We start from the raw sequence: 56,352 nt of genomic DNA, 5'->3' as shown, positions 1-56,352 counted from the left end.
GGTCGCAATGACTTCCATCAGCGTTATCTGATCGCCAACTGGGAGTCGGTGCTCTCGTCGAACTCCGCCAATGCGGTTCACTTCCAGTGGTCGCGTGACCTTGAGGTAACTGGTACGAACGCGCCTGGACCTTCGGTCTCGATCTCCAACATCCTGACCTACGGCGAAACCCTGGCTCTGCCTCGCGGCGCCTTCCCGGATGAGAAGCGCCTGCAGTTCGCGGATACTTACTCGACCACCCATGGCAAGCACTCCATCAAGGCCGGCGTGGATCTGAACTTCATCCACGAGAAGCTCTCCAACCTCTTCCAGGGCAACGGTAACTACACCTACAGCCAGTTCACCGGCCAGGTGCAGCCCTCTGCGGTCGCCGGCTTCTACAACTGGGTGCAGGATGTTTACGGCGCCAATGGGGGCCGTCATTACACGCAGTTCATCCAGGTCAACGATCCCATCACCCACGTGGGCGCCGATGACTTCTGGATTAAGCACATTGCCGGTTTCGCGGAAGACCAGTGGAAGATTCGCTCTGACTTCACGTTCACGGCCGGTGTTCGCTATGACGTGCAGCTCGTCAACCAGCCGCCCCAGCCCTACACCAACAGCTACAACGGTGTTCCTAGCCCGCTGGGTAACAGCGTGACTAACTCCATCTTCATCAATAAGAAGATGATTCAGCCTCGCTTGGGCTTTGCCTGGTCACCGGTTGACGGAATGGTCGTTCGCGGTGGCTACGGCATGTTCTATGCCCTCACGCCGGGTTCGCTGTTCTATTGCACCCGTGTTGAGAATGGTGTTTTCCAGCAGCAGTTTACGGTTCGTGCAACCTCGTCCACGGCCACGGGAACTGAGTCCGGCGTAGGCCTTGCCTTCCCGACCGGAGCTCCGTCGAACACCGGTGTTCTGTTCACACCTCCGGGACCGGCGCTTGCCGCTCCGTTTGCCGGTGCTGTCACTCCGACCGTCAATGGCTCGGCTGCGGCGACACCGCTCAGCTTCCGCGGGCAGGATAAGAACTTCACCAACCCCTATACTCATTCGTTCGATCTGGCCGTGGAGCAGCAGCTTCCGCTCAAGTCGACTCTGACCGTTGCATACGTCGGTACCCGCGGCATGCGTCTCCCCTTCTTCATCGACGCCAACCTGCCTCACACCTCACTGACCCGTACTTACACGACGCCGAGTGGCGGTTCGATCACAGTGCCCTTCTATTCGAGCGCTCTGACCCGTCCGTCGCCGAACGATGGCATTATCCTGGTCGGCTACAGCGGTATCAACACCTGGTATCACTCCGGAGCGTTCACGCTGCGCAAGCAGATGAGCCAGGGTGTGGAACTGCTGGCAAACTACACCTGGTCCAAGGCCATCGATGGTTCGCAGGTCTCGGGTGTGAACGGTACCTTCAACGGAACCAATCCGATCCTCGATCCTTATAACCTGAAGAATCCCGGCACATTGAAGGAGTACGGACGTTCGGATCTCGACATGCGCGGACGTTTTGTCGGCAGCATCGTCATCGCTCCGAAGTTCGGTTTCTCCAACCATCTGGTTGCCTATGCGGCCAATGGCTGGACGCTCTCCAGCGCCATCACGCTGCAGGACGGTCTGCCGCTGACAGCTCGCATGTCAGCCAGCCCCAGCACCGGCGTTCTGGACGGCGGTGTAACCGGCGGTACGGTGAACCTGAACGCAGGTGCTGACGCCGGCCGTGCGCCGCACGTCTCCCGCAACGCTTACCCGAGCAACGGTATCCGCAACATAGATGCACGTCTCTCGCGTTCGTTCCCGATCCACGAGAACATCCGCCTGGAACTGCTGACGGAGCTCTTCAACGTGGCCAACCGTCGTCAGATGACGTCGTTCAACACGACAGCGTTTGCTCTCAGCGGTACCACCATCACGAACTTCACCGCCGCCAGCGCTTACCAGAACTTCGGTCAGCCGTCGTCCACAAGCAGCGTGCTGTATGGACCGCGTCAGGCACAGTTCTCGGCGAAGGTGTCCTTCTAAACCTAGTGCAAACAACATCAAAGCCCCGGCTTCGGCCGGGGCTTTGGCTTTGCATTTTGGGGTCACCCATACCCTGGGTGCCCCATATCTGCGAAGCAGATGTGGGACATTCGGGGTCCCCGGCGAACTTGTTCGCTGGGGTGAACTATTCGCTACGCGCGAACCGCCTTTCGTTGGACGTGAGCACAAACTTCAATTGAAGCTGATTTCTTATATGTCATTCAACCGCCCGGGTGCCCCACCCTAACGGAGTTAGAGTGGGCAAGGAAGCCACATCCCTTACCTTTGTCATCCTGAGCCGTAGGCGAAGGACCTGCTGTTACCCAATCCCTTACGCTTCGCGTAAGGGATTGTTATTCGCGCTACGCACGAACCGCCTTTCATTTGTCATACTCAACAAACAGCTCCCAACATCTATGCTCTCGCGCCGCTCAGTTCTTCGTCTCCTCGCCGCCTCAGCCGTGTCCCCATCTGCCTTTGCGCAAAATCCCGCGATCCTTCCCGCAAAGCGACCAGGCGAGCTCGACATCCATCACATCGATATCGGCCGCGGCAACAGCACGCTCATCGTAGCTCCGGAAGGGCACTCGTTCCTGATCGATGCGGGCTCCTCGACCAGCTCGCTCGAAACCTCCTCGCCGCCACGTCCAAATGGCAGCCGACGTCCGGGCGAATGGATCGCCGAGTACGCCCGCCGCAACGGCATCAGCCGCATCGACTACTCCCTGGCCACGCATATCCACCCCGACCACGTCGGCGATCTCGAACCAAACTGCCCAGCCTCTTCCGATGGCAGCTATAAGCTGACCGGCCTCAGCGATGTCGACGCACTGCTCCCGATCGAGACCCATATCGACCGCGCCTATCCCAACTTCGGCGATGCCAGGCCGCTGGATGCCCCGTTCGCGGCAAACTATCTCGCCTATCTGCAATCGCGCGTTCGCAACCACAAGCGGGTTGAAGCAGCGAAGATCGGCTCCAACCGCCAGATCGTTCTCAATGGCACCGAGATCCGTATCCTCTCCGCCAACGGCCGCATCTGGACCGGTCAGGGCGAGACCTCCCGCAGCGTGATACCCGCAGGCCGGGCATTGAGCGCTGAAGAGCAGCCGAACGAGAACTTCTACTCCATCGCACTGCGCATGACCTTCGGAAGATTCAGCTACTACACCGGCGGAGACCTTTACTGCGACACGCACGACGGCCGCGTTCCCTGGCTCGATCTGGAATCACCGGTCGCGCGGCTCGCAGGAAAGACAGACGTCGCCGCCGCTAACCATCACGGCTACTTCGACGCTACCGGCAGCGAGTTCGTGCGCGCTTTGGATGCACAGGCCTACATCATCCAGGCATGGGACGTAGGCCACCCCGGCCCAGCCCAGGCACAACGCATGCTCGGCGAGTGGCCAGGTGCAGCCCACCACGACGTCTACGCCACAGAGTCTCTACCCGCAAACCAGCTCACCAACAACCGCTTTGTCTCCCACTTCCGCAGCCGCCAGGGACACATCGTAGTCCGCGTCTCCGCCAACACCGAAACCTTCCAGATCTTCGTCCTCGACTCCACCCGCGAAGACGCCCCCATTCTCTTCACCTCCCAGCCCTACCGCACCCGCAGCTAAGGAATGGTACTGGGTGCCCCATATCTGCGAAGCAGATGTGGGCATTCGAGCGACGCTCGAACCTCTCTTTGTTTTGTCATTCTGAACGTTCGGGGACTCAGCGAACTTGTTCGCTCATGTCGCGCTCCGCGCGACCCGCCGTGCCCTAAGCAATACATTCGCACCTGTCGCTGCGAATCCGCTTCGCTGAGGCCCGTGCTCAACCGTGTTAGGCTAAGGGACAGGGTTTGGCAGTTGGTCGAATAGGGCACCCGTAGCTCAGCTGGATAGAGCGGCAGCCTCCGAAGCTGTAGGTCAGAAGTTCGAATCTTCTCGGGTGCACCATCCCCTAAAGCTTAAAAGGCTCCGACACTGTCGGAGCCTTTTCGTTTGCTAGCACGGACCTCAAATCTTCTTCTGACTCTCCAGCTCCTGCATCACGGACTGGATCAGCTCCTTAGCCCCGGTAATCTGCGACAACACAAACTGCAGATCCAGCGCCGGAACCGCCGGGTTCCGGTTCGAGGTGCAATAAACACCATGCTGCCCAACCATCGCCAGAGCATCCGTCAGCACATCGAGAGACACAGCGAGTCTTCCACGAGCAACGCCCATCATGAACTCGTGCTTCTCGAGCTCCTCACGCCGATCGTGGAAGACATTCGCCAAACTACCACTCCTTCGCTGCGGTATCAGGAGTAAGCGGGGTGCTCGCAGCCGGAGCCTTCCAGCGAAGGATCGGCTTACGGGCAGCCGTGGTCTCATCCAGGCGCCGCAGGCGGGTTGTATGCGGAGCGGTCTTCACCAGCTCCGGGTTCTCTTCCGCCTCGCGTGCGATCTGGCGCAGAGCATCGATCAGCAGATCCAGCTCCTCGCGGCTCTCGCTTTCGGTCGGCTCAATCATCATGGCGCCGGCAACGATCAGCGGGAAGCTCACGGTATAAGCGTGGAAGCCGTAGTCGAGTAGACGCTTACCCATATCGCCGGTCTTCACGCCATTCTTCGCCTGCAGCTTATCGCTGAAGACAACCTCGTGCATCGACGCTGTCTTGAAAGGCAGGTCGAAGACGTCTTCCAGCTTCGCACGCAGATAGTTGGCGTTCAACACGGCATCTTCCGTCGTCTGTCGCAGACCATCCGGGCCGTTGGCCAGGATGTAGGCCAGCGCGCGAATGAACATACCGAAGTTGCCGTACCAGGCGCGCACACGGCCGACACTCTGCGGGCGGTTGTAGTCCAGGGTGAGCGTACCGTCGTTCTTAGTCGCAAGAACGGGCGTCGGAAGGAAGGGCTCAAGGATCTTCTTGCAGGCCACGGGACCCGAACCTGGGCCACCGCCTCCGTGCGGCGTGGAGAAGGTCTTGTGCAGATTCAGGTGCATCACGTCCACACCGAAGTCGCCGGGACGAACCTTGCCGACCAGCGCGTTCATATTGGCGCCGTCCATGTACAGCAACGCGCCCTTGGCGTGGAGGATATCGGCGATCTTATGAATCTCGCTCTCGAAAACACCGATCGTCGAAGGATTGGTCAGCATCAGCGCCGCCGTATCCTCATCCACCAGCTTCTCCAGCTCGGCGAGATCGACCATGCCTTCGGCATTCGATTTCAGGTTCTGCACCTGGTAGCCGACGACTGCTGCTGTGGCAGGGTTGGTGCCGTGAGCCGAGTCCGGAATCAGGATCTTCTTTCGCGGATTGCCCTTGCTTTCGTGATACGCGCGAACCAGCAGGATACCGGTGAACTCACCATGCGCGCCGGCAGCGGGCTGCAGCGTAATAGAGTCCATACCGGTGATATCCAGCAGCGAGTCGGAGAGCACCTGCATAATCTCCAGCACACCCTGCGACAACGACTCCGGCTGATACGGATGCGCCTCGGCCAGACCCTCCAGGCGAGCGACAAGCTCGTTGACGCGGCCGTTGTACTTCATCGTGCAGCTTCCCAGCGGGAACATGCCGAGATCGATCGCATAGTTCCAGGTAGACAGGCGCGTGAAGTGGCGAACGATCTCAATCTCTGAGAGCTCCGGCATCACGCCGAGATCGGTACGGACAGCATCGCCCAGCAGAGCGGCAGCATCCACAGCCGGAACGTCCAGCTCGCTCAGACGGTAAGCCTTCTTGCCCGGCGACGACTTCTCAAAGATCAGGTCCTCGTTCTGATTGACGTGGACTGAGGCCTTCTTCGGGGTTCCTACAAACTTGTCTCCCATTTACTTCAGCACCTCCGCCGCGGCATCAATCTGTGCCCTGGTTGTCAGCTCGGTCGCGCACCACAACGAGGTGTTCGGTCCAAGCTCGGGATAGAACCTCTCCAGCGGCAGGCCGCCGACGATCTTCTTCTCCAGCAGCGCAGCATTCGCAGCTTCCGCCGTCTTGCTTCCCTGCAGCACAAATTCGTTGAAGCGCGGAGCTCCACCGAACAGCACCTTACCGCTGCCGCCGATGGTCTGCGCTGCGTAATGTGCCTTGGCCAGGTTCTGCTCGGCCAGATCCTTCAGTCCCTTGCCATAGACCGTCAGGAAGACCGTCACCATCAACGCCACCAGCGACTGGTTGGTGCAGATGTTCGAGGTCGCCTTCTCGCGGCGAATATGCTGCTCGCGCGTGGAGAGCGTCAGCACGAAGCCACGCTTGCCGTCCAGGTCCTTGGTTTCCCCGGCCAGACGTCCCGGCATCTGCCGCAGGAACTTCTCCTTGCAGGCGATCACACCGCAGTACGGTCCGCCGTAGCCCACAGGCACGCCGAACGACTGTGCTTCCATCGCAACGATGTCGGCCTCAACCGGCGGCTTAACAATGCCCAGAGAAATCGCTTCGGCAATCGAGACAATCAGCAGCGCACCCTTCTTATGCGCGATCTCGGCGATAGCAGCCACGTCCTCAATCGTTCCGAAGAAGTTCGGCGACTGGATCAGGACGCAGGCCGTGTCATCGGTAATCGCGGCATCAAGCTTGGCCAGGTCCACGCGTCCGGTCGCCGGATCGTAGTCGACCTCGGTCTTCGGAATGGACTGGTGCTGCGCGTAGGTCGTCAGCACCTCGCGATACTCGGGGTGTACCGTGCGCGCAACCACCGCTCCATTGCGTCCGGTAACGCGGACCGCCATCATCACGGCTTCAGCCGCACCCGTCGAACCGTCGTACATGGAGGCGTTCGAGATCTCCATGCCGGTGAGCTCGCAGATCATGGTCTGGAACTCGAACAGCGCCTGCAGGGTTCCCTGCGCGATCTCCGGCTGGTACGGCGTATAGCTGGTAAGAAACTCACCGCGCGAGACCACGGTATCAATCAGCACGGGACGATAGTGACGATAGGCGCCCGCACCCAGGAAGCTGGCATAGCCGAGAGCATTCTTCTCGGCAAATGCCTTGAAGTGCTCGATGACCTCCTGCTCGCCGTGCTGGCGCGGCACATTCAAGTCGCGGGTAAGGCGATACTCCGCCGGAACCGTCGCGAACAGATCGTCGATGGACTTCGCGCCGATATCGGCAAGCATCGCCTCACGGTCGCTGGGACTCTTTGGTAGATAACGCATCAGTGACCCGTCTCTTCGCTGACAAACTTCTCGTAGGCTTCGGCGGTCAGCAGATTCTCGAGCTGCGAGGCATCGAACTCAGCCTTGATCATCCAGGTTCCATTGGCATCGGCATTCACCGACTCCGGAGCGGAGTTCAGGGCTTCGTTCACCTCGAGCACTTTCCCGTTTACTGGTGAGTAGAGATCGCTGACGGCCTTTACGGACTCGACTGTGCCGAAGCTCTGACCGGCATTCAATTCAGCGCCCACAGCAGGCAGCTCGACGAAGACGATATCGCCGAGGGTTGACTGCGCGTAGTCGGTGATGCCGATTCTGCCATCGGCGGCGATCCACTCATGTTCTTTCGTGTAGCGGTACTCGGTCGGGTAAGCCATTACTGTGCGCTCTCCAGTCGTTAGGAAGGTCTATGCAAATCGGAACTGCCGGGAACTACGTGGTCTTCTTCGGCTTTTTGTAGAAGGGCAACGGAACTACCTTCGATTTCACCATGGCGGAGCGGACCTGTACTGCCAGCTCGGTATCCACGGCGCTCAACTCAACAGGAACATAGGCCAGGGCGATGTTCTTCTTCAGGAAGGGCGAAGGTGAGCCGGAGGTGACGACCCCGACCTCTTTGCCATCGAGCGTGAAGACCGGATATCCGTCGCGGGCAATGCCGCGGTCGACCATCTCAAGGCCCACCAGCTTGCGCTTCGGTCCACCTGCTGCCTGTACGGCGAGCAGCGCCTGCTTGCCGACGAAATCCGCTTCCTTTTCCAACTTGCAGTAGCGCCCGAGGCCGGCCTCGAAGACGTTGATCGTGTCGGAGATCTCGTGGCCGTAGAGAGCCATCGCGCTCTCCAAACGAAGCGTGTTACGTGCACCCAGGCCGCAGGGCAGAATGCCGAACTCCTTGCCGGCTTCAAGCACTTCATTCCAGACGCGGGTACTGGTGGCTTCGTCAGAAGGGACATAGATCTCGAAGCCGTCCTCGCCGGTGTAGCCGGTACGGGCGACCAGAACGTTATACAGGCCGCAAACCTTGCCCCAGGTGAACCAGTAGTTCTTGATGGAGTCCAGATCGACATCGGTCAGCTTGCGCAATACATCAATGGCCTTCGGACCCTGGATGGCAAGCTGCGTATACATGTCGCTGTAGTCGTTGATATGGATACTCGGCATCATGCCGATCGTCTTGCGGACCCACTGCACGTCCTTCTCGCGCGTGCCGGCATTGATGACGATCAGGTAGTCGTTGTCGCTCAGCTTGTGCAGCACGACGTCATCCACGAAGGTGCCCTCGGGCGTCAGCATGGCGGAGTAGTGCGCCTGCCCCACCTGCAGCTTGCTGGCGTCGTTCATCAACAGCTTCTGCACGGCATCCAGCGAACCCGGCCCGCGGAGCTGGATGTCACCCATGTGCGAGACATCGAAGAGGCCCACCCCGGTCCGGACGGCCATGTGCTCGGCGATCAGGCCCGAATACTCGACCGGCATATCCCACCCGCCGAAATCGACCATCTTGGCCTTGAGAGCGCGGTGGGTGGCGTTCAATGCGGTTTTACGAAGCACGGAGCCAGAGTCAGACACGGTTACGGCCACCTTTGTTTGAGCTTGGATTGTGGTGCGAAGGGCAAGGATTGATTTTAATTCAGGGGAGTGGATGTGTCACACATGTGCGCTAACCGCGCACACGTGGTTCTGGATCTTCCTTTACCAGGTGCCACACCTCGGGGTCCCCGACGAACTTGTTCGTTGGGGGTGAACGCTCGCAACGCCACGGTGGGTTCGGAGCCCCAGAGTTCGGGCCGATTCCGGCTTGGGGTATCGACAAATTCGACGGAACCCATAGGAATCGAGGTTACCGAGGCTTCTTGGCCGCCCGAACAAAACTGGACACCGCAAACCATGTAAAAAGCAATGCAATGGCTACGCTCATGAACCACTGCTGCCGATGAACGCCGCCCTCCCGGTAGGAGCCGAAATGGGTAATCGTCGCCTGCACAAAATACAGGGCAAAGAACGCGAAAAGCGTACCCATCACCTGCAGCCAGACGGCGCGGCCGGCGTGTTTGAGGCTGCCAAAGAAACCCCGGCTGGCGCCCCGTGCGGCACGCCGCACATCAATGTGCTGGCGCGCGGTCTGCCGCGGAGCCGGATTGGGATCGGGCGCAGCGGCCGCCTTGCCGGCTTCAATGGCGGTGCGAGCGGCATGTCGAACACCCGCACCCAGCACCTTTCCCAGCCGCACCTTATCCATATCTTCCAGTCTACGCGTTGAGAAGTTTTTCCCTGAAACAGATGTTGCAGGACCAACCCCGCGGGATCGACCTGTAATCCAAACGGAGTATGAGAATCCTTGTTCTTACGGTCGCTTTTATGAGCGCCGCTGCTGCCGCGTTTCTGATCTCCAGACCGAGTGCTGTGCCGGGGAGAGAGAAGGAGAAGGAAAGACCCATCGAAAAAGGAAAAACGGTCGGGGATCTTGCCCACCAACTCGAAGAGGCGTGGAGCGACCACCATACCCTGGTGGCGTAAGCAGTTGCCAGTTGGACTAGCGATGGTGCTGCGGGTCGCCTCACCTGGTGTGTCGACGGACTTTTTCATACCCATGCCGTACCTCGTCAACTGGAAACTGTTGACTGGCAACTGTCTTTAAAAATCGTATCCGGAACCCATTGCGGGTCGTCCAATACAGCAGTAATGTAAGAGTCAACAAGCGGTGCCCAACACCCCGCAATGCCGTTCCCGCCGCTGTTCAGGCTGGGAATACCCGATGCGCGGCGAAGTGGTATTCGACGGAGGTGTCATTGAACCAAAAAGTGAAGGACCTGATCCAGCAGCTTGGCGAAGCCATTCACGAGTCGGTCTCCGAGTCGGAGCACATTGCAGGTGTAGTGCGCGACATCCGGGAGCAGGGCTTTGACGTGCTGCTCATGCTTGAGGCAACCATCGGCCTGAACGAGGTCCAGGAAGAAGAAGCGGCGGGAGCCGTCGAGGCGGAGGACACGATGAACGGACCCTTCACCTCAAACGACGTCAATTTCTTGAAGTCGCTTCGGATCTCGGTAGAAGACTCCGAGAATCAGTAAGCCTCGCTCTCCATCGAGCTTCGCTCCATCAGGATGAAAGATGTAGCGGGGTGACGCTTGCCCGGTCTCTGTCCGACGGCGAACTCTTAAATCTTTGTAAGAGAACAACAAACGGGGATGGCAGATGCCATCCCCGTTTATTATCGCTTCATCCTTGGCGGGATATTCTTGGCCGTCGGGAACGCGAAGACGTAAAGTTGCGTCTTACCCAGAAGTCTGACCTCAGCAAGTAAAGGTGTTCGGGTGCTATGAAAGATACGTTGGGAGTCCTGCTTGCCGGTGGCGCCGGAGAGCGCCTCTTTCCTCTAACTCGTGACCGCGCCAAGCCCGCCGTTCCATTCGGCGGTCAGTACCGCATCATCGATATCACCCTCTCCAACTGCATCAACTCTGACTTGCGAAAGGTCTACATCCTTACGCAATACAAATCGCTCTCACTCAATCGCCATATCCGCGAAGGTTGGGGACCGGTGGTCGCCAATGAACTGGGTGAGTTCATCGAGATTCTGCCGCCGATGCAGCGTGTCAGCGTGAACTGGTACATGGGCACGGCGGATGCCGTCTACCAGAACATCTACTCCATCGGTTCCGAGCAGCCGAAGTACGTCATCATCCTGTCCGGCGATCACATCTACAAGATGAACTATCAGCTCATGCTGGATCAGCACATCCAGTCCGGAGCGCATGTGACGCTGGCAACGCTGCCCATCAAGCCGGAAGAGGTCCCGCGTTTTGGTGTAGTGGATGTTGGCCGCAACGGTGAGATCAACGGCTTCCTCGAAAAGCCGAAGGAGACCAAGCTGCGGTCGCCCTTCAATCCCGAGAAGGTCGATGCCTCCATGGGCATCTACATCTTCAATACGGATGTGCTGTTGCCGGAGCTGATCAAGGACGCGGAAGACCCGAACTCAAAGCACGACTTCGGACACAACATCCTGCCCAACCTGCTTGGCCGCTTCAAAATGATGGCCTACAACTTCGTCGACGAGAACAAGCAGGAGGCGTTGTACTGGCGCGACGTGGGTACGCTCGAGGCCTACTACGAGGCCAATCTCGACCTCGCCTCCGTCTCGCCGATCTTCAATCTCTACGACAAGACATGGCCCATGCGTACGCGGCCCTATCAGTATCCGCCGGCGAAGTTCGTCTTCGGCGAACCCGGACGTACAGGTATGGCCATCAACTCGGTGATCTCCGGCGGCTGCATTATCTCGGGTGCGGTGGTACGCAACTCCGTGCTCTCGCACGATGTACGCGTGAACTCATACGCCGATGTCGACTCGAGCATCATCTTCTCGCACGTCAATATCGGCCGGCACTCGCGGATTCGCCACGCCATCATCGATCGCGACGTTCATATTCCAGATGGAGCAGTGATCGGATACGACCCTGCCGAAGACAAGCGCAACTACTTCGTTACGCCGAGTGGCCTGACAGTGGTGACACGCGACTACTCGGTCTATGAGAACCCAGTAAGCCAGAGCTTTATGCAGTCCGGACAGCCCGGGAAGTAGGCTGTTTATTTTGTAAACCATCGCCCGCCTGCAGGCGGGCCATGTGTTTAAATGCAAAAGGCATCCCGGCCGTAGCCGGGATGCCTTGAAACTATCCGCTACTGGCGATGGCCGAAGCGCCACACCAGACCGCCGGAGATGGAGAAGAACTCGCGGTACTCGGTACCGTAATGCTCCACGATCAGGTCCGGCTGCAGGCGTATCGCCCAGCGGTAGCTGCCGTTGATGTCCAGCGAGCCGCCGAAGGCGCCTACCGGCTTCACGCGATTGGAGTAGAGACCTACAGCAACGGCGTTGGCGGCAGCGTTGTGGCTGGGAGCGTTGACGCCGCCCAGGGTGCCGCCATCAAACTTGCCGGCGCCGACGCCCACCAGGCCGTGGTACTGGATAGCAAAGCGCTGGTTCTTCCATCCCCGGTACTGCACGCCGCCCATACCGATAATCTGGCGGACCACCGGACGGTTGATCTGGAAGGTATTCGGGAAGACCGGAGTGGTGCCGTAGTCGACGCGGAAGTCGACCGCCGGTCCAATGCGGTCGGTCAGCCAGTAAGTCGCCTGGCCTTCGAGGCCGCCCATGTTGTAGCGCTTGGGCAGGTTCTGGCCGGCCTGGCCGTTCATGAAGTTAAGGCCGCCGTATACGTCCCACCGGTTGTCATAGGTGACGGGAATGCGGCGGGCGAACTGAATGTTGCGTTTCGGAGCTGTTCCTGGCTGCGACGGTTGCGTCTGCGAGGGCTGGGCCGGGGCTGCCGATCCACTCGTCTGGCCACTGGTAGAGGCCGGAGTCTGGGCTGCCATAGTGGCGGAGAGCAGGGTGGTGGCAATCAGGGCGGTCATCCCGGCAAGTGCGCGCCGGGTCACTTCGTGTCGCATGGTCCTCCAGACAGCAAAGCTGCAGCTTCCAAGATATAACGGTTGGACGCCGCTGCGTCCGTCCGGCTGCGGTTTATGCGACAATAGAACAAGGATTCCTGGAGACAGTTATGGGCGAGCTATTCACACCTACCCACCTCATCGTCGTCGCGGTCGTCGCGCTTGTTCTTTTTGGCGGCAAGAAGCTGCCGGAATTGGGTAAGGGGCTTGGCGAAGGTCTCCGCGGCTTCAAAGAAGGCATGAAGGGCGTTACCGAAGACACCAAGGACACGCACGCCGTCACACCGAAGCCCGAAGAGACGAAGTAACCCGGCCCGCGCGCAGGCGCGTTGAAGATCAAAACGGGCTTGACGCAGAACTAAGACGAACGAGGGGGAGCGGTTCACGAACCGCTCCCCTGTCGTCTTTTTGCGTCAATTTTTTTGCACCATACCCGTTTTGCGTCAGGTTTTGAGTCAGATCAGCCCGATGGCACGGCCGGCGACACCCACCCCCAGCCACAGGGAAAGCGAGATCACCGCGGTGACGCGGGAGGCCAGGGTCGCGGCGCTGGCCAGGCGAAGAACGACCCGGCGGTAGAGGGTGAAGTAGAAGAGGACGGCCGCGGCGAGCAGGGCCATCTTCCAGCGGAAGGCGGCGTTGTAATAGCACTTCAACGCCTCCTCTGAGACCAGGGCGACACCTGTCAACACCAGGATCGCCAGGCTGCTGAGCAGAACGCGGCTGAGGTCGCGGTTCAGCACGCGTGGCGATTCGCGGCGCAGAATCAGACCCAGCAGGCGGAGATCCAGCACCAGAACGGAGCCGCCGAGTAGTGTAAGCGCCAGCAGGTGCACGGCTTCCACGGCGGCAAAGCCCCAGCGCGAGTTCTGCATGAACTGCCCGAGCGAAGAATGAGCGAGAGCGACAAACCAGGGGCGAAGCGACATCCGTAGCCTTTCAGAAATAGGCGATCGCCCGGCCGGCGACGATGATGCCGCACCAGAGCGTGAGTGAAGCAAGTGCGGCGGCACGCGCACGCCAGGGCGAGAAACGGGCTGTCTCCCACTCCTGTACGCGGCGGTAGACCGTGGTGTGAAAGATCAATGGGTTCAGGCCCACCAGAGCGAGCAGCACGAGCTTGATGCGGAAGGCGGGGTTTGTATAGTTCTTTGCCGCTTCCGCCCAGAAGAGCAGCAAGCCGCTGACGAACATCACACCGAAGCCGGACCACGTGAGTGGAAAGACGGCGCGCGCGATGCGTGTGACCGAGACTTCGCGCAACACGACACCAAGCATGCGCAGATCGAGCACGGCGATGGTGCCGACCAGCAGCGTGATGGCGAGTACGTGGACAGATTCGATGATGGAGAACAGGTTTTCTGACTCGCGGATCTGTGTTCCGATCTGCGAGTCATAGATCACCTGGCAGATGTGCTGCAGCAGAGGCATGGCCATTCGAGTTACTTCGTGGGCTTCACGGTGTTGGGCAAGGCTCCCTGAACAGAGCCGTCATCGCCGGGGCCGCCATCGCCGGGCGTTCCGCCGTAGATGCTGCGGCCGTCGGGAAGTGTGACACGGCGTGCGTCGATGAGGTGCGATCCGTCCTTGGCGCGATAGCCATCGACGACGAGAGTGTCACCCACCTTCAGGTCGCCCTTCTTGAAACCGCGGCGGCTCAGGGCTCCGGGACCCGCACCTTCGCATCCCCAATTGCTCACGACCCCTTTGGCATCGGTGACATCGACGTAGAAGTAGGAGTGTGGATTAGTCCACTCGACACGCGTGAGCTTGCCGACCAGGCGAACGGGCTTGTTGCCGTCGAACTCGGCGGAGAAGGAGTGATGGGCGTAGGCACTGGCGGATGCGAGCGCCAATGCACCAAGAGATGAGAGAAGCAATCTGCTCTTCATGGTGTCTTTCCTGTGTTGTTGGGATGTGACTTAGAGCATTTTCCCTGTTGCTGGGTATCCCGGAAGAGGAGTACAGCGGCGTTTTCATTGCGGAAAACGCCCATAGATGCGGAAGCCCTACTCTACACCTACAGGGAAAATGCTCTAAAACGAAAAACCCGTTTCCGAGAGGAACGGGCTTCTAAACCTTGCGATGTGAGGAGATGCTGAAATCTACGGTGAATTCAGCATATTCCTGCGCGCCGATGCGTGCGTCGCCCGTCCATTTAGCGATGGAGGGAGCAACAACAACCAAGCATGGTGCGGAGCGGATGCATAGTTGCACTCTAAGTTGAGGCTGACGCACTGTCAAGCATTGGGTGCTTGACTCGTGAGAGAAATTGCTCTACGGTTTGCACATGTTCAGCCGCTACCAGCTCGAACAGATGCGTTGTTGTTGCGCCTGTTGCTAAACAGTCTGCGCCCTCGCGTCTGCTGGTTGTGAAACCAGCATCTTGAATCTCTTCAACAAGCAAAGTAAAAGGGTCTGTCCCAGCGCACGGCCATACATGCGTGCCGCTGTGTCTCAGGCCAGCTGGAAAGGTTTGCGATGAAAGCAATGCTGCGTTTCCGTGCATCTGTGTCGCTTGCGGTATGTCTCTCTGTCGCTGGTGGTTTGCCCGCGCAACAAAAGAAGGCGCCGGATGTGACCGGTCGTGAGAACTCACCGTTTTCGCGCAATGAAGCGGATCTGCCGAAAGGCCCGGCGCCGCGGCTGAATGGGCATCCGGATCTTTCGGGCTACTGGATTCCATCGAAGAAAGACAAGCCGACGGGCAATCTGGGCAAGGATTATCCGGGATATAAGCTTCCCTTCACGCCTGCCGGTGAAGCCGCGTTGAAGTACAACCTGGAGCATACGGTCGACCCGGAAGCGGTGTGCATTGTGGGAGGTCTGCCACGCCATAATGCAAGCGGACTTCCCTTCCAGTTGCTTCAGGGTGCGGACCATGCGGTCTTTCTCTACTGGTACACGACCTATCGGCTGGTCCCCTTTGATGGCCGCAAGCATGCGGAAGATCCCGATCCGTCGTTCTTTGGTGAGGAGATTGGCTCATGGGATGGGGATACGTTTGTGATCGACTCTACGGCGTTCAAGGAGCAGCGGACTTGGGCGGATGAGAATGCCAATCCACACAGCGATCAACAGCATGTGGTCGAACGTTGGACGCGGCCCGATATCGGCCACATCCATGTCGACATGACGGTGACAGATCCGAAGTTCTATACGGAGCCGGTTCACTATCAGCGAACGTGGCTGTTGGGTAAGCCGGGCGATGAAGTGAAGGAATACTCTTGCGCGGAAGACAATGTGGACGCGCCGCATCTTGGACCGGGACCTGGGCCGATCGGGCCGGATGGGCAGCGTGGCTATGGCAAGCTCGCTCCGCTTCCGCCTCCGCCTGACAAGGATCATCCGGCGGTGACGTCGATTCCTGACTAGTAATGGAGGAGCGCGATGCGACGTCTATGGATGCTCACACTGATGGCGGCCCCCACGCTGGGGGCTGCTGTAGCAGCTGACAGGCTCGCGGAGCTGCGTGCACGTATGGATACGCTGCAGGATGCGCGTGACGATCTGCGTGATGCGCTGGATGCGAAAGATGGTGCGAAGACAGCAGCGCTGAGTAGTGAAATCGTGAGATTGCTGCAGCAGGATACGGCGCTTTGGAAAGAACCGGGCTTTGACGATGTGTTGAAGATCAACCAGGAGACGATTGAGTTGGCGGAGAAGATCAGTACACAGGCAAAGAGCGGCGAGAGACAGCATGCGTTGGAGAGTTATCTGGCGTTGCAGAAGAGCTGTGCGGCTTGTCATGATCTGCATCCGGAGAAGCGGCTGCATTGAAATTGGTCATTTCGGAGCGTAGCGGAGAAATTTGCTTCTCTGCCGATCGCTTCTGAGCTGATGAAAAGCGGTCGCGCAAAGCGCGATGCCTGACCCTTTCGCTTTCAGCGAAAGAATGGGGCAACGGGTGTAGTGGTTCACCTAATTTGTCGATACAGCTCAGGTTGCGCTCAAAGCTTCGATGAAGCGTTCCTGGTCGACGTTGCCGCCTGTGAGCACGACACCGATACGCTGACCTGACAGAGAATTTTTCTCCTGCAGGATGGCTGCCAGTCCTGCTGCTCCTGCGCCTTCTGCGATGTTGTGGGTGTCCTGGTAGTACGCGCGCATGGCTGCGGCTATCTCTTCTTCGCCGACTTCGACAATGTGATCGACATTCGCGAGGGCGATCTCCAGAGCCTCTGCGTCAGGCACACGGCACGAGAGGCCATCGGCCAGCGGTGAGTTCGCTGACGCAGGAACGACCTTCTTCTCGCGGAAGGAGCGTGCAAATGCCGGGGCCTTCGTGGCAACCACACCGATAATCTTCGTCTTCAATCCGAGGGCGTTGCGAACAGCAATCATGCCGCAGATCGAAGATCCCATTCCGATCGGCAGATAGACCGCCTCGAGTTCGGGTACGGCAGTCAAAAACTCGAGGGCATAAGTGCTGGTTCCGTGCACCAGCAATGGGTGAAACGATGGCACGAAATGAAGGCCCTCGGTTTCGGCCAGGTGCATGGCGTATTCCAGTGATGCCTGGAAGTCATCGCCGTGTTCGATCAACTCGGCGCCCAGGGCTTCCATGGCCCGGTTCTTTTCACGGCTGTTGCCGTGGGGAACGACGATCACCGCCTTCAGCCCGAGGCGGGTCGCCGCGAGTGCTACACCTTGTCCATGATTGCCGCGTGTTGCGGCAATGACTCCTGTCGCGGATGGCTGATTGTTTTTCAGCCAGTCCATATACACAGCTGCGCCGCGAAGTTTGAAGGCGCCTACCGGAGAGTGATTTTCGTGTTTCACCCAGAGTTCAGTGCCGGTGCGTGCATTGAGCAATGGCCAGGTGTACTGCGGTGTGGGCGGCATCACGGAGCGGACGATCTCTGTCGCTTTTTTGATGACTGCAAGATCGGGTAGTTGCATAGGGATTCGATGAAGGGTGATCTTAGTACGTTCCGGGTTTTTGTTGGGGTTGGTATTTTGCCCCAAATGTATCGAGAGGTGCGATCAAGGTTGGGATTATGGAGCGGGCCTTCAGCCCTTTAAGCTTCTATCTGCTACCTAACCTGGGGCGTTGCCCCAGGCTGGTATAGAGCGCGCCTTCAGCGCTTGTCGTGCCGGTATGTGAAGGCCGGGCCCAGGTCCCCTAGGGACCTGGGGCACCCAATGTATGGGTTTGGACGTAAACCTTAGTGAGCTGCCTGTTGCCAGGTGGGTTGGTAGTAGTCGCGGATGTCGATGACTTTGGCGCCGGCGGCGCGACCGGCTGCGAGGCCGGTCTCTGAGTCTTCGAAGACGAGGCAGCGCGTGGGGGCGACGTTGAGGCGGCGTGCGGCTTCGAGGTAGATGTCGGGCTCCGGCTTGCCGTGGAGGACATCTTCCCTGGTAACGATCGCATCGAAATAAGGAAGGAGGTCTACTGCTTCGAGGCTGACCTCAACGTTCACACGATTTCCATTTGAGGCGACGGCCATGGGGAGCTTCCCCTTGTATTCGCGGGCAATCGACGCGATGACTGATACCTCTTCGAGCATATGCAGGCTTTCGCGAAAGAGAGCCTCATGCTTCGCCAGAACTGCCTTGGGATCCTCAATCTGTCCGAGACCGTCATCCTGGAATTTCTGCAGCAGAGCATCTGCTGTAAGTGAGTGATTCTGGTGAAACCATTCGGCGGGAAATTTGAGGCCGATGCGTTCAAAACCAACCTGAAGTGCATGCAGGTGAGCCGGAATGGTATCGACCAGGGTTCCATCGCAGTCGAAGATCAATGCATCGGCTTGCTGTGCGGCTTCAGAGAGTGTGTTCAAAGAGCGCATGAAGACAAGTATAGGAGTGTCTCTGGTTCCGCCGGAGAACCGAGTTCAAAGGAGGAACTTCCTTCTCTGGGTCTCCCGGTGAGAGGCGGGCGGTGCTATCCTTGAGCCGCATCAGAGAACGGATTTTTCTGATGGGAAAAGCAATGCGTATAGGCATCGTAACTGCGGGTGGTGATTGTCCGGGCCTGAATGCGGTGATTCGGGCCGCGGTGAGGAAGGGCGTTCTGCACTATGGGAACGAGTTTGTCGGCTTCACCGAAGGCTGGCGTGGACTGATCGAAGATCTTTCGATGCCGCTGAATCTCCAAACAACCGACGAGATCCTTTCACGTGGGGGAACCATTCTTCGTTCTTCGCGTCTTGATATCCGCCAGGTGCATGGTGGGTATGTGAAATGCATGCAGACGATGGCCCGTCATGGTGTTGAAGCCCTGATCGCGATCGGCGGTAACGGAACACAGGCCGCCAGCCTGGCGCTGAGCGAGGTCGGCGTGAACGTTGTCGGTGTGCCGAAGACGATCGACAACGATCTCAGTGGCACGGATATGTGTTTCGGATTCGATACCGCGGTGAATGTCGCTACGGAGGCGATTGACCGTTTGCATACCACGGCGGAGGCGCACAATCGCGTGATCGTGTGCGAGGTGATGGGGCGGCATACGGGCTGGATCGCCGCCTGTGCCGGGCTTGCCGGTGGTGCTCATGTGATCGTGATTCCTGAAAGACCGATCGACCTGGATGACATCTGCGCGCAGGTGCAGTACGAGTGGCAGGAAGGACGGCAGTACGCCATTATCGTTGCGGCCGAGGGCGCGCACCTGCCGAACACGGAGTGGACCTCTCCCACCAGAAAGCTTGGCGGTATCGGTATTGCGCTGGCTAAGGTGATTGAAGAACGGACCGGATATGAGACACGCAGCATCAGCCTTGGCCATGTTCAGCGCGGCGGTACACCGACAGCGTATGACCGCCAGCTCGCCACGCGTTATGGCGTCGCGGCTGTCGATGTCGTGAATGAGCGCCGGTATGGCAGGATGGTGGCGCTGAAGAACTCTGTAATTGTCGATATCCCTCTGGAAGAAGCAGTGGCCCCGCCACGCGGAGTCGATGCCCAGTTGATGGGAGTGATCACAGCGCTGCGGCCGGCGGCACTCAAATTCACCAGCCTCAGCACAGAGTCCAGCGGCTGACGCACAAAACGAATCGATCGCCAATGAAGCCGAAGGCAACGTGTGATGCCATGTCAGGTCACGTGTAGGAGAAGCTCTATCTCTATGCGTGGGGCGAAGGGGAGAGGGAATGCTGAATCAGGAACGCAGGCTTCGCATGCGCCGGGCCATGGAAGCGAAGCAGTTGGATGCACTGATTCTCCGCCTACCGGAGAACGTGTTGTTGTTGAGCGGTCACTGGCCGATGATTGGTGCCGCTTACCTGGTTTTTCCCCGCGAAGGAACATCGGTCTGCATTGTGCCGGAGTGTTATCAGGCGGAGGTGTGCAGTTCGCTGGTCGACTGCGAAGCGATCTACTATGCGCTGGGTGGAGCGATGGATCCTCCGACAGCGGTGGCCGTGAAAGACCTGCTTGCGCAACAGGTGAAGCCAGGCTGGCGCACTATTGGGTACGAGGGAGATTTCGAGATGGTTGCTCCCTCATGGAATGCAGCCGAGAGCCTGGTGCCCACAGCTTCCTATCACCGACTGCTCAGGGAGGCGTGTGAGGGAAAGACGCTGGTCGACGTGACACGGCTGATGCTGGAAGAGCGGGTGCTGAAGACGCCCTATGAGATTACGCGGCTGGCGATAGCAAGTGAGGTCTCGTGCTTCGGTCTGGAGGCGTTTGAACAGGCTGTGGGGATCGGCATCTCCGGAGTGCAGCTTGCTGCCCAGGTAGAACAGGCGGTCATGGTGCGTGGTACCGGTTATCGCGAAAGTGTGCGGGTGAGGGCCTTTGCGCAGGTAACTACCGGGCATGCCGAAACAGCGTGTGCGCATCGGCCGAATGTGATCTCGACCATGAGGCCGATGGGCGAGGGAGATATTGCGGTGCTGGAGCTCGGAGTTGTGGCCGATGGCTACTGGGCAGACCGGACCCGCGTTCGCCTTGCGGGGCATGCGCGTGACGAACAGATCAGGATCTTTGAGACGGTGCGCAAGGCGCAGGAGGCGGCTGTTGCCTCCATCCATCCTGGTGTGCGCGCCAGGGACGTCGATGCCGCAGCCAGAGCTGTGATTGAAGATGCTGGGTATGGCGCCAGCTTTCCGCACGTAACCGGGCACGGACTCGGTTTCGGATACCACGAACCGGCGCCGATCCTTGGCCCCCGCTCCGAGGATGTGCTGGAAGAGGGGATGTTTACGTCCGTCGAGCCGGGCATTTATACAGCCGTATATGGCGGCGTACGAATTGAGGATGACGTCGTTGTGACCAAAGACGGAGTGCTGGTTCTTGGACCTTATAAGAAGGTTTTGTCGTAGTTCGTGACATAGATCGTGAAGAGTTTTTGCTATCCGAAGCGTTGAAAAAGCAGGTCCTTCGCTGCGCTCAGGATGACAAAAGTGCTAAGGACTTCAGACCCATCACGCTGGAGCTGTTCTCGTTGAGAGAGTCTGCTCCTGTTTTGCTTAAGGGCACGGCTTCAGCCGTGCCGTATAAAGTGGCAAGAAATGCGGCTTTAGCCACTGAGGTCATGGCTTGGTACCTCAGCGGCTAAAGCCGCATTTCTTCTGGACTCAGTAGGGGACGGCTGAAGCCGTCCCCTTAAGCAAGGCATTCGCGCCGCAGGCGCGAACTAGCTAGAGCCATTCTCCATCAGCTTTAGACCTCCCTCATGGCTCTATAGCTGATGGAGAATGGCATCTAGACGATATGGCGTTACTCCACGACCGCGTGCTCTGCGGGGATGGGTGCTTCTGTGCGATGTGGCTCTGCCTTGAGTGGGAGGATGAGCAGGCCGGCAAGGGTAAGAGCGATCGACATCAGCAGGTAGCCCGCCTTGGAGTTGCCGGTATATCCCTGCAGCCAGCCAACGAAGTAGCTGCCGGCGAAAGAGCCCAGAGCTCCAAGGCTGTTGACTAGCGCCGTGACCTCGCCGGAGACATTGCTTGGCAGCATTTCGGGAATGATGGCGAAGAACGGACCATAGGGAGCATACATGGCTCCTCCGGCAAGGATGAGGAAGGCGAAGGAGATCCAGAAGCTCTGGCCGGCGGTGAGGTATGAGCCGAAGAAGGCTGCGCCGGCGAGGATGAGGAAGGGCCATACAAAGCGTGTGCGCTTTGCGGTGCGGTCAGAGAAGTAGCTGACCAGCAGCATAAGGATGATGGCGCAGGCATATGGGATGGCGCTCAGCAGGCCGGTCATGCCGATTCCCTGCGAAGAGCCGCCTTTGATCATGACCGGAAGCCAGAGAACGAAGCCATAGACACCAACGCTCCAGAGGAAGTACTGCAGGCAGAGCAGAATGACGTTGGGATTGGTATAGGCGCTGGACAGGTTTGCGACTTTGGGAAGAGAGGCTTGTTCTCTCTCCAGGACCTCGCTGAGTTTCGTGGTGCTCTCTTTGGAGACCCATGAGGTCTTTTCGGGGCTATCGCGGATGACGAGGAACCAGATGATCCCCCACAGCACGGAAGGAAGGCCTTCGATCACGAAGGTCATCTGCCAGCCGAAGGCCTTGATGATGTAGCCGGTCACGGCGGACATCCAGAGGACGGTGACGGGGTTGCCGAGGATCAGCAGGGTGTTGGTCCGGGATCGCTCCGATTTGGTGAACCACTTGGTCAGGAGGATCAGCATGCCCGGCAGAATGAAGCTCTCGGCTGCTCCCAATAGAAAGCGGTCGATAGCCAGGACCCAGTATTGGGTGATGACGCCGGTCAGCGAGGCGAGGATTCCCCAGCTCGCCAGGGCGAGGCCGATGAGCAGGCGAGCGGAGCGCTTGCGGGCGTAGGCTGCGCCGGGAATCTGAAAGACAAAGTAACCGAGGAAGAAGAGTGACCCCAGCAGGGCGGACTGGGCGGAGGTGATCTTCAGGGAGTCTGCCAGGCCCGCGGCGGCGCCGAACCCATAGTTCGCCCGGTCGACGTAGGCCAGGCTATAGGTGACGAAGACGACCGGCATGATGTACAGCCAGCGCTTCTTCAAATCCGGGTAACCGGAAAACTGGTCCGCTGTGGAGCGGGACCCGGAATCAGAGGGTTCAAAGGCCATACGGAGTCCTGTAAGATGATGCGCGCAGTTCGAGGGAACAGATGTTTTTACTATTGTCGGATGGAGGAGAGACTAACACCACGGGCGAATGTCCTGCTTTTTCCTCTGGCAAGTGACCGGAATTGAACGGGAAGTCGAATTCACGGTGTGTTAACCGCTATCCCTACCCTCCGAGAAGTGGTTTGTAGAGCGTCTCCACAGATTCTTGATGTGCGAAGCAGCGTCTGTTTCGCACGGCAGGGAGTAGCGGGGTTCCTATGGTAGAGAAGCAGATTTCTCCGCTTGCGCTACGAAATGACAAAAGTTGGCCGGCGAGGTTGTACTTCGGCACACATGCAATTTGGCTCGGCGGTTAAACCGCTCTCTTTGTCGCTTGGGTACGGGACGGCTGAAAGCCGTCCCCTTAACGAGACATTCGTACCGCAATGCGAACGATTGCGCTTTGCGCAACAGGTTTCCGTCTTCCAAAATACTGCGGTATTGGGAGAGGTGAAATCTGGCGGATGAAATCATTCTCCGCAAGTTGTGATCCGGTACAAGGTGCGCAATTTTTCTTGTGGGACCTGAAACTCCTGCACGCGGTCGCTGCATCCTAGGGGGCCATGAAAGCGACGGCTATGGTCTGCCACCGCCTGGAAGGCGTCCGCGTCACAGTTGTCAGTAGCGATCTGCCCTCGAACTGCTGGCAATGTGAATTTGAGACTCCGGAGGATGCCTGTGTGGCCCTTGAGGAGGTTGGCATTCTTCCGATTGGAGAAGCGTCATTCGCCGTCGGAAATAACTTCGATAATGGGGTTCTTCTTGCGCAGGGTGAGTTGCAGCATGAGGATACGCTGCTGGCTGCTGGGTTCTGGTCGGAAGAGTTCTCGGTGGTGAATTAGGGTGTATTCCGGTACGCGTAGGAATCTGAGGTCTTCCCGCCCATCCTAGCGTTGCGAGCATTCAGCCCAACGAACAAAGTTCGTTGGGGACCCCGAGGATGGTGCACCTAGTTTGAAAGATCCATCAAAGCGGATTTCTCCGCTGACGCTTCGTCCCCAGCCAGAGAAGCTGGCTGGGGACCCCGATCGCTCCGAAATGACAAAGAAAAAGGCGTGCTCTGTACAGCCTGAGAAATGTCTCAGGTTTCTGGCTTCTTGAAATTTGTGGGGGAAACTGGCGGAGAGAGGGGGATTCGAACCCCCGATAGAGCTTTTGGCCCTATAACGGTTTAGCAAACCGCCGCCTTCAGCCACTCGGCCATCTCTCCAGCGCGCGATGTAGATCAGTATACCGGAAGGCCGCAAATTCCCGTACATTCAAAGCCATCGCTGCAATGCAAAAATCTGTCCGCAAGCTTCGTCTGCTGCCGCTGCTGGCAGGCGCGTATTACATGGTCTCCGGCGGTCCGTATGGCCTGGAGGACATTATCGGCATGGCTGGTTACGGCCGCGCCCTATTGTTATTGATGCTTTTGCCCTTTGTCTGGAGCCTGCCCACGGCGCTGATGATCGGCGAGTTGGCCTCGGCCATTCCGCTTGAGGGCGGGTTTTATGCCTGGGTACGGCGAGCCCTGGGGCCCTTCTGGGGATTCCAGGAGGCATGGCTTTCGCTGGCCGCGTCGGTCTTCGATATGGCCATCTATCCCACGATCTTCACGGAGTATCTGGGCCGGGTGGCTCCGTTCATGACCGCGGGGCATCGCGGAACCATGTTGCAGTTGCTGGTGATTCTGCTGGCGGTTCTGTGGAATCTGCGAGGTGCGGCTGCGGTGGGCGAGGGCTCGGTCTGGATGATGATCGTTTCGCTCTCGCCATTTGCGATTCTGGTGCTCATCGCGCTGGGCTACGCGGTGCGCCATCCGGCAGTGCATGCCTATGCGGGTTTGCCGGTGCAGCACACGATTGCTGGCGCGTTATTGGTGGCCATGTGGAACTACATGGGATGGGATAACGCCACGACCATTGCGGCTGAGGTGGAAGAGCCGCAGCGCAACTATCCGCGCGCGATGATCCGGGCAGCCGTGATGGTGATGTTTGTCTACTGTCTGCCGCTGTTGGCGGTGTGGCTGGGAGGGCTGTCGCCGGACCGCTTCACCACCGGCGCCTGGGTGGATGCGGCGAAGGTCTTCGGAGGTCCGCTGCTGGCGGTTTCGATCGTTTTCGTTGGATCCATCGATGGCCTGGGGACCTTTACGGCGCTGACCATGTCGTATACGCGGCTTCCCTTCGCGATGGCGATGGATGGTCTGCTGCCGAAGGTGTTTACCCGCGTGAATCGTGCGGGTGTGCCGTGGGTTTGCATCGTAGCTTGTGCAACTGCGTGGGCCCTGGCGCTGGGGCTGACCTTTGAGCGGTTGATCTCCATCGATCTTGTGCTCTATGGAGCGTCGCTGTTGCTGGAGTATGTGGCACTGGTGGTGTTGCGGCTGCGCGAGCCGGAGATGAGGCGGCCCTTCCGCATTCCGGGTGGATTGGGGATGGCGATCGCTGTTGGTATCGGGCCGGCGGTGCTGATCTTTTTTGCGCTGTGGGCATCGCGCGAGGAGCGTGCGTATGGCATGTCGGCGATGCTGTTTTCTCTGTTGATCGCGGCAGTGGGACCGGTGTTGTATCTGTTCTGCCGGAACTGCTCGCCGGTCGCCACCCGGGATGGAGTTGCCGCGGATGAGTCTTAGCAGTAGACCGCCACGTCCTATGACAAGCAGCAGCGAATGTTGTTAATGTTGCTGACTGCCACACATCTTCTCTGCAATTCAACTAAGGAGTGCCAGTCATGTGCGATGAACATATTCATCAGGGGCTGATTCACGATCCCACGCTTACCCGCCGGGCCTTTGGCCTGGGTGCTGCCGCAACCGTTGTGCTTACCTCCGCGGCTGCCGGGGCGCAGTCGAAGGTTGTTGAAAAAGATGTGAATGTGCCGATGGCTTCGGGCGTCGCCGATTCGGCGTTGTTCTATCCCGAAGGCAAAGGTCCGTGGCCGGCGGTGCTGGTCTGGACCGATATCCTTGGCCTTCGTCCGGTCTTCCGCGATATGGGCCGTCGTCTGGCCGCCGAGGGCTATGTGGTGCTGGTGCCTAATCCGTTCTATCGCAACGCGAAGGCGCCGGTGGTTGATGGATCGTTCGATTTCAGCAAGCCCGAAGATCGGGCCAAGGTGATGCCGCTGGCGGCGGCTCTGACGGCGGATGCCAACATCAGCGACGCCAAGGCCTACATGTCGTTTCTGGATGCGCAGCCGCAGACCGATAAGAAGAAAAAGATGGGCGTGCAGGGATATTGCATGGGTGGTCCGCTGACCTATCGCACGGCGGCCACGGTGCCTGATCGGGTAGGGGCGGCTGCGACCTTCCATGGCGGTGGTCTGGTGACCGATAAGCCCGATAGCCCCCATCTGATGATTCCGAAGATGAAGGCTGAGGTGTACTCGGCTGTGGCGGATAACGACGATCAGCGTGATCCGGCGGCAAAGGACAAGCTGAAGGAAGCTTTTGCCGCGGCTAAGTTGCCGGCGAAGGTGGAGGTGTATCCGGGTTGTGCGCATGGATGGACGGTGAAGGGCAGCCAGGTTTACAACGAGCCGGGGGCGGAGAAGGCTTGGGCGGAGTTGCTGGCGCTGTATAAGCGGCGGTTGGCGTAGTTCGTTTCGAGTGATAGCGATATGGGTAGAGAAGCGGATCCTTCGCCTGCGGCTCAGGATGACAAACAAAAAACGGTTCGCGCGGAGCGCGAATGCCCACATCTCGGCATAGCCGAGATATGGGGCACCCGGCACCCGGCATTTGTTACAAAAATGACAAGGCCGTCCGTTAGGACGGCCTTTGTTCTTGCGGATGCCGTGTGCGGTTTACTTCTTGCCTGACTTGAAGGCTTCGGCGGCTTCCAGGATCTTCTTCTTGGCGTCGGCGGCGCCCTTCCATCCCTTGATCTCGACGCGCTTGCCTTCCAGATCCTTATAGATGGAGAAGAAGTGGGTGATCTCCTTCAGGATGTGGGGGTAGATCTGGGAGAAGTCGGAGACGTCGGTGTAGCGCGGATTTCCCTCGCCCACGGCCAGGATCTTTTCGTCGCCTTCTCCGCCGTCAATCATCTCGAGTACGCCGATTGGGCGAGCATCCATGACGCAGCCGGGGAAGCTGGGAGTATCGACCAGCACCAGGATGTCCAGCGGATCGCCATCGTCGCCCAGCGTGCTGGGGATGAATCCATAGTCACCCGGATAGTGCACGGGCGAGTATAGATTGCGGTCCAGGCGAAAGACGCCCAGTTTCTTGTCGTACTCGTACTTCTTGATTCCTTCGAGGGGAATCTCAATGACAGCCGTCACGCTCTCAGGCGACTTGTCGCCGATGGGCAAGCCAAGATAATCAACCATTGCGGAGTTATTAATCCTCGGGATGGGAATGGGTACTGCGGAACCTTATCACAGTCATGCCAGTCACTGCCTTCAGGCGGCCGGCCCCTGCCTCTATAATCAAGCAGATGAAGGCGCATGTCTACGTTACGCTGAAAACCACCGTCCTGGATGCCCAGGGCCAGACCATTGCAAACGCCTTGCGCCGTCTTTCCATGAGCGGCGTAACGGCCGTCCGGCAGGGCAAATATTTCGTTCTGACGCTCGATCCCAGCCTGGATAAGGCGGCTGCCGAGGTCCAGGTGGATAAGATCGCCCGCGAAGTGTTGACCAATCCGGTGATCGAAGAATACAGCTTCCGCATAGAGGAGTAACCGGGCGCGCCAACGTGGCATAATCCCATTGGCACGCCTCCCGGCCATGAAAAACTTTCGTATTTTCCTCGGCTCTATTGCCGGCTCGTTGTTCGCGCTGGCCGGATATCTCGTCTGGTTCTTCTCCATCACCAAGCATGATCCGTGGCTGCCGGCGTCGACCGGCTACATGGTGGAGACTGCACTGGCGGGGATCCTGGTTGCTCTGGTGGGCGGCGTGTTAGCGACATTGATTGCGGCCAATACCTCGGCGGGATCGAATGCGGCAGCGATCATCTTCATTCTTTCGGCCTGGAATATCTGGCAGACCTGGCGCCAGTTTTCTACTTTCTGGGCGCCGATTATCGCCATCCTGGTGATGACGCCGGCGGCGTACATTGGTGGACATCTGCCCCGGAAACATCACGTATAGAGCATTTGGCAAACGGCTGACGGTCCTGCGCGCGCAAGCATTATGCTGAGAACGTTATGGACCGCCGCCGATTCCTTCGCACCTCTGCAGCCACGCTTGCCGCCACTTCGTTATCACACCGTATCTTTGCCCAGGCCGGAGAGGCGGCTGTCGCCGTCAGCATTGATGCGCAGCACCCTACCCACACGATTCCGCTGAATTTCATTGGGCTGTCATACGAGCGCCAGCAGCTGAGCAAGCCGGAGGTCTTTACCGCAGCGAACAAGAATCTGATTGCGGAGTTCAAGGCGCTGTCGCCGCGCGGCGTTCTGCGTCTGGGCGGCAACACCGGCGAGTTCTCGTGGTGGCAGGCAAAACCGGGAACGAAGCCACCGGAGCGTCCGCATACGGAGACCGTGGTTGGCGAACCGAATGCCAATCTCAGCTACATCATCTCGCCGGAGCGTGTTCGGAATCTTGCTGCGTTTCTGAAGGCCACGGGATGGACCTGCATCTATGGGCTGAACCTGGGAACGGCGCGGCCTGAGGACAATGCCGACGAGGCTGCCTTCGTGATCAAAACGCTGGGAGACCGGCTGGAATATCTGCAGGTCGGTAATGAGGTCGATATCTTCGGACGTCATCTGCGCGACTCGAAGACATGGGGTGTGGAGGCCTATCTGAAGGATTGGCTGACGCATGCCAACGCGATTCGTGCCAAGGCGCCGAGTGCGAAGTTCGGCATTCCGGATGTGGCCAGTGATGTGACCTGGCTGCCGAAGATCGCAGCACTGTGGCCTGCGGTCGAGAACAAGCCGCAGCTTGTGTCGCTGTCGCATCACTATTACTTCACGGGTCCTCCGTCGAATCCGAAGGCGACGATCCAGAATTTGCTGACGACGGATCCGGCTGCGATCTCGAAGGCGAAGCTGGCCCGCGAGGCGGGCGAGGCGTTGAAGCTTCCCTATCGCATGACTGAGGGCAACACGTGCTATCGCGGCGGCAAGCCAGGTTTCTCGGATGTCTTTGCGGCTTCTCTGTGGGCGGCGGATTATCTGCTGATGCTGGCGAGCTATGGCTACTCGGGTGTGAATCTGCATGGCGGTGGAGGCAAGGAGGTGGCCGATTCGCTCGGTGGTACGCTGCCCGGCGAAGAGCTGATGCCTGATCGCACTGTGCCGCATCCGCGGCCGTTTTATACGCTCATCAATGAAGAACCGAATGGCCGCTACACGGCGGAGCCGGTGAACTTCGGCATGCGCTTTGCCGGTCTGTTGGCGGGCGCTACGCTGTTGCCGGTAAAGGCGGAGACCGGCAGTGTGAACGTCAGCATCTATGCGGCGAAGCTGCCGAGTGGCAAGCTTGCGGTGGCAGTAATCAACAAGGATGCGAAGCATTCGATTACGGTGAATGTGACGGCAAAGGGGATTGCGGATATCCGCACGCTGACGGCTCCATCGCTTGAGGCGCATGAGGCGAAGCTGGGCAGCGAGATGCACACGATGATGATCCGCGAGACGCCTGGGCCGATTCCGGTGAGTGTGCCGGCGGCTTCGGCGAAGCTGGTTACGTTTGTTTAGGGCAAGTCGATGCGGCCTATTCTTCGAACTAGCGTTAGGGGATGGGCATCGCTCTATCAGGAGTGGTTTACTCCACTAAGGGATACTGCCGGAGAGTATGCGGCGAGGTACCTCAGCGGCTGAAGCCGCTTTCCTCCTGGGAGACGTACGGGACGGCTGAAAGCCGTCCCCTTAAGCAAGGCATTCGCGCGGAGCGCGAAACCAGGATGAGCTTTTTGTTTTGGTTAAGAGCATGGCTTCAGCCATGCCGTATCGAAGCCTCACAACGATGCCGGCTTCAGCCGCGGAGGTACGTTTTCGCGAGGGCTGACTTCCGGTTCTTCTTTCCGCAATTGATCGACGTCTCTCCTCTACACTGACATCATGAGTTCCAAGCCTCGTCTCTTTCTCGTCCGCCACGGTGAAACCGAGTGGTCGCTCTCAGGTCAGCACACCGGCGTTACGGATATTCCCCTTACGGAAAATGGACGGGAGAAGGCCCGTACAGTCGGGGCGCTGTTGAATCAGAGGCCTTTTGCGCTGGTGCAGACCAGTCCTATGCAACGCGCACGCGAGACCTGCACGCTGCTAGGGTATGGGCCACATGCGGTGGTGAATCCTGATCTATCGGAGTGGAACTACGGCATCTTCGAGGGGCTGACGACACAGCAGATCCGCGAGCAGCGGAACGATCCGCACTGGAATATCTTCGACTCCGAGATTCCCAACGGCGAGACGATCGAAGAAGTCGCCGTTCGTGCGCAGAGAGTGATCGATACGGCGCTTGCCGAAGCACCCGAGGGAGACACGTTGCTGGTGGCTCATGGTCACATCCTGCGCATCCTGGCTGCTACGTGGCTGGGGCTGGAGCCGCGTGGCGCGCGTTTGCTTTCTCTGGTGCCGGCATCGCTGTCGATTCTTGGATACGAGCATGATCAGCGTGTGCTGCAGACGTGGAACCGCACGCCGGGCGACAAGATCTAGTCTGTGAATTTCGTTATAAACAACGAGAGCCTCGGGCGGATTGAAGGATAGAAAAGCAGGTCCTTCGCGATGCTCAGGATGACCACATTTTTCCGATGGACTTAGATAAAAAGCCCGGGCGATTGCCCGGGCTTTTCTGTTGTTGTTTGCCTACTATTAGAACTCCAGCCGCAGCGCGAACTGCGCGACGCGGTAGGAGGTTCCGTTCCACAACTGCATGCTGGTGAGCGTTCCGAAGGAGGAGGCGAAAATGTTCTGGTTGGCTGAGGTCGGGGCAGAGAAGACCGGATGGTTGAAGACATTGAAGGCATCGGCCCGGAACTTCAGGTTGACCTTTTCGGGGATCACCTTGAACGTCTTGGCTAATCCAGCATCCATGCCCCAGGCGGACGGCCCGCGAAGGACGTTTCGATTGCCGATAGTTAGCCCGATCGGACCGACAAAGGCGGCTGCCGCTTTTGCCGGGTCATCGAAGAGGGTTATGGCCCCGTTGCTGGCCTTGTGAACGCGCTTGCGGATGGCGCCCCTATCGCCGTTGAAGATTGCAGGCGAGTTGTTGGCATAACCGGCGACAAACGCGCTGGTATTGGTGTTGAGTGCCTGGCCGCTACGCCATCCCGGAAGACCGGAGAGTGTCCAGCCGCCGATGATCTCGTCGAGCCATAGCGGCGTGTTCGCACCGAAGGTGCGTCCGCGGCCGAAGGGTAGATCGTAGATGAAGTCGGCGGAGATCACGTGGTTGATATCGAAGTCAGAGTTTGCCCGGCAGGCGCGAGGCTGGGTTACATCGCAGACATAGCCGAAGCCCTGGCTGGAAGGGATGAAGTTCGCCACGGCCGAGACGTTATCGATTGAGTGCGACCAGGTATAGTTGACGTCAAACCGAGCGCCCTTCGCCGAGTTCTTCGAGACTGTTGCAAGAAAACCGTTGTAGCTGGAAAAGCCCTTGTTGGTCATGAAGGTGTTGCCGGCAAACTGCGTCGGCATGCCGATATTTGGACCGAGCCTACCGCTGGCGTACAGGGCCTGTACGGTATCAGCGAAATCACCCGCGTAGAGCAATGACGCGTAGTTGCTGTAGACATAAGCGGTGCCACCGGTGACCTGGTTCTGGAAGAACGGCTGATTGGTAAACGCGCCGCCCGCCCGAGACTGAACGACAAGGTTTGAAAACGCCTGATTGAGGGTTTGTCCTGAGGCGTTGTCGGGAAAATCAATCAACTGCGAGGCATCTGCCTGCGCTAGTAAGCGACGACCCTGGCGGCCTACATAGTTCAACCGCATGACGAAGTTTGCGGGGAACTCATGCTGGATGCCGAAGTTGTACATCAGAGAGTACGGATCCTTCAGCTTGGGATCGATGATGGTGTTGAACTGGCCGCTTAGCAATCCGTTCCCGACATTGTTGGTGACATATGGCGTGAATGGTTTGGTGATTGCGGGAGCGGCTGCTGGAGCAGGTACCGACAGGTTCGTACCCACACGTGGATCGTTGAGCAGATCTGCGTTTGCGCTTGAACGGCCACCGTACGGCTGAGGGGCCGTGTTCTGGAAGAGATACGAGCTCTGATCCTGCACGAAATTCACGGCATTAATGACGGTGCGATCAAAGACGATGCCCACGGACCCGTTGAAGACCGTCTTCGGATCGGAGGCCGGGTTGTATGCAAAGGCGAAGCGCGGGGCGAAGTCCTTGTAATTGGGTGAGTAGAGGTCGGGACCGTTGTTGGCTTTGCCGCCGAGATTGTAGGTGATGAAGGGAACCGCTGCATTGCTGGAGATGCCGCTACGGCTCTGCGCTTGACGTGCAGCGAAGTAGCTATCGAACGTTGTGTTCTGCACAGCCTCGAGGCCGTTGGCTTCATACGGAACCGAGTAGTACTGCCAGCGAACACCGTAGTCGATGGTCAGGTGTGGCGTAACCTTCCAGATATCGCCGAAATAGAGCTCTGTCTGGTAATAGCGGTAGCGGCGGACCGCGCCACTGCCCTGGGAGAGTGCATTGCCGGCGGCGTTGTAGTTGTAATTGCTGTTAATGGAGCCGACGCGTCCGAGAGCCAGAGCAAAGGCGCTGTCAAAAGTATTAGAAGCAGTCGAGCCGGCGCGGATATCCGATGGACGCAAGCTTGCATTGAGTGTGGTTCGATTGCCACCGAGGCCCAGGGTGACGAAGTTGTAGTCATTGGTGAGAAGGCTGTTGGTTTTGATGAACTTGAAAGTCCCACCGAAGGAGAGGTTATGGCGTCCGATGGCCCAGTTGAAATCGTCGCGAACAACCGGGATGGGAACGCGACGGCGCTGCGAACCAGGCGCGGCATAGGCGCCATTCAGAAACGTGGTAGCGCCGCCGCCAAAAGTGAAGGTGTTCAGCCCTGTGGGGTTATACAGCGTCGGGAAATTGAATACGGTGATGTTATCCCCGTACTCGAATGAATTGACCTTGTTGTTGCCGATCGTCCAGTTGTGACCGATCACGTACCCATAGGAGCGGTCCTGGAAGGGGAAGGTCAGGGGATCGGTCGGGAATTGTGGCGCTGCATACACACGATCTTCGCGGCTTACTGTGGCGCGGGCCCAGATACGCTGCGTCTGCGTCAGGTTGAAATCGACTTTGCCAACATAGATGTTGTGGTTATCCGGTTGGGGAAAAGTAAAGCGATAGACACCGGTGTTGACGCCGTCACCCTGGCTCAGAAGGTTGGCGTGTGGATAACGGTTATTGAAGACGGATAGGATATTGGAGTTGAAGCCCCGCCCTTGCGGATCGAGAGTATTGATATTGGCGACGCCGATGCACTGCGGTGTCGTATCCTGCCGGCTGTTGGCAGCGCAAGCGGTGCTGCCGTTTGTCGCCTTGATATAGGAGACGTTGCCGGCGCGATAAGAGTCCAAGGGGACAATGCGGTTCTGGACTCCGGACTGTACGATACGCGAGCCGTAATAGTTGAAGAAGAAGAAGAGACGGTCTTTCAGGACGGGGCCGCCAATATTGCCGCCAAACTGATTGCGGATATAGTTTGGGCGTCGAACGCCGGCCTGATTGTTGAACCAGTCGTTGGCGACCGTGGAGACATCGCGGTGGTATTCGTTGATGTTTCCGTGGAACCTGTTGGTGCCGCTCTTGGTGATCAACTGGAACTGGCCTCCACCACCTGTGCCGCTGCTGGCGAGAAGGCCGGCGACCGTTCCGCGGAACTCCTGGATGGAATCCGCCGGTGCATTGCCGACCATGGAGGTGCTGCTACCTGCGGCGATGTCGTTTACATCCAGGCCGTCGATAGTCATGGTGTTCTGGTCGCTACGCGCTCCGGCCACGGAGAGCGTTGTGCCATTCACAGAGCTGATGCCCGGCTGCTGGGAAAAGAGCACAACCGGCGAGAGACGATTTACGATCGGCAGCTCGTCCACCGCCTTGATGTCGAGGTTATTGCCGATGGTCGCGTCGATGGTATTGATGGTATTTCGTTGGCCCTCGACCGAAACCTCAATGGCAACAGCTTCACCCGCTTTCAACTGCGCGTTCTGGGTTCGCGCGGAGGCGACCAGAAGCGGCACGTCGGTGAAACGCGCATCAGAAAAGCCGGTGGCGGTGAAGGTTACCTCATAGGTCTGGGCGGGGACCACGCCCGGGATGCGGTAAAAACCTTCCTTATTGGTGGTTGCCGTATAGACAACTCCAGTGAGTGGGTTTTTCAGCGTGACGGCGACTCCGGGGATCACCGCGCCGGAAGCATCGGTCACTACGCCGGCCAGAGAGGCCAGATCCTGGCCCTGCTGGGCACGCAGGCTTCCGCATAGAAATGAAACCAAGGCAATGAGCACGAGGCATCGTGTGATTCGCAACATAGATGGAACTCCTTAAAACCAAAGGGGACGGCTCCCGGCTGAGAGCCAACGGGAGATACGGACCGCTAGGGTGTATTGTTCGCCGGATCCAGGAGATATTTTCTCAGGTTATGAAGAGGTCCTCTCGGGTTATTAGTGGGGATGGTTCCAGTCTGGAAATCTGGAAATCCACGCATAGGGAATCTCAGGACTGTGTTTGTTCTTGATCTTCTAGAGCGTTTTCCCTGTTGCTGGGTATCCCGGAAGGGCTTGCAGCGGCGTTTTCATTGCGGAAAACGCCCATAGATGCAGAAGCCCTACTCTACACCTACAGGGAAAATGCTTCACCGGGGCGTCCCATCTTACACTGGTGGACATGTGTGGCATCGTTGGATACATCGGACCCAAGCCTGTTGTTCCCGTTATCATTGAAGGTCTTCGCCGTTTGGAGTATCGCGGCTATGACTCAGCCGGAATCGCTGTCGCCGGTTCTGACTCAGGGCTGGAGTTGCGGCGTGCTCCGGGCAAGCTGCGCAACCTGGAGACGGTGATCGCCGGCCAGCCTCTGCACGGCAACTATGGTATCGGCCACACGCGCTGGGCGACGCATGGGCGTCCGACCGAGGAGAACGCTCATCCACACCGCGATTGCAGCGGAACGCTGGTGGTGGTGCACAACGGCATCGTCGAGAATTACCTGCAGCTCAAGCAGGAGCTCGTGGCCAAGGGACACAGCTTCGTCACCGAGACCGATACGGAGATCATTGCTCACCTGATCGAAGAGGAGCTGAAGGGCGGTCCGGATAAGGGCGCCGAGGCGCTGGAGGCTGCCGTGCGGCGCGCGGTGAAGCGCCTGACCGGAGCCTTTGCCATTGGCGTGCTCTCGGCGAATACTCCAGACACACTGATTGCGGCGCGTAGTGGACCTCCGGCGGTGATCGGTATTGGCGATGGCGAGTACTTCCTCGCCTCGGATGTGCCCGGCATCCTGCATCACACCCGGGACATTGTGTATCTGGCCGACGGCGACCTGGCGGTGCTTACGCCCGCGGGCGCGCGGTTTACTGATTTCGAAGGTAGCCCAGTGCATCGCACACCACAGCGCATTCTGTGGGATCCCATCCAGGCAGAGAAGGGCGGCTACAAGCACTTCATGCTGAAGGAGATCAATGAGCAGCCGCGCGCTATCCGCGACACCACGCTGGGGCGTGTCTCGCTCGAGAGTGGACAGGTCTTCCTGCCGGATCTGAAGCTGGGGCCGGAGGAGTTTCGCCGGGCGACGCAGCTTACGATCGCTGCCTGCGGAACCTCGTGGCATGCGGCGCTTGCGGGCAAATTCATGATCGAGCGGCTGGCCCGCCTGCCGGTTGAGGTGGATTACGCCAGTGAGTATCGCTATCGCTCCCCGATCGCCAGTCCGAACGAGATCGGCTTGCTGATCACGCAGTCGGGCGAGACGGCTGACACGATCGCGGCACAGCGCGAGATGATCTCGCTCGGTATTCCGACACTGGCTATCTGCAATGTGGTGGGCGCGGCGATTACGCGCGAGGCGCACGGGACGATCACAACGAATGCGGGGCCGGAGATCGGTGTGGCCTCGACCAAGGCGTTCACTGCGCAGCTTACGGCACTGTTCACGCTGGCGCTGTACCTGGCGCAGCAACGCGGCACGGCAGCGGCGGAGCAGAGCCTGCAGCTGGTGACGGAGCTCTCGAAGATTCCGGGCAAGGTGGAGGAGGTGCTGCGCTCTGTGGATGATGCCTGCGCGAATCTGGCAAAGTCGTTCTCCAATGCGCGCGACTTCCTCTTCCTCGGCCGCGGCATTCATTACCCCATCGCTTTGGAAGGTGCGCTGAAGCTGAAGGAGATCTCTTACATCCACGCCGAGGGCTATCCGGCGGGCGAGATGAAGCATGGGCCGAATGCGTTGATCGATGAAAGTCTGCCGGTGGTGGTGATTGCGACGCAGGACCCGACGGACCCGCAGTCGGTGCTGAAGTATGAGAAGACGCTCTCGAATATCCAGGAGGTCACGGCCCGCTCAGGCCGCGTGATCGCGATTGCGACGGAAGGCGATCACGAGATCAGCAAACTGGTGGAGCACACGCTGCATATCCCGGCGGCTCCGGAGTTGTTGTTGCCGATTCTGGAGACGGTGCCGCTGCAGTTACTGGCGTATCACATCGCTGTGAGGAGAGGGTGTGATGTGGACCAGCCGAGGAATCTGGCGAAGAGTGTGACGGTGGAGTAGTAGGTCGTGCCTACTCATCTCAAGAGGTATCAACAGGCGAACCATCTCCATTTCCTGACCTTCAGTTGCTATCAACGGCTCCCTTATCTAAGGGAGCCGGATGCATGTACCGTCTTCGAGTCTGTCCTGGAGCGTGTGCGTAAGAGGCACCAGTTTAAAGTAGTTGGATATGTAGTCATGCCGGAACATGTTCATTTGCTCGTGTCAGAGCCGGAACTTGAATCTCTGTCGCAGACGGTAAAGCTCTTGAAGCAAGAGACATCAAGAAGACTAAAAGCCGGGCGCGAGCACTTCTGGCATACGCGGTACTACGACTTCAATGTCTTTTCTGGCGGAAAAGAGATTGAGAAGCTTCGTTATATCCATCGGAATCCTTCGACACGCGGTCTTGTCGCAGGACCTGAAGATTGGCCGTGGAGTAGTTATCGGCATTACTTGACGGGCATTCCAGGTACCGTCGAGATTGATTCGTGGTGGACGGAACAGATCCGGAAGCGAGTGTCGTGGACTTACGCCGGATTCTGCGGCGCCTGAGGTTTGACCATCCCACCCATCGCGATGCGATGGATGGGGCACTCAATTCTGAGGTAGGTAAGATCTGGGTGCCCCATTCATGCGAAGCATGAGTGGGAATTCGAGCGTAAGCTCGAACCGTATTTTCTATTGGTTTGGAAACTGAGCTCTAATCGGATACTGCGGGCCATTCACTCCCGACACGCTCTCATAGAGACAGAATTTTTCTGCGAGATAAGTGGAGGAGTTTGATCTCATGAGCTGGTGAGGAGGGATTCTCGTTCCCCTCGGTGTCCGTGCCAAGGTGATGTGCGGATGGTATGGCCGGTCTTCAGGGGCAAAGCCGCAGGTCGTTGTTTCCCTTACGATCTGATGCTGAAGTCTGGCCAGGTTTTCATTCAGTCGCACGCCCGCAAACAGAACTCCGGCACGTTCGAAGGTGTCCAGGCCGTCGACCTCGATCTGAAATGGATGCATCTGCACGAAACGCAGTGCGCGGACCAGGCAGTCGTATTGTTGCTCATTGCAGTTGCCGAGGAACTGCAGGGTGATGTGCCAGCCTTCGGGATCGGTCCAGCGGATCTTTCCTATCTTCGAATCAATGCTTGTGCGCAGCCTGTCCACCATTGAGCGCAGGGTTGCCCTGGTTTCGTCGGCGATGGGTAAGCCGATGAATAGGCGCATTGCGGTTATGGCAGAGCCGTTACGACTCGCCGTGCGGCGAGTGAGAGCAGCAGGCGGGAGAAGCCGCTGAAGAGGATGGCGATACCGACCAGTGTTCCCGGAACCCAGGCGGCGGAGCTGGGTAGATGCGCCCAGATCATCAGCGCCACCACGATCGAGAAGACGCCGTCGAGCAGCATCCAGCCGCTGCCTGGCATGCCGCGCAGACCGAAACCTCCTACCAGCTCTATGATGCCCTTTATCAGCAGATAGGCCGAGAGGATGAGAGTAAGGCTGACGAGTCCGGCGAGAGGATGCAGCAGCAGATAGATGCCGCAGAAGAAGTAGGCCAGGGCTACGAGTGCCTCCCAGATGACGGCTCCGGTGCTGCGGACGTGCCAGGCGAACCAGACATGGGTGGCTCCGCTGAGCAGAAGCAGCCAGCCGATAACGGTGGTGACGGCGACGCCTGCGGCCAGTGGGGCAATGAGAGCGAAGAGGCCGACAAGGATCATCAGGACGCTCAAGGCGATCGACCAGCCAATGGATTCCCGAGCGATGCTGCGTACGGTCAGGGTCATGCGGTTCACCTCGATGTTTGATCGTGGCCCAGATGGCGGATGTGAATCGGTGTCCGCCGTCACATTAGGTCATTCTGGAAGTGCTGAAAAGCAGGTCCTTCGCTTCACCACCCCAACCAGCAAAGCTGGCTGGGGACCCCGTTCGCTCAGGATGAGACACCACACTAATACCGTTGGATGACCTCGCGGTGGCGATCGATCCACCAGCAGGCGCCTTCGCCGGCCTGCGGGAAGATGGATTTGCTGCAGGCTGCCAGCCATTGGCCGCCATAGTAGTACTCCAGCTTGTTGCCCTTCAAGGATGCGATCTGAACCTCGGTGCGTTGCACCTCGCCCATGCCGCCGCCTCGCGCAACGCGGATGCGCCACACAGCCCAGTCGCCCATGTACAGTGCCATGGTGGCGAGGGCTCCGATGCCCAGCGCCCAGGCGAGCTTGTGCAGCAGCCATGCTCCCATGCAGACGAGCCTAGCAGAGAGGCTAGATGAGAGGGTCTAGATTTTGGTGGCCACCTTGCTTACCCTAACGTTGTCAGGGCGGGGCAAGGTGGGGAAGGCATTCGTAAGAGCGGACGGATAGATCAGGCGGCGCGTTTCTTGCGGGCGGCGACGACCTTCTCGTGCAGCAGTTCCTTGGCATGTTCCAGCACTTTACGGCGTGCCGTTGAGAGGGAGTTGCCGGCGCGGTTCTCGAAGAAGACCAGCATGCGCATGCCGGAGGCCGGGCCCTTGGGCGAGACCTTCTTCGAGGCCAGTCGCCGGGCGATGGTTTCGGCATCCTGTTTGAAGAGGCCCTCTTCGGGATAGGTGGATTCGGTGTTGACCTTCGCCGACCACCGGCGGGATGTGCCCTTTGCGTGCGAGCCGGTTGCGTGCGAGCCGGTTGCATGCGAGCCGTGAGTGCTCTTCTTTGCCTGTTTCTTCGTCGCGGCCATGAGGAAACCTCCTTTGGTAGCAAGGTGTGATGCCAACGTGATAAAGAAGGTCGCCGACGTAACCTGCTCGCGATCAGGAAACTCTAGAAGATTCGTTCTGAGTTGTGTTACCGTGGGGCCCTCTCTGGAGCTCGATCACGATGAAGAAGCTTCTACGGATGGGTGTCGCTGCTTCCATACTGGCGATTGGTGTTGCCTTCCTGTCCTTTGCCATGTCGTCAGGCAATGCGGCCAATAAAGACTTCATCTCTTACTGGGCCGCGGGCAAGCAACTGCTGCATAAGCAGAATCCGTATGGTCCTGCGATCCTGGCTGTCGAGAAGCAGGCCGGTTTCATCGATAACCGTCCGTTCTACATGCGCAATCCGCCGACAGCGTTTCCGCTGGCAGTGCTTGCAGCGTTGTTCAGCCACAAGGTTTCCGCTATTCTCTGGTCGCTGGGCCTTGTTCTCTCATTGATGGCCTCTGTGCGGATCATCTGGGAGATGCATGGAAGGCCGCCTGACCGGCTGCATCTGATCGGTTACTTATTCCCACCAGCCTTAGCCTGTTTGACGGCGGGCCAGATGGGCCTCTTCCTGCTGCTCGGCGTCGTTGTGTTCCTGCGCTGGAAAGATTCGAAGCCCTTCCTCGCAGGGATGGCTCTGGTCGTCTGCGGAATTAAGCCGCATCTTTTCCTGCCTTTTGTTGTGCTCCTCCTGTTTCACCGCCGCGCTCTGCTGGGGGCTGTGACGGCGATTGGAGGGATGGTTCTGTTCTCTCTCGCCATCGATCCGCACGGCTGGCAGCAATATCTCCAGATGATAGGGAGTGCAGACCTTCAGAATGAGTTCATTCCCACCCTGAGCCTGATGCTGCGCATGGTCCATCGCTCCTGGCCCTGGCTTCAGCTTGTGCCTGCCGCCATTGCCTGTGTCTGGGTTTACTTCAAACGGCCGGAGTGGAACCTGGTGCTGCTCGTCTCTGTGCTGGTCGCGCCCTATGCGTGGGTTACGGACGAGTGCATCGTGCTGCCTGCATTCATGGCTGCGCTCTATCAGGCGAAGTCGCTGACGCCCTTCGCCTGCGTGCTCGTTGCCGGCCTGCTGGAAGTCCTGGTCGGCGCCGGGATGACATCACCGTATTACCTATGGACTCCGTTGGCCTGGTTGGGTCTTTATCTGTATGGCACACGTTCGGTGAAGGTTGCCGTGCCTGTCCCTATGGGCTCGTGAATCTGCTTGGAAGCATGGACTCATAATCCCCTTGCTCAAGACTTGCAGTAAACTGCCAAGAGCGGTGATTCCACCCGCTTCCATCTGGGCCTGTAGCTCAACGGTTAGAGCAGGGGACTCATAATCCCTTGGCTGCAGGTTCGAATCCTGCCGGGCCCACCAAGTTCCTTGCTGATTACCTCCTTCCGCGCTCACACGAGAGAAGTCACGATAATTTGCACCGTCGACCGGTATAGTGTGTTATTTCGCTGCTGCGGCCGCTCCAATGAGAGCCCCCAATACGGCTACCAAGACCAGGGCGATAATGATGCCTTTGGATCGATCGGTATGTCTGCCCTGGATGGAGTTGTATCCTCCATATCCGTCTTTGATCTTCTTTACTTCGTCGTATCTGAACGTCACGTCCTGCTTCTGGTCGACATCATAAAACGTAAAACCATCCTGGCTATGTGAGATGAAGCAGCCAAACTCCTCAGGAGCGCCAATGCGGATCACTGTGATGTGAGCTTGAGGGGTGAGACCTTCGGCCTTATGTTTTACGGCGAGGGCGGTCTTCGATAGAGCCGGGGCTTGCTGGGCGACGCTCGCTAAGTTCGTGCTACTGATGAGAATGCAGACAATGAGGGTGAGGCCAAAATCGCGCATAATTGTCTCCGCGCAGAAATTTCGAAGCAGCACTACTCGTCTCAGACGCGGCTCTCTGCTTCTTTCCATACAGCGCCTCATAAAGAGCAGTTGCACCTTTATAGGGTCTCGTTCAATGATAAAAATCAATCCAAAGGATTGCGGCATGCAGACCGGCCTGGAAGGCAAGACTGTACTCATTACGGGAGCAGCAAATGGAATTGGCAGAGCTGCGGCAGTTGCGTTTGCGAGTGAGGGAGCGCACGTCGCGGCAGTGGATCACGACAAAACCGGACTCGAGCATACGCTTGAGCTGGTTCGTGCGCAGGGCGTGAAGGCCTATGCCTCTGTCGCAGATCTGAGCACTGGTGCAGGCATGAAGAGCGGTCTTGATGCACTGGTGAGCCAGATCAGCGGCCTCGATGCGTTAATCAACAATGTTGGCTACGCCGATCCGAAGCCGTTTATGGAGACGACGGACGAGCAGTGGGAGCGGACGTTCCAGTTGAACTTCATGTCGGCCGTGCGCGCGACCCGGCAACTGCTGCCTCTGCTGCGAGAGAAAAAGGGCGCTTCCATTGTGAACAATGCATCCGATCTCGCGCGGCAGCCTGAAGCGGTTCCGGCTGACTATGGTGCGCTCAAAGCCGCAATGCTTTCCCTGACGAAAAGTCTTGCGCGCGCCGAGGCGCCCCGGGTTCGCATCAATGCAGTTGCCCCGGGGCCAATCTGGAGCACCTTCTGGTCGCGGCCTGGTGGGTTTGCCGACGGCATGGCTGCGATCCACAATATGCCCCCACGGGAGGCCGTCGACCACGAGATGAAGCTGCGGCAGCTTCCGCTGGAGCGGCTCGGCGAGCCAGAAGAGGTCGCGAACATCATGGTGTTTCTTGCCAGCGATCGCGCTTCTTACGTCACCGGCGCAGTTTGGGGCGTGGATGGTGGCAGCATCCGCAGCCTTATCTGAGTCAGTAATCCATATATCCGCGAAAGAAGGCTTTCCCTGAAAATCAGGAGAGCCAAATCGCCATATGTGATCTCATTTCGCAGATTTTATTGGGTTCAGTGACTGTGGCGTAGCAGCAGTCAGGGAGTTGTTCTGCATCTAATCCGCTGACACGTACGACAGGCAGCCATCCAGGTTATTGGCTCAATTAGGCTCAACGTCCTACGCGAATGGGAGGGGCACTATGAAGCAACTTCGACTATTACTGTTTATCTTTGGTTTCCTTGTCCTTGCCGCATTACCTCTCAAGGCTCAGAGTGGAACTACGGATCGTGAAGGCGCGAAACTCACCTGCGCCTCCGATGACGGCAAGCGGCACTACTGCCAGGCGGACACCTCGCGTGGAGTCAGGCTGCTGAATCAGCGCAGTGGGTCGCCTTGCAGGGAAGGCGACACCTGGGGATACGATCGCCGCGGCATTTGGGTGGATCGTGGCTGCCGTGCCGACTTCCTTGTGAGAGCGGACGCGTACCAGGGTGGCGGTGGTCCGGGCTATCCGCCGTATCCAGATAACAGACCTCCGGATACAAGGCCTCCGGATAATGGGTGGTCGGGTCCATCGAGCGGTGTCATTACGTGTGAGTCCAACGACATGGGCAGGAACTACTGCCGTGTAGCCATCAGGAGAGGTGTGCGGCTGATAAAGCAGCGCAGCGGGTCGCCTTGCAGGCAGGGCGAAACCTGGGGATATGACCGCGACGGCATCTGGGTTGATCGCGGCTGCCGTGCGGATTTTGCTATCCGTTGAGTTGCGTGTTCAGCGAGCTTAAGGGCGGTTCGACATATTTGGGAGAGCCCATGCACCGGGGATCCGGACATGGGCTTTGCCTTTCCTCTTCCAGAGGTTGTTTAGCCACTTCGCATGAGAGTTATAGAGCGGGCCTTCAGCCCTTTAATATCCAATGTGCTGGAAATCTGGGGCGTTGCCCCAGGCTGGTATAGAACGCGCCTTTAGCGCTTATCGTCGAACGCCGCCAGCGGCATGACTCTAGTGGCGGTCTTCGTTGCATAGATCAGACTCGACTTTATTCGGCAGGTTTCCCAACCCAAAATATGGGTAACAGAGTCTATCCTTGCCGATAGAAACAATCCGTATTCCAGAGCTTGCATTTCCGAGAGGTTTGCCGACCGGGCCGGTCGTTATCATCTCGAATGCACCATCTGTTCCGAAGGAGTTCTGATGCAGATGCCCAGCGAAGTTATACCGTACCCCGTTGTCCTTGAGGATCTTTAGATACCGGGTGCGGGCGCTTCGAGGAATGTTGAAGTATTGATCTGGCTCGTCTGCATCGTGCAGGAACCAGGGAATATGTTGGAAGACGACAATCCATTGGACGTGCTCGGCAACAGCCTTTTTCAACTCTGCCTCGAGCCACTCACGCTGTTTGACCTCCTCATCCATCACCTGCTCCGGGTGTTGAATGATGCTCGAATTGAGTACGATTCCCTCCATCGCTCCGTGCCGGAAACTGTAATAGTCCCTACCGAACGTTTTTCGGTAGGCAGCGAGATTTTCAGGTGTCGGGACGTTCCCTACATCGTGATTCCCAGGGATGCTGTAGAGGGGAATGCCCGCATCAAGCTGATGAGTGATCCGCAGATATTCCGCTATTTGCGCTGGTTCGCCCGGCTTATTCACCAAATCTCCGCTAATTACGACGAAGGCAGGATGAAGCCTGTTTGCGGTCGCGATGGCGAATTCGAGATTCGCTGTCTCCTGGGCAAAACTCGCATTTGCGGTGTACATGCCGAACTGTGGGTCAGACATCTGAAGGAAGAACTGATCCTGCGCGCTGGCGGCATAGTGGGCCGCCAGCGCGACGGTTAGGCTTGTCAACAATCTCTTGATCATGGTCACGGCTTTGACCTCAGGCCTGATTCTTGCACGCAACTGGAACCGGAATCCGTGCGTGCGACCGTTGAAAAAGCAGGTCCTTCACGAATCACCCCAGCGAATCAAGTTTGCCGGCGACCGCGATGGATGGGGCACCAGTGTATGGGTTCCGATACGCCCTAGTCATCTCCATCTCGCCGATGCGGCTTGAGTGTTTTCCTGTGTACTTCTCTGTCGAGTTCTACCGGGTCGTCGCAGTCGAGCAGCTCGGCCTTTTCCGCGGCGGTCTTTGGATGTGCGGTGCGTGCGCGGCGGGGATCGAAGATACGCGTGTCCGATGGGAGAAAAGTGTACGGCGTCAGATCGGGAGTATTGGTGAAGCTATCGCTTAGGTCGGCAGAAAGCGCGTCTTCAAGGTTGAGCGGCCCAAGGTTCAGCAGCTCGTAGATGGTCTTCTGCACACTGGCCATGCTGGTGTGACGGTGCGAGATATAGCCGCGTTTTGTATAGGGACTGATTATGAGGACTGGACTGCGATGCGCGTCCACATGATCCACACCACCCTGCGCGTCGTCTTCGACGACGAAGATCGCCGTGTCTTTCCAGATGGCGCTGTGCGAGATAGTATCCACGATCTTGCCGAGAGCGAGGTCGTTGTCGGCGACAAAAGAGCTGCGATAAGGATAGCCGTCTGCCGGACGTGCCTTCGACATATGGTCGTTGGGCAAGCGGATCACGGTGAGTGCCGGCTTATATCCGGTCTTGCTGCGTGCGGTGAAGTCGCGCTGAAACTCAGCGTAACGGTACTGATCGGGAATGCCCATGTTGAAGGTCGGGAATTTGCGATCGGTTGAGACGAAGAGCGGCTGGGGGACGGGTGCGTTGAGATAGAGGCGCTGCCCTTCGGGTTCAGTGCCTTCGCGCTCATCGCCGCCTTCCAGTTCGAGGCCCTCGCCATAGTTGAGCAGCGGGAGTTTCGCGCCTGCAACGTGCTCCCAGAGTGAGCCGAACTCCGGCTCGTCTTCCGGCATCGGAGCATCCGCGCCGCCCCCCAGGGCCCGTCTTCCTGGAGCTTCGCTGGCGACGTTCCCCTTGCGACGGCCGCCGTAGCCTGTGGACCAGGCAACGTCCATCCAGGGAGCAGGCGCCATGCCGACCACCCAGCGATGGCCGTCAGCGGAGGCTTCGCTGTTGACGTAGAAGTTGTCGCTGGTGGCGAAACGCCCCGCCAGAGCGTGGGCGTTCGGTGTGACAGAGATATCGCGGAGGCTGAGCTTCGCATCCTCCGCCTCCCATCCATGCATGCCAAAGCGGGCCAGCTTCGGCTCCCCGTTGGAGTTGGGGAGATCGCCAAAGACCTCATCGTAGGTACGGTTTTCGCGGATGATGAAGAAGATGTGACGCAGGTGCGGGAGGGCAATGGATTCTTTGAGTGCGGCCTCGTTCGCTTTCACGACAGCCGCCGTCAAATGCGGGAACTGCTCTTCCGTGATCGGCAATGGAATGGTGGAGATGCTGCCGAACTCAAGCTCATGAATGGAATGGCGGCTTTCGGCCGACAGATCGGCTGCAATGCTTGGTCCGGCTCCCTGTCCCCTGTTGTTGGCAACATAGAGCGTCTTCTGGTCTGGTGAGAATGCAATGGCTGCGGGATACCACCCCACCGGGATATGGGTGAGGACATGGTTTGTATCGGTATTGATAACTGCTATGGAGTTTGTGCCTGCCTCCGCGACAAAGAGCTGCCCATTACAGAGTCCTAAACCGAAGGGCATGACTCCACGCAGCGGACGTCCGTTTTTGTCGTTGTACTGCGCGCCGCTGAAGGGAGTGAGAGGAATCTCGTGCTCGAGTTTCGCTCCGTCCGGCGAGACCACAGCGACTGCGTCCTCGTGCGCCAGTGAGACATAGATGTGTTCTTTGCCGACGACCACACCGGAGGGCGATGCGCCTCCTACGACCGTGTTGTTACCTTCTGTGATGCGGTGGCCGAGGCGAAGCTTTGACAAGAGATGTGTGGCTCCAGGCGAGGAGACATCGTAGGTCCACAAGGAACTGCCGAGAGGATTGTTTTCATCACCGAGTCCGGGGACGTCATGGCCTTCCGCTTTGACTCCTTTGCGTGCCGCCGCAGATGGGTATCCGAAGGGGGCGAAGTGTAGCCCGGTATGTAGAGGAGCTGACAGCTTTACGCCCGGAATCAGTCGGTATTCGAAGAGGCCGGAGTTGGTGATGTAGAGGCGCTTGCCGTCCGGCGAAAGCGCCATGGCGAGCGGGTTTGAGCCGGTGGGGAGGCTGGCGATCAACTTTTTCGAGCTCAGATCAACAGCCACAACGCGCCAGTTTCCCTGGTCCAGTACGTACAGTGTTTTGCCATCGGGAGAGAGCAGAACCACGGCAGCAAAGCTCTCCTTGTACGTCTTGCCGTCCAGTTTGCCGTCGAGCTCAATGCGGCCCATGTGCTGCCAGGTGTTGCTGTCGTAGATGTCGACCGCGCCTGAGTCGCCCGTAGGGTCATACAACATCGAGCCATCCTGGGAATAGGCAACGCCCATATGGACCTGGGTGTTGGGGTCGTTCGTCGAGGAGACACGCAGGTGCGGATCGTTCGACGGCAGAATTGTGCTTCCGTGCTCTGCCTGGATCTCTGGAAAACGACGGTACCGAGGGGAGCTGCTGCCAGGGTCGTCAATGATGTTGAGTGCAAATGGCCAACCGATGGATGGTGCGACGAGGTGTTTGCCGTCAGGGCTGACGGCAAGAGCGAATGGCATGGGAGCGATGGGTGTCCATGTGCCCGCAGGATCAATGGCGCGGCCATTGGGCAGGATGGCGCCTTTTGGCGGATCGCTGGTTACGACCTGTGTGTGGCCGGCACAGAGGGAGAAGGCCATGCAGAGTGAAGCCAGGGAAACGGTATACGTTTTGCGAATCACGGATTTTTTCTCCCTGCTCATCTGCAGAGGTTTGGTTGTCTGGATTTGGCTGTTGGGTCCAGGAAAGCGAATACGTTCGTCCTCGACAGACGAAATCGATTGCATGCAAATCGTAACAAGGAAAGGTTGCTATCAAGTTACGTATTTGGGTAGGGGGCTCGGCCGGCATTTGCCTCGCCCAATCGACATTGATTCGAGATAGCCCGGAGGTATGGCTGAATCAGGTGGGAGCAGCGGGCTTCAGCCCGCTGATAACGGCGCCAAAGGAAATGGGCTTTAGCCTGGGTCTTCCCTATCTGTCAGGAAAAAGCCCCAGGGCCTGAAGCCCATTTCAATATTGAGTCGATGGTCCGAGGGCTGAAGCCTGGCTGAAGCCCGCTGTTCCCACCTGGTTCGAGCTGCGCTCGAATAACCTCACCGGTACATACGTTCTAACTACGAGCGCTTGCTTCTACGCGAGTGTCTGCGATGCGCGTGTGAGGCGGTGTAGGTCCACTGGCGGGTTGGGCCCACGTCGACGTGCACGAACTGGGAGCGAGGATAGTAGCCAACGCCACCGGCTTCGAGCGACAGTGCTGCATCGCGTAGCAGCTTTGCCGAGACGCCGGCAACGCGGAGGTCGATGGCCTTGGCCTCGATGTGTTGCGAGTGCTCTGCGGCGTTGGTCGTGCCGCTGGCGCGCAGTGCGTCGTTGGTTTCCTTCGAGCGGTAGCCGGAGAGGATGTCGATGACGCCATCTGGCTTGTTCAGCTTGGCCAGCATCGTGTGCAGCACGTCGAAAGTGCGCGGATCGATGGGCGTGACCTGCTGGTTGTGGCTGTCGCAGAGGAAGTGGTTGAGCTGATCGAGCGCCTCGGGAATATAGGTGTCGCCGATGCGATAGACCACGTTGATCATCTCGCCGGTGTACGGATGGGCGAGCTTCAGCTCATACTTCTGGCCGTCGGTGGGAACGTCCTCTTCTTCGTCGGGAAGAAGGCCGACTCCCGGCAGGGCTACATTGGCAAAGGCGTGCGCCAGGGCGTGGAGGCGGGGATGCCGGTGAGATGATGCCTTGCCTGCGTTCGCAAATGGAGCCGAGATACCCAGAAGAGCGATGGCGGAGAGGGCTGTGAGTTTACGAGCCGAGACGAGGGACCGAAGAGGCGCAGGCAAATACAGGGACAAATTAACTGATCTCCAACTGTAGGGTTGCGCGGTACTGAGTCGGAAGCCCGGGACTCGGAGACCCGAATGCGGCTTGCCAATCGTCATTCGCTGTTGCCAATTGTAATTGCCGGGAGGGGTGTGTCCAGAGGGGATCCACGGGAAAAGTTCGATGTGTGGAAAAAATGGTTCTGAATTGGATGCCTTGATATCGATGAGCCGGGCCCATTTGAGAACGGTTCCGCGAAGGCTGATAAACATCGGCGGGTTCCCTGGTATGTGGTGATGGAGTGGGAGAAGCGATCGGGCAGTCGCCTTGCTGTTGTTATCAGGATGACCGCAGGCTGGTAACCCAGCGTGCGACCGAGTAGGGCCACCAGAACTCGAGAGGAGTGTCGTGGTTACCAGCTCTTGCTGGCGGAATAACGAAGGCTCGTGCCTGAGGCGAGTCGTACTGTTGGAGCCACATGGCATGCAGGTTGCCGAGCCGGTACTGTTCTGCGTGTCCGAAGCCAAGTTTCTTGGGAGGGGTTGTAATCGCTTCAGGAAGAATCTGCCGGGCGGCTCGACGAAGCAGGAGCTTGGTTCCCTGCGGTCCGACCTTGTCTGCCCATGGCCGGCGGAGTGCATATTGCACGATACGGTAATCGAGAAAGGGCGTTCTGACTTCGACAGAGTTAGCCATGGAGTTGCGATCGGCGCAGCGAAGGACGTGAGGCAACAGGGTGGATAAGACATCCTGTTGTAGCCGTTGCTGGAGCGGTTGTGTGCGCTCTTCCAGCCAGTGGGAGATTCGCGGCTGCATGTCTTCCCAGAGCTCGGGAGCGATGCACTGCACGTTAATCCGGAGGCTGCGGAGCATGGTGGTTGCGGCGGCACGCGGGAGGTGCCAGCTGATTCTGCTCATCAGGTCACTGAGCTTCGCCTGGGGCGATCGCAATAGGCGGAAGAAAGTAGCGGCATCTCCTCTTAGAAGAGCGTCAGCCAGGGCGCGAGAGAGGTAGGGCCGGGGATAACCGCCGAAGAGTTCATCGGCTCCTTCGCTGGAGAGAACGACGCGCACACCGCTTTCGCGGATGGCGCCATAGATCTTGAGGCTGGCAAGCAGGCTGGGCGTTGTGGTCGGCTCTGCCTGGATGCGGAAAAAGCGGTCGACATCATCCGGGACCAGGTCTGACGTAGTGCGATAGATGGTATGGGTACAGTGGGGAAAGACTGTACGGGCAATGTACGCCGCACGTTCGGACTCGTCATAGGCAACTCCGTTGTCGTCGGTATAGGCATAGGTGTAAGCGCCTACAAACCTGGTGCGGGGATCGTGGCCATGTCTGGAAGCCAGTGCGGTGATGAACGGCGAATCGAGACCACCGGAGAGCAGCGACACTGTCGGCGCGTCGGACCGGAGCCGCAAAGCGGTGGAGCTCTCCATCAGTTCGAAAAGATCCGCCGGAGACGCAGGGGTATCGTCCTGTTCGAGGTCGAACTGGTGATAGCGCATCCTGCGTACCTGCAGTTGAGGATCAATACGCCAGAGTTCACCGGGTGCGACTGCCGCAATGCCGCGATAGAACGTCCGGTCCGGGGTGGCGTCGACGATGCCGGTGAACAGATAGTCAAAGATGGCGGATGGATCGGGTTCAGGCTGCAAGCCTGCCATGGCCAGCAGTGCGGGAATCTCGCTGGCGAAATAGACCGCATGTGTCGTGCGGTGGATATAGAGAGGTTTTACGCCCATGCGGTCGCGGCACGCTATTAACTCACGGCTACCGGCATCGTAGAGCAGCAGGGACCACATTCCGTTGAGCTTCGGGAAGAGATCTTCTCGCCAGCGTTGCCATCCTTTAAGCAAAACCTCTGTATCCGACTCGCTTTCAAAGTGCAGCGATGGATTGTCGCGAAGAAGCTGTTCTCGCAGTTCAAGAAAGTTGAAGATTTCGCCGTTGAAGACGATGGTATCTCCCGTCCTGGCATCCAGCATGGGCTGCGAGCCGGCAGAGCTTTGATCAAGGATTGCGAGCCTGCAATGAGCAAGCAAGAGGGAAGATAAGGTGTGCGCTTCCGTAGTCAAAAGCTGCATTCCCTGACCGGTAAGGCAGGCAATGCCGTCACCGTCGGGCCCACGGGACGCAAGGTGTTTCAAGCCGCGCCGCAGATCAGCCGGTGAACCTGCGGTTCCGTCGTGAAGCATGCCTAAAATTCCACACATACTTTTCCTTTGTACCGTAATGTGGCACTATTCTGGAAACCCAAGTTCTTGCGGCTATGTCCTCCTTTACCAACTTTTTGTCGAAACTTCGGAAGACGGCTCGCGCAATGGCGGAACTTGCCTGCCCTTCGTGCGGCAGCAAGAGTCCCGAATTACTATTGCGTCGCGACCGTTATCTGCTTCCAATTGACGTGAGCGGTTGCAAACAATGCGGTTTGATATACGCAGCATCTGGCCTGCAGGGAGAGCCGGAGGCTGAGTTCTACCGATCGATCTATAGCACCTTGATGGGGTGGCCCCCAGACAGTCAGGGGCATCGGCAATATCGCGAGTTCGCGGAAAGACGCTGGAGCCTTATCAAACAATATGGCGGCACACCGGAATCTCTTTTGGAGATCGGAGCGGGCTTCGGTGACTTTCTCGCGCTTGCGCGCAAGGAAGGAGTTCGCCTCATCTATGGCCTGGAACCGGGAAATGTGCAGCGCGAGTATGCGCGACGCGAATATCAGTTCAGCGAAGAAGTTCTCTCCCCGGAGCCATTTACTGCAGAAACGCGTGTGCCGTTTGCGCCCCGGGTGATTGTCCTTTTCCATGTTCTGGAACATCTTTCACAGCCAGGAGAACTTCTCCGGAATATCGCGCGGTGTATCGCACCCGAGGGGTTATTGGTGCTCGAGGTTCCGGATCTGCGGGCGGACTGGAAGGAGTTGAACCTCCTGCAATTTCATGTCGGACATCGCTCGTACTTTACCGAGGCGACGCTTACGAATCTGCTTCGTAGCAGCGGGCTTCGAGTGGAGCATATCCAGAAGGAACCGGACGGGATTTACCACGGAAACCTGCGTGTTTTTGCGAGGCCCGCGACCGACGACGGCGTGCGGATTCCGGTCGATCTGCACGCAGATCTGCGATATATGCGAGGCCAATTACAGCCCGCGTCGCTGCGCAATGGCTACCCGCGTGCCTTCATCAGGCTTTTACGGTTTGCGCTTCAGTGATGTCTGAAAGCGAGCTGCGTTCCTCCAATCTGCTCTGATTGGGAAGAAGTGCCTCCGCAATTACCTGTGCGATGCGCTTTGCCGCGTAACCATCGCCGAAGACGTTGCCATGGGTGCGAGGCGGTTGCCGTTTGAGCCAGGCTTCAGCCGCCGCAGCGATCGCAGACGGGTCTGTGCCCGCGAGTACGCCCAGGCCGCAGGAGAGAACTTCGGGACGCTCTGTTGCTTCACGGAGAATGACGAGCGGCTTCCCGAGTGAAGTGGCTTCTTCCTGAACTCCGCCCGAGTCGGTCAGAACGAGCCGAGTCCGGGAGAGGCAGGCAAGGAATTCAGGGTAGGTTTGTGGCTCGAGAAGGGCAATGCCGGGGATATCTTGCAGCTCGCGATAGACAACATCGCGTATCACCCGATTGGGATGGACCGGAAAGATGATTCGAATAGAAGGATCCAGGACGGCGACACGACGCAGGCCATCGCAGATCTCTTCCATGCGCGTCCAGTTCTCGCGGCGATGTGCTGTGGCCATCACGACAATGTGACGATCCCAGTCCACGTTGGCAATCTGTGGCGGGGTACAGCACGCAGGTGAACGCAACATATGGTGCATGGCGTCCACCACGGTGTTGCCGGTCAAAAATACACGATTGGGAGGGATACCACTTCTGAGGAGGTGCTGATGCGCCTGTTCTGTCGGCGGAAAGTGCCATGTCGCAAGCTCTGTCACCATGCGCCGATAAGCCTCTTCAGGGAACGGATTCTGAACATCACCGCTGCGAAGGCCGGCTTCGACATGAGCGACAGGAATCCGCGCATTAAATGCCGCTAGAGCCGCGGCCAGGGTGGTTGCCGTATCTCCCTGGACTACGACAGCCGCCGGCTGCGTCTCAGAGAGAACCTTGCTTACGCCCTGCATGACTCTGGTCGTCACGTCGGTCAGACTCTGATGCGTATGCATCAGGTCGAGATCAAAGTCCGGGGTCCACTGGAACATGTCCAGCACCTGATCCAGCATCTGCCGTTGCTGTCCGGTTACGCATAGAAGAGGCTGCAGACCGGGAATTTCCGCGAGAGCACGGGCAACCGGAGCCATTTTAATGGCTTCCGGACGCGTCCCGACAATCATCAGGACTTTGCCAAGCGAAGAGGAGACTGTTTTCCCGTATAACGGCGATGCAATGGGGGTCGTCAATGTCGGTAATATCCTAAGCGATTTCTTCTTGATGATGAAAGAACCTATCATGGCAGGCTGCGCAAAAAATTCAGCAGAGTTCCCGTTGCCTCACCTGGGTTAACAAGAAAACGCTGCATGGCCGCATCCTGTTCGCTGATCCATCTGGCGAGTTCCTCTCGGGAGTGAAGCGCCGCCACGGCTGTGCCGAGCTCCGTGAGATTGCATGCGGTCCTGGGAAAGACCGGTGTAGCCGGGGGGGAAGGCAGCGACAGCACCGGAACGCCCAGAAGCGCGGCTTCGAGCATGGCTGTGGACGCGGAGGAGAGTACGGCGTGGCTTTGCTCGACCGCATCGCGCAGTGTCTCTCCTTCGGGCCGAAGGCGAAGCCGCAAGGCTTGATAGCGTTTCCGATGTTCCGTCCGTTCCTGAGGATGTGGCCTGATGGAGAGCTCGACTCCTGGCAGCTGCGCGGCTGCCAGAAGGAGCTGGAAGAGCGTTTCCCGCTCGTTCTCGCGCATTGCCGGCGAGTGCATCTGAGAGAGAAAGAGAAGGCGTACAGGCGCATCTGCAGCGACGGCATTGCAGGAGCGCCGTGCGGCCGATAGGTGATCCAGGCGAGGAGCTCCGATGGCGTGAAAGAGAGTTGTGCTCCCAGGGCTTCCCCGGCCAAGAGCTTCGGAGTGGAACTTCCCCCATGTGACATAGTGGCTGGCGGAGACCGGCAGGTACTCCGGCGCTATAAGGCCGTGCTGCAAGGTGATGTCGGTTATGCCGGCATCGCGAGCGACCGCCCCCGCCAGGTAGCTGAGCGTAGTGAAGTCATTATGCGTGAGCACAACGGACGGCTCACATCGGCGTATTGCCCTGACCAGGCGCTCGCGATAAGCAAAAGCTCGCGCGAGCAAGGTAAAGACGACGAACCTTGCGTTGCGCAACAGCTCTCGAAGGCTGCCGTTCGCCGCCTGTTCGATCTGCGGCGTCCATTTCCGGGCAAAGGCGAGAGCTCCGCGGGATTCGAGGGCGGATAGTCCTCTGTCAATGGAGGCACAGGGGGCTCCATAGGACAGAGCCTCTGCCGACCGAACATCCCACACGGGTGCATTCATGATGATGGCTGCATCTGCGCCATAAGCTTGCACGACTGGCCGAATGCTGCCGAATCCAGGTTCAGCGGCATAGTCGCAAACCGCGAGCAATCGAGCAGCATGCAATGTATCGAGGCCAGTACCTTTTTTTGTCATCCGGCGCAGTACCTGGATCGGCCAGGCAAGATTTTTGGCGCGAAAGCGCATGGGCCATGCCGCTGCAAGAGCGAGGTGAAAGAAGAGTTCAGTACGAATCGCGAAGGCCAGATCGCCTTCGAAACGGCTAAGAGTGGTGTAGATTGCGGCCCATAGCTCGTCGCCTTCTATCGCTGTTGACGGTGCGTTGGTCATCCCCTGCCGTATACCTCGACGACGCGGCGGGCATTGGTCTTCCACGTATATTGCGCTTCCACCAGCCGGCGCGCCTGTTGTATCAGTGATTCCGGGTCGCTTTGAAGAATACGCAGAACGCACTCCGCGTAGGCTTGTTCATCATCGTATGCGAACAGTAGACCATTCTGGCCATGAGTGATTAGCTCCGGAATACCGCCGCTATTGGAAGCAATCACGGGTGTCCCGCTCGCCATTGCCTCCAGAAGCACGGTGGGCAGGCCTTCCTGAGCCGATGCCATGACGACCGCGCGTGCGGCCGCATAGGCCGTCCATAGCGTCTCATCAGGTGTGTTCAAAAGAAAGACGACCCGATCCGTGAGGTTTGCGGTTTTTACCTGCTCCTGCCAGGCGGCATAGGCTCCCGCATCCGGCCCGATGAAGACCAGCTTGAGCGATGCAGGCAGCCGCTTCAATGCGGCAATAAGGAAGTCACCGCGCTTTACGCGATCGAGTCTTCCGACGCACAGCAGGAAGTCGCCCCACTGCTCGCGGAATTCCCTGATGGCCTCCGCGGATACTGGAGGAGGCAAGCGGATAGCGTTCGGAATAATGTGAATGCCGTCGGGGCGGATGCCCGGTTGCCGCAGGGCATCCTTTTTTCCGATCTCCGTGAGGCAGATTACGGAGTCTGACCCCGCGAGCGCCATGCGCCCAAGAGTGCCATCGTAGAGGAACCGTTTGATGTGCCCAAAAAGATTCGTCGCCTCATAAAAGCAGTGTGGCGTTACGCAGGTACGAATCCCATTGCGGTGTGCGGTCATGATCGCCGCTGCCGAGAAGGGGTCTCGTACTCCGTGCGCATGTACGACATCAAAGTTGCCTTGCAGAATGGCCCTGATCATCGCAGGTATACCGAGTCTGTCCCGCATTTTGTAGATGTGTGCGGGATCCTGGGGAACGGGGCGGCTGGTTAGGACGGTAATCTCATGTCCCTGTTGCTGCAGCAGTGTCACAAGATTGTGCACATGCATCTCGACACCACCTCGCACCGGATAGACTGCCTGTGCGACCATCGCAATGCGTAACAACTTCATCCTGCCTCTTCACTGGTGGCGAGAGCGACGGCGTCAACTGGAACTCCCGCGGCCTGCAGGGTCTGCCGCAAACCTTCCTGCAGCGGAACGCCGGCGCCGATCTGAAGGGTCTCAGTCAGACGAGTGCGGTCAAGGCGGAGATGATTGCGTTCAACACGGCGCACACGTGCTGGAGCCGTCTGCACCGGCAGAGGGTAGCCCACGATCTCTTCAATCTCTTGCAGAATCTCCCGGATAGAATACTCAATACCTGAAGCGGCGTTGAAGACCTGGTACGTCTGTTCGCGTATGACCAGATTCAAGGCCGCCAGGACGCAGCGCGCCGCATCCTCGATATAGAGAAAGTCCCGATAGGTATCGATCCGGCCGAGCTCGAGAGTGCTGCCCGGGCGTACCTGCCGCACAATTTCGGGGATGACGTGGGGGTTGGTTTCACCGGGGCCATAAAGGTTGGCGAAGCGAAGAGATGCCGCGCCGAAATTTCCTTCCGCGGTGTAGTGCCGCACTACCTGTTCCCCCAGAACTTTGCTGAGGCCATAGACATCGGTGGGTTCAAATGGCTCATCTTCCACGTGCCAGCGATCATCGGGTCCATAAACGGCTCCCGATGATGCGAAGACGACTCCACGTACGCTGATGGTGCGGAGGCATGCAAGCATCACCGCCTGGGTGCCCTCAACATTGATCCGTAATGTGTGCTGTGGGCGGGCGTTACAGGCTGGAATGAAGTGCAATGCCGCCAGATGGATGACGCCTTCCGGCTGGAACTCGTGGAGCGTTCGTTCGAGCAGTTCCGTATTGACGATGTCTCCCCGCACAAAGGTCAAGCCGGTATGCGGTGAAGGCGGCTGGCATCCGCAGCTCAAGTCGTCATAGACAAGGACGGTATGGCCGGACTGGAGGAGGGATCGTGTGACTGCACTGCCAAGAAACCCCGCACCTCCGCTAACGAAGAACTTCACGCGTGAACTCCCGGTGTATGAGGATTGCCTTTCCCTGTGGTGGCTTGAAAACCGTAAGTTCGTACACGCCACAACAGAGCAATCAGACGCTGGGGTAGTAACGCTCGTGCTGTATTCCGAACAGTACGCAAGAGGGCCTGCTTCTGCAGGTTGCCGACTTTTCGCTGTATGGCGTCGCGGGTCAGTTTCACGTCAGGTGCGGAATAGCTGATCGTAACAGGATCTGCCGCCAGCCGGGCGATCGCCCGCAGGCTGTGAGTGAATGGTTCTGTCTGAAGCTGCTCTACCGTCAGCGGCTCGAACCCAGCGGTCCGAAGCAGCTGTGAAAGCGTATGTGCCGAGAACATGTACGGGTGCGCGACATGGATCATGCTGAGGCCGTGCCAGTTGCTTTCAATATCGGGTACCTCCAGGAACAAGAGCCCGCCGGACACCAGACGCGCGGCCATTGCCCGCAACATTCCAAGAGGGTCTAAGGCGTGTTCCAGGGTGTGAAACGCCGCGATATGTGTATACGCTCCCGAGGATTCGGTCTCAATTGTTCCCAAACGTACATCCAGTGCGCGCTGCCGGCAGAGGTTTACTTCTTCGGGAGCGAGATCGAGACCGCTGGCCCGCGCTGTTGTGAGCAGTTGGCGCATGGCAAAGAGAAAACTGCCATCACCGGCTCCTACTTCGAGCAGGTTAATCTCTCCATCGAGATAGGGAAG

General features: G+C 58.4%; 52 protein-coding genes and 3 tRNA genes (2 of these 55 running past the window's edge). 25 read left to right on the top strand and 30 right to left on the bottom strand.

Going from position 1 to position 56,352, the window contains the following annotated elements:
* The 3 genes from OHL21_RS10905 to OHL21_RS10895 all read left to right on the top strand — a co-directional run.
* On the top strand, positions 1-2,010 hold the 3' portion of the coding sequence (locus OHL21_RS10905; protein WP_263417300.1) for a TonB-dependent receptor. The gene continues 1,296 nt to the left of window position 1, outside the view; the window shows 2,010 of its 3,306 coding nt (coding positions 1,297-3,306); its start codon lies beyond the left edge, outside the window; the stop codon is at positions 2,008-2,010.
* A 416-nt stretch (positions 2,011-2,426) separates the two neighbouring features.
* Positions 2,427-3,632 (top strand): ComEC/Rec2 family competence protein, encoded by a 1,206-nt coding sequence (locus OHL21_RS10900; RefSeq protein WP_263417299.1) that lies wholly within the window; start codon positions 2,427-2,429, stop codon positions 3,630-3,632.
* Positions 3,633-3,879: 247 nt separating this feature from the next.
* Positions 3,880-3,956: transfer RNA gene (locus tag OHL21_RS10895), tRNA-Arg, on the top strand.
* A 60-nt stretch (positions 3,957-4,016) separates the two neighbouring features.
* On the opposite strand, the gene OHL21_RS10890 is transcribed toward OHL21_RS10895, so the two are convergent.
* The 6 genes from OHL21_RS10890 to OHL21_RS10865 form a co-directional block, all read right to left on the bottom strand.
* Complete coding sequence (locus OHL21_RS10890) at positions 4,017-4,280, bottom strand: hypothetical protein (protein ID WP_263417298.1); 264 nt, start codon at positions 4,278-4,280, stop codon at positions 4,017-4,019.
* Position 4,281: 1 nt separating this feature from the next.
* The gene (gene gcvPB / locus OHL21_RS10885) at positions 4,282-5,826 is read right to left on the bottom strand and encodes an aminomethyl-transferring glycine dehydrogenase subunit GcvPB (RefSeq protein ID WP_263417297.1); all 1,545 of its coding nucleotides are present in this window, start codon (positions 5,824-5,826) and stop codon (positions 4,282-4,284) included.
* Positions 5,827-7,152 (bottom strand): aminomethyl-transferring glycine dehydrogenase subunit GcvPA, encoded by a 1,326-nt coding sequence (gene gcvPA, locus OHL21_RS10880; RefSeq protein WP_263417296.1) that lies wholly within the window; start codon positions 7,150-7,152, stop codon positions 5,827-5,829.
* Complete coding sequence (gcvH, locus tag OHL21_RS10875) at positions 7,152-7,529, bottom strand: glycine cleavage system protein GcvH (protein WP_263417295.1); 378 nt, start codon at positions 7,527-7,529, stop codon at positions 7,152-7,154. Before gcvH ends, gcvPA begins: the two co-directional genes overlap by 1 nt.
* 55 nt (positions 7,530-7,584) lie before the next feature.
* Positions 7,585-8,724, bottom strand: coding sequence for a glycine cleavage system aminomethyltransferase GcvT (gcvT, locus tag OHL21_RS10870; RefSeq protein WP_263417294.1), 1,140 nt, complete (start codon positions 8,722-8,724; stop codon positions 7,585-7,587).
* A gap of 271 nt (positions 8,725-8,995) precedes the next feature.
* On the bottom strand, positions 8,996-9,394 hold the full coding sequence (locus OHL21_RS10865) for a hypothetical protein (protein WP_263417293.1): 399 nt from the start codon (positions 9,392-9,394) through the stop codon (positions 8,996-8,998).
* 89 nt (positions 9,395-9,483) lie between these two features.
* Here OHL21_RS10865 and OHL21_RS10860 point away from each other — a divergent pair, with 89 nt between their 5' ends.
* The 3 genes from OHL21_RS10860 (at position 9,484) to glgC (ending at position 11,740) form a co-directional block, all read left to right on the top strand.
* Positions 9,484-9,672: a hypothetical protein gene (locus tag OHL21_RS10860; RefSeq protein WP_263417292.1), complete on the top strand. Its 189-nt coding sequence runs from the start codon at positions 9,484-9,486 to the stop codon at positions 9,670-9,672.
* A 266-nt stretch (positions 9,673-9,938) separates the two neighbouring features.
* Positions 9,939-10,226 (top strand): hypothetical protein, encoded by a 288-nt coding sequence (locus tag OHL21_RS10855; protein ID WP_317889970.1) that lies wholly within the window; start codon positions 9,939-9,941, stop codon positions 10,224-10,226.
* A gap of 248 nt (positions 10,227-10,474) precedes the next feature.
* A complete protein-coding gene (glgC, locus tag OHL21_RS10850) occupies positions 10,475-11,740 on the top strand; it encodes a glucose-1-phosphate adenylyltransferase (protein WP_263417290.1) in 1,266 nt (421 codons plus the stop codon).
* Between the two features lie 98 nt (positions 11,741-11,838).
* Here glgC and OHL21_RS10845 read toward each other — a convergent pair whose 3' ends face one another.
* Positions 11,839-12,615, bottom strand: a complete 777-nt coding sequence (locus tag OHL21_RS10845; protein ID WP_263417289.1) for a hypothetical protein — start codon at positions 12,613-12,615, stop codon at positions 11,839-11,841.
* A gap of 110 nt (positions 12,616-12,725) precedes the next feature.
* On the opposite strand from OHL21_RS10845, the gene tatA reads away from it, so the two are divergent.
* The gene (gene tatA, locus OHL21_RS10840) at positions 12,726-12,923 is read left to right on the top strand and encodes a twin-arginine translocase TatA/TatE family subunit (RefSeq protein WP_263417288.1); all 198 of its coding nucleotides are present in this window, start codon (positions 12,726-12,728) and stop codon (positions 12,921-12,923) included.
* A 147-nt stretch (positions 12,924-13,070) separates the two neighbouring features.
* Here the strand turns inward: tatA and OHL21_RS10835 are convergent, their stop codons facing one another.
* Genes OHL21_RS10835 through OHL21_RS10825 form a run of 3 tightly spaced genes read right to left on the bottom strand, consistent with a single transcriptional unit; the run spans position 13,071 to position 14,507 of the window.
* Positions 13,071-13,544, bottom strand: a complete 474-nt coding sequence (locus tag OHL21_RS10835; RefSeq protein WP_263417287.1) for a DUF6644 family protein — start codon at positions 13,542-13,544, stop codon at positions 13,071-13,073.
* A 10-nt stretch (positions 13,545-13,554) separates the two neighbouring features.
* A complete protein-coding gene (locus tag OHL21_RS10830; protein ID WP_263417286.1) occupies positions 13,555-14,052 on the bottom strand; it encodes a DUF6644 family protein in 498 nt (165 codons plus the stop codon).
* Between the two features lie 5 nt (positions 14,053-14,057).
* Positions 14,058-14,507, bottom strand: a complete 450-nt coding sequence (locus tag OHL21_RS10825; RefSeq protein WP_263417285.1) for a DUF6152 family protein — start codon at positions 14,505-14,507, stop codon at positions 14,058-14,060.
* A gap of 589 nt (positions 14,508-15,096) precedes the next feature.
* On the opposite strand from OHL21_RS10825, the gene OHL21_RS10820 reads away from it, so the two are divergent.
* Both OHL21_RS10820 and OHL21_RS10815 read left to right on the top strand, forming a co-directional pair.
* Entirely contained in the window at positions 15,097-15,990 is an 894-nt protein-coding gene (locus tag OHL21_RS10820) for a hypothetical protein (RefSeq protein ID WP_263417284.1), read from the top strand.
* 15 nt (positions 15,991-16,005) lie between these two features.
* The gene (locus OHL21_RS10815) at positions 16,006-16,395 is read left to right on the top strand and encodes a hypothetical protein (protein ID WP_263417283.1); all 390 of its coding nucleotides are present in this window, start codon (positions 16,006-16,008) and stop codon (positions 16,393-16,395) included.
* A 159-nt stretch (positions 16,396-16,554) separates the two neighbouring features.
* Here the strand turns inward: OHL21_RS10815 and OHL21_RS10810 are convergent, their stop codons facing one another.
* Together OHL21_RS10810 and OHL21_RS10805 are read right to left on the bottom strand one after the other, a co-directional pair.
* A complete protein-coding gene (locus tag OHL21_RS10810) occupies positions 16,555-17,517 on the bottom strand; it encodes a threonine dehydratase (protein ID WP_263417282.1) in 963 nt (320 codons plus the stop codon).
* A 266-nt stretch (positions 17,518-17,783) separates the two neighbouring features.
* Complete coding sequence (locus tag OHL21_RS10805; protein WP_263417281.1) at positions 17,784-18,401, bottom strand: HAD family hydrolase; 618 nt, start codon at positions 18,399-18,401, stop codon at positions 17,784-17,786.
* A 152-nt stretch (positions 18,402-18,553) separates the two neighbouring features.
* On the opposite strand from OHL21_RS10805, the gene OHL21_RS10800 reads away from it, so the two are divergent.
* Both OHL21_RS10800 and OHL21_RS10795 read left to right on the top strand, forming a co-directional pair.
* Positions 18,554-19,600 (top strand): 6-phosphofructokinase, encoded by a 1,047-nt coding sequence (locus OHL21_RS10800; RefSeq protein WP_263417280.1) that lies wholly within the window; start codon positions 18,554-18,556, stop codon positions 19,598-19,600.
* 109 nt (positions 19,601-19,709) lie between these two features.
* Entirely contained in the window at positions 19,710-20,885 is a 1,176-nt protein-coding gene (locus OHL21_RS10795) for a M24 family metallopeptidase (protein ID WP_263417279.1), read from the top strand.
* Between the two features lie 397 nt (positions 20,886-21,282).
* Here the strand turns inward: OHL21_RS10795 and OHL21_RS10790 are convergent, their stop codons facing one another.
* Positions 21,283-22,620 (bottom strand): MFS transporter, encoded by a 1,338-nt coding sequence (locus tag OHL21_RS10790; RefSeq protein WP_263417278.1) that lies wholly within the window; start codon positions 22,618-22,620, stop codon positions 21,283-21,285.
* A gap of 602 nt (positions 22,621-23,222) precedes the next feature.
* On the opposite strand from OHL21_RS10790, the gene OHL21_RS10785 reads away from it, so the two are divergent.
* On the top strand, positions 23,223-23,501 hold the full coding sequence (locus tag OHL21_RS10785; RefSeq protein WP_263417277.1) for a hypothetical protein: 279 nt from the start codon (positions 23,223-23,225) through the stop codon (positions 23,499-23,501).
* 275 nt (positions 23,502-23,776) lie between these two features.
* On the opposite strand, the gene OHL21_RS10780 is transcribed toward OHL21_RS10785, so the two are convergent.
* Positions 23,777-23,869 (bottom strand) — tRNA-Ser (locus tag OHL21_RS10780).
* A gap of 66 nt (positions 23,870-23,935) precedes the next feature.
* Between OHL21_RS10780 and OHL21_RS10775 the strand changes: the two genes are divergently transcribed.
* Together OHL21_RS10775 and OHL21_RS10770 are read left to right on the top strand one after the other, a co-directional pair.
* A complete protein-coding gene (locus OHL21_RS10775) occupies positions 23,936-25,276 on the top strand; it encodes an APC family permease (protein ID WP_263417276.1) in 1,341 nt (446 codons plus the stop codon).
* A gap of 98 nt (positions 25,277-25,374) precedes the next feature.
* Positions 25,375-26,241, top strand: a complete 867-nt coding sequence (locus OHL21_RS10770) for a dienelactone hydrolase family protein (RefSeq protein WP_263417275.1) — start codon at positions 25,375-25,377, stop codon at positions 26,239-26,241.
* Positions 26,242-26,448: 207 nt separating this feature from the next.
* On the opposite strand, the gene OHL21_RS10765 is transcribed toward OHL21_RS10770, so the two are convergent.
* Positions 26,449-26,976 (bottom strand): inorganic diphosphatase, encoded by a 528-nt coding sequence (locus tag OHL21_RS10765; protein WP_263417274.1) that lies wholly within the window; start codon positions 26,974-26,976, stop codon positions 26,449-26,451.
* A 56-nt stretch (positions 26,977-27,032) separates the two neighbouring features.
* Between OHL21_RS10765 and purS the strand changes: the two genes are divergently transcribed.
* From purS to OHL21_RS10745, 4 genes are all read left to right on the top strand, one after another.
* Complete coding sequence (gene purS / locus OHL21_RS10760) at positions 27,033-27,329, top strand: phosphoribosylformylglycinamidine synthase subunit PurS (RefSeq protein ID WP_317889969.1); 297 nt, start codon at positions 27,033-27,035, stop codon at positions 27,327-27,329.
* 46 nt (positions 27,330-27,375) lie between these two features.
* On the top strand, positions 27,376-27,741 hold the full coding sequence (locus OHL21_RS10755) for a hypothetical protein (protein WP_263417273.1): 366 nt from the start codon (positions 27,376-27,378) through the stop codon (positions 27,739-27,741).
* Between the two features lie 56 nt (positions 27,742-27,797).
* Positions 27,798-29,300 (top strand): hypothetical protein, encoded by a 1,503-nt coding sequence (locus OHL21_RS10750; protein WP_263417272.1) that lies wholly within the window; start codon positions 27,798-27,800, stop codon positions 29,298-29,300.
* A 363-nt stretch (positions 29,301-29,663) separates the two neighbouring features.
* Positions 29,664-30,263, top strand: a complete 600-nt coding sequence (locus OHL21_RS10745; protein ID WP_263417271.1) for a histidine phosphatase family protein — start codon at positions 29,664-29,666, stop codon at positions 30,261-30,263.
* A 156-nt stretch (positions 30,264-30,419) separates the two neighbouring features.
* On the opposite strand, the gene OHL21_RS10740 is transcribed toward OHL21_RS10745, so the two are convergent.
* Positions 30,420-34,109, bottom strand: coding sequence for a TonB-dependent receptor (locus tag OHL21_RS10740; protein WP_263417270.1), 3,690 nt, complete (start codon positions 34,107-34,109; stop codon positions 30,420-30,422).
* A 355-nt stretch (positions 34,110-34,464) separates the two neighbouring features.
* Here OHL21_RS10740 and glmS point away from each other — a divergent pair, with 355 nt between their 5' ends.
* Both glmS and OHL21_RS10730 read left to right on the top strand, forming a co-directional pair.
* Entirely contained in the window at positions 34,465-36,342 is a 1,878-nt protein-coding gene (gene glmS, locus OHL21_RS10735; protein WP_263417269.1) for a glutamine--fructose-6-phosphate transaminase (isomerizing), read from the top strand.
* A 6-nt stretch (positions 36,343-36,348) separates the two neighbouring features.
* Positions 36,349-36,876 (top strand): REP-associated tyrosine transposase, encoded by a 528-nt coding sequence (locus OHL21_RS10730; RefSeq protein ID WP_263417268.1) that lies wholly within the window; start codon positions 36,349-36,351, stop codon positions 36,874-36,876.
* 126 nt (positions 36,877-37,002) lie between these two features.
* Here the strand turns inward: OHL21_RS10730 and thpR are convergent, their stop codons facing one another.
* From thpR to OHL21_RS10710, 4 genes are all read right to left on the bottom strand, one after another.
* A complete protein-coding gene (gene thpR / locus OHL21_RS10725; RefSeq protein WP_263417267.1) occupies positions 37,003-37,539 on the bottom strand; it encodes an RNA 2',3'-cyclic phosphodiesterase in 537 nt (178 codons plus the stop codon).
* A gap of 5 nt (positions 37,540-37,544) precedes the next feature.
* Complete coding sequence (locus OHL21_RS10720) at positions 37,545-38,099, bottom strand: HdeD family acid-resistance protein (RefSeq protein ID WP_263417266.1); 555 nt, start codon at positions 38,097-38,099, stop codon at positions 37,545-37,547.
* 164 nt (positions 38,100-38,263) lie between these two features.
* Positions 38,264-38,557 (bottom strand): hypothetical protein, encoded by a 294-nt coding sequence (locus OHL21_RS10715; RefSeq protein ID WP_263417265.1) that lies wholly within the window; start codon positions 38,555-38,557, stop codon positions 38,264-38,266.
* Between the two features lie 122 nt (positions 38,558-38,679).
* On the bottom strand, positions 38,680-39,033 hold the full coding sequence (locus tag OHL21_RS10710; RefSeq protein ID WP_263417264.1) for a DUF3175 domain-containing protein: 354 nt from the start codon (positions 39,031-39,033) through the stop codon (positions 38,680-38,682).
* Between the two features lie 140 nt (positions 39,034-39,173).
* Between OHL21_RS10710 and OHL21_RS10705 the strand changes: the two genes are divergently transcribed.
* Together OHL21_RS10705 and OHL21_RS10700 are read left to right on the top strand one after the other, a co-directional pair.
* The gene (locus OHL21_RS10705; protein ID WP_263417263.1) at positions 39,174-40,247 is read left to right on the top strand and encodes a glycosyltransferase family 87 protein; all 1,074 of its coding nucleotides are present in this window, start codon (positions 39,174-39,176) and stop codon (positions 40,245-40,247) included.
* Positions 40,248-40,333: 86 nt separating this feature from the next.
* Positions 40,334-40,409 (top strand) — tRNA-Ile (locus OHL21_RS10700).
* Between the two features lie 78 nt (positions 40,410-40,487).
* Here the strand turns inward: OHL21_RS10700 and OHL21_RS10695 are convergent.
* A complete protein-coding gene (locus OHL21_RS10695) occupies positions 40,488-40,892 on the bottom strand; it encodes a hypothetical protein (protein WP_263417262.1) in 405 nt (134 codons plus the stop codon).
* Between the two features lie 145 nt (positions 40,893-41,037).
* Between OHL21_RS10695 and OHL21_RS10690 the strand changes: the two genes are divergently transcribed.
* Complete coding sequence (locus OHL21_RS10690; protein ID WP_263417261.1) at positions 41,038-41,838, top strand: SDR family NAD(P)-dependent oxidoreductase; 801 nt, start codon at positions 41,038-41,040, stop codon at positions 41,836-41,838.
* Positions 41,839-42,061: 223 nt separating this feature from the next.
* Entirely contained in the window at positions 42,062-42,625 is a 564-nt protein-coding gene (locus OHL21_RS10685) for a DUF3011 domain-containing protein (protein ID WP_263417260.1), read from the top strand.
* 240 nt (positions 42,626-42,865) lie between these two features.
* Here the strand turns inward: OHL21_RS10685 and OHL21_RS10680 are convergent, their stop codons facing one another.
* The 4 genes from OHL21_RS10680 to asnB form a co-directional block, all read right to left on the bottom strand.
* Positions 42,866-43,729, bottom strand: coding sequence for a metallophosphoesterase (locus OHL21_RS10680; RefSeq protein ID WP_263417259.1), 864 nt, complete (start codon positions 43,727-43,729; stop codon positions 42,866-42,868).
* Positions 43,730-43,890: 161 nt separating this feature from the next.
* Complete coding sequence (locus OHL21_RS10675; RefSeq protein ID WP_263417258.1) at positions 43,891-46,647, bottom strand: bifunctional YncE family protein/alkaline phosphatase family protein; 2,757 nt, start codon at positions 46,645-46,647, stop codon at positions 43,891-43,893.
* Between the two features lie 435 nt (positions 46,648-47,082).
* Positions 47,083-47,814 (bottom strand): YcbK family protein, encoded by a 732-nt coding sequence (locus tag OHL21_RS10670; RefSeq protein WP_263417257.1) that lies wholly within the window; start codon positions 47,812-47,814, stop codon positions 47,083-47,085.
* Between the two features lie 307 nt (positions 47,815-48,121).
* On the bottom strand, positions 48,122-49,999 hold the full coding sequence (gene asnB / locus OHL21_RS10665; RefSeq protein ID WP_263417256.1) for an asparagine synthase (glutamine-hydrolyzing): 1,878 nt from the start codon (positions 49,997-49,999) through the stop codon (positions 48,122-48,124).
* Positions 50,000-50,214: 215 nt separating this feature from the next.
* Between asnB and OHL21_RS10660 the strand changes: the two genes are divergently transcribed.
* Positions 50,215-50,997, top strand: coding sequence for a class I SAM-dependent methyltransferase (locus OHL21_RS10660; protein WP_263417255.1), 783 nt, complete (start codon positions 50,215-50,217; stop codon positions 50,995-50,997).
* Here OHL21_RS10660 and wecB read toward each other — a convergent pair.
* The 5 genes in view from wecB to OHL21_RS10635 are tightly spaced (at most 47 nt apart) and all read right to left on the bottom strand, a layout consistent with a single transcriptional unit that may run on beyond the window.
* Complete coding sequence (wecB, locus tag OHL21_RS10655; protein WP_263417254.1) at positions 50,969-52,186, bottom strand: non-hydrolyzing UDP-N-acetylglucosamine 2-epimerase; 1,218 nt, start codon at positions 52,184-52,186, stop codon at positions 50,969-50,971. The two genes, OHL21_RS10660 and wecB, sit on opposite strands and share 29 nt — an antisense overlap.
* Positions 52,187-52,233: 47 nt before the next feature.
* A complete protein-coding gene (locus OHL21_RS10650; protein WP_263417253.1) occupies positions 52,234-53,604 on the bottom strand; it encodes a glycosyltransferase family protein in 1,371 nt (456 codons plus the stop codon).
* Entirely contained in the window at positions 53,601-54,680 is a 1,080-nt protein-coding gene (locus OHL21_RS10645) for a glycosyltransferase family 4 protein (RefSeq protein WP_263417252.1), read from the bottom strand. The genes OHL21_RS10650 and OHL21_RS10645 overlap by 4 nt, the downstream gene beginning before the upstream one ends.
* Positions 54,677-55,642 (bottom strand): NAD-dependent epimerase/dehydratase family protein, encoded by a 966-nt coding sequence (locus tag OHL21_RS10640; RefSeq protein ID WP_263417251.1) that lies wholly within the window; start codon positions 55,640-55,642, stop codon positions 54,677-54,679. The genes OHL21_RS10645 and OHL21_RS10640 overlap by 4 nt, the downstream gene beginning before the upstream one ends.
* On the bottom strand, positions 55,639-56,352 hold the 3' portion of the coding sequence (locus OHL21_RS10635; protein ID WP_263417250.1) for a class I SAM-dependent methyltransferase. It continues 282 nt past the right edge of the window; 714 of the gene's 996 nt are visible here — the last part of the coding sequence; the start codon falls outside the window, past its right edge; it ends in the stop codon at positions 55,639-55,641. Before OHL21_RS10635 ends, OHL21_RS10640 begins: the two co-directional genes overlap by 4 nt.

Source organism: Terriglobus albidus (assembly GCF_025685425.1).
GTDB classification, from domain to species: domain Bacteria; phylum Acidobacteriota; class Terriglobia; order Terriglobales; family Acidobacteriaceae; genus Terriglobus; species Terriglobus albidus.
The sequence above is the reverse complement of the archived record's forward strand: the minus strand, read 5'-3'. Positions and strand labels throughout refer to the sequence as shown.

What these genes read in the sequence shown, in the direction of transcription:
- OHL21_RS10900 (WP_263417299.1), top strand. Translation starts at nt 2,427, where the DNA reads ATGCTCTCGCGCCGCTCAGTTCTTCGTCTCCTCGCCGCCTCAGCCGTG.
- gcvPB (WP_263417297.1), bottom strand. Translation starts at nt 5,826, where the DNA reads ATGGGAGACAAGTTTGTAGGAACCCCGAAGAAGGCCTCAGTCCACGTC.
- gcvPA (WP_263417296.1), bottom strand. Translation starts at nt 7,152, where the DNA reads ATGCGTTATCTACCAAAGAGTCCCAGCGACCGTGAGGCGATGCTTGCC.
- gcvH (WP_263417295.1), bottom strand. Translation starts at nt 7,529, where the DNA reads ATGGCTTACCCGACCGAGTACCGCTACACGAAAGAACATGAGTGGATC.
- OHL21_RS10865 (WP_263417293.1), bottom strand. Translation starts at nt 9,394, where the DNA reads ATGGATAAGGTGCGGCTGGGAAAGGTGCTGGGTGCGGGTGTTCGACAT.
- OHL21_RS10860 (WP_263417292.1), top strand. Translation starts at nt 9,484, where the DNA reads ATGAGAATCCTTGTTCTTACGGTCGCTTTTATGAGCGCCGCTGCTGCC.
- glgC (WP_263417290.1), top strand. Translation starts at nt 10,475, where the DNA reads ATGAAAGATACGTTGGGAGTCCTGCTTGCCGGTGGCGCCGGAGAGCGC.
- OHL21_RS10845 (WP_263417289.1), bottom strand. Translation starts at nt 12,615, where the DNA reads ATGCGACACGAAGTGACCCGGCGCGCACTTGCCGGGATGACCGCCCTG.
- tatA (WP_263417288.1), top strand. Translation starts at nt 12,726, where the DNA reads ATGGGCGAGCTATTCACACCTACCCACCTCATCGTCGTCGCGGTCGTC.
- OHL21_RS10835 (WP_263417287.1), bottom strand. Translation starts at nt 13,544, where the DNA reads ATGTCGCTTCGCCCCTGGTTTGTCGCTCTCGCTCATTCTTCGCTCGGG.
- OHL21_RS10830 (WP_263417286.1), bottom strand. Translation starts at nt 14,052, where the DNA reads ATGGCCATGCCTCTGCTGCAGCACATCTGCCAGGTGATCTATGACTCG.
- OHL21_RS10825 (WP_263417285.1), bottom strand. Translation starts at nt 14,507, where the DNA reads ATGAAGAGCAGATTGCTTCTCTCATCTCTTGGTGCATTGGCGCTCGCA.
- OHL21_RS10820 (WP_263417284.1), top strand. Translation starts at nt 15,097, where the DNA reads ATGAAAGCAATGCTGCGTTTCCGTGCATCTGTGTCGCTTGCGGTATGT.
- OHL21_RS10815 (WP_263417283.1), top strand. Translation starts at nt 16,006, where the DNA reads ATGCGACGTCTATGGATGCTCACACTGATGGCGGCCCCCACGCTGGGG.
- OHL21_RS10810 (WP_263417282.1), bottom strand. Translation starts at nt 17,517, where the DNA reads ATGCAACTACCCGATCTTGCAGTCATCAAAAAAGCGACAGAGATCGTC.
- OHL21_RS10800 (WP_263417280.1), top strand. Translation starts at nt 18,554, where the DNA reads ATGCGTATAGGCATCGTAACTGCGGGTGGTGATTGTCCGGGCCTGAAT.
- OHL21_RS10795 (WP_263417279.1), top strand. Translation starts at nt 19,710, where the DNA reads ATGCTGAATCAGGAACGCAGGCTTCGCATGCGCCGGGCCATGGAAGCG.
- OHL21_RS10790 (WP_263417278.1), bottom strand. Translation starts at nt 22,620, where the DNA reads ATGGCCTTTGAACCCTCTGATTCCGGGTCCCGCTCCACAGCGGACCAG.
- OHL21_RS10785 (WP_263417277.1), top strand. Translation starts at nt 23,223, where the DNA reads ATGAAAGCGACGGCTATGGTCTGCCACCGCCTGGAAGGCGTCCGCGTC.
- OHL21_RS10775 (WP_263417276.1), top strand. Translation starts at nt 23,936, where the DNA reads ATGCAAAAATCTGTCCGCAAGCTTCGTCTGCTGCCGCTGCTGGCAGGC.
- OHL21_RS10770 (WP_263417275.1), top strand. Translation starts at nt 25,375, where the DNA reads ATGTGCGATGAACATATTCATCAGGGGCTGATTCACGATCCCACGCTT.
- OHL21_RS10765 (WP_263417274.1), bottom strand. Translation starts at nt 26,976, where the DNA reads ATGGTTGATTATCTTGGCTTGCCCATCGGCGACAAGTCGCCTGAGAGC.
- purS (WP_317889969.1), top strand. Translation starts at nt 27,033, where the DNA reads ATGCCAGTCACTGCCTTCAGGCGGCCGGCCCCTGCCTCTATAATCAAG.
- OHL21_RS10755 (WP_263417273.1), top strand. Translation starts at nt 27,376, where the DNA reads ATGAAAAACTTTCGTATTTTCCTCGGCTCTATTGCCGGCTCGTTGTTC.
- OHL21_RS10750 (WP_263417272.1), top strand. Translation starts at nt 27,798, where the DNA reads ATGGACCGCCGCCGATTCCTTCGCACCTCTGCAGCCACGCTTGCCGCC.
- OHL21_RS10745 (WP_263417271.1), top strand. Translation starts at nt 29,664, where the DNA reads ATGAGTTCCAAGCCTCGTCTCTTTCTCGTCCGCCACGGTGAAACCGAG.
- OHL21_RS10740 (WP_263417270.1), bottom strand. Translation starts at nt 34,109, where the DNA reads ATGTTGCGAATCACACGATGCCTCGTGCTCATTGCCTTGGTTTCATTT.
- glmS (WP_263417269.1), top strand. Translation starts at nt 34,465, where the DNA reads ATGTGTGGCATCGTTGGATACATCGGACCCAAGCCTGTTGTTCCCGTT.
- thpR (WP_263417267.1), bottom strand. Translation starts at nt 37,539, where the DNA reads ATGCGCCTATTCATCGGCTTACCCATCGCCGACGAAACCAGGGCAACC.
- OHL21_RS10720 (WP_263417266.1), bottom strand. Translation starts at nt 38,099, where the DNA reads ATGACCCTGACCGTACGCAGCATCGCTCGGGAATCCATTGGCTGGTCG.
- OHL21_RS10715 (WP_263417265.1), bottom strand. Translation starts at nt 38,557, where the DNA reads ATGGGAGCATGGCTGCTGCACAAGCTCGCCTGGGCGCTGGGCATCGGA.
- OHL21_RS10710 (WP_263417264.1), bottom strand. Translation starts at nt 39,033, where the DNA reads ATGGCCGCGACGAAGAAACAGGCAAAGAAGAGCACTCACGGCTCGCAT.
- OHL21_RS10705 (WP_263417263.1), top strand. Translation starts at nt 39,174, where the DNA reads ATGAAGAAGCTTCTACGGATGGGTGTCGCTGCTTCCATACTGGCGATT.
- OHL21_RS10695 (WP_263417262.1), bottom strand. Translation starts at nt 40,892, where the DNA reads ATGCGCGATTTTGGCCTCACCCTCATTGTCTGCATTCTCATCAGTAGC.
- OHL21_RS10690 (WP_263417261.1), top strand. Translation starts at nt 41,038, where the DNA reads ATGCAGACCGGCCTGGAAGGCAAGACTGTACTCATTACGGGAGCAGCA.
- OHL21_RS10685 (WP_263417260.1), top strand. Translation starts at nt 42,062, where the DNA reads ATGAAGCAACTTCGACTATTACTGTTTATCTTTGGTTTCCTTGTCCTT.
- OHL21_RS10680 (WP_263417259.1), bottom strand. Translation starts at nt 43,729, where the DNA reads ATGATCAAGAGATTGTTGACAAGCCTAACCGTCGCGCTGGCGGCCCAC.
- asnB (WP_263417256.1), bottom strand. Translation starts at nt 49,999, where the DNA reads ATGTGTGGAATTTTAGGCATGCTTCACGACGGAACCGCAGGTTCACCG.
- OHL21_RS10650 (WP_263417253.1), bottom strand. Translation starts at nt 53,604, where the DNA reads ATGACCAACGCACCGTCAACAGCGATAGAAGGCGACGAGCTATGGGCC.
- OHL21_RS10645 (WP_263417252.1), bottom strand. Translation starts at nt 54,680, where the DNA reads ATGAAGTTGTTACGCATTGCGATGGTCGCACAGGCAGTCTATCCGGTG.